This is a genomic window from Deltaproteobacteria bacterium (assembly GCA_016183235.1).
Lineage (GTDB): Bacteria > UBA10199 > UBA10199 > DSSB01 > JACPFA01 > JACPFA01.
Map to the genome: position 1 here is coordinate 1 of JACPFA010000010.1, position 57,671 is coordinate 57,671.

At 44.1% G+C, this 57,671-nt stretch carries 48 protein-coding genes, 6 tRNA genes and 1 pseudogene (1 of these 55 running past the window's edge); 18 read left to right on the top strand and 37 right to left on the bottom strand.

Annotated features, from left to right (window positions below):
- Positions 1–281: 281 nt before the first annotated feature.
- The 16 genes and pseudogenes from HYU97_01610 to ispG all read right to left on the bottom strand — a co-directional run bounded on the left by HYU97_01610 (position 282) and on the right by ispG (position 16,090).
- Positions 282–1,289: a winged helix-turn-helix transcriptional regulator gene (locus HYU97_01610; protein MBI2335447.1), complete on the bottom strand. Its 1,008-nt coding sequence runs from the start codon at positions 1,287–1,289 to the stop codon at positions 282–284.
- Between the two features lie 59 nt (positions 1,290–1,348).
- Positions 1,349–1,744, bottom strand: a complete 396-nt coding sequence (locus HYU97_01615; protein ID MBI2335448.1) for a PIN domain-containing protein — start codon at positions 1,742–1,744, stop codon at positions 1,349–1,351.
- Positions 1,744–1,932, bottom strand: a complete 189-nt coding sequence (locus tag HYU97_01620; GenBank protein ID MBI2335449.1) for a type II toxin-antitoxin system VapB family antitoxin — start codon at positions 1,930–1,932, stop codon at positions 1,744–1,746. Before HYU97_01620 ends, HYU97_01615 begins: the two co-directional genes overlap by 1 nt.
- Before the next feature lie 106 nt (positions 1,933–2,038).
- Positions 2,039–3,958, bottom strand: a complete 1,920-nt coding sequence (locus tag HYU97_01625) for a hypothetical protein (protein ID MBI2335450.1) — start codon at positions 3,956–3,958, stop codon at positions 2,039–2,041.
- 278 nt (positions 3,959–4,236) lie between these two features.
- Positions 4,237–4,319: transfer RNA gene (locus HYU97_01630), tRNA-Tyr, on the bottom strand.
- Between the two features lie 255 nt (positions 4,320–4,574).
- Positions 4,575–4,647 (bottom strand) — tRNA-Thr (locus tag HYU97_01635).
- A 108-nt stretch (positions 4,648–4,755) separates the two neighbouring features.
- Positions 4,756–4,829: transfer RNA gene (locus HYU97_01640), tRNA-Gly, on the bottom strand.
- A gap of 105 nt (positions 4,830–4,934) precedes the next feature.
- Positions 4,935–5,007 (bottom strand) — tRNA-Thr (locus tag HYU97_01645).
- Between the two features lie 145 nt (positions 5,008–5,152).
- Positions 5,153–5,878, bottom strand: a complete 726-nt coding sequence (rlmB, locus tag HYU97_01650) for a 23S rRNA (guanosine(2251)-2'-O)-methyltransferase RlmB (protein MBI2335451.1) — start codon at positions 5,876–5,878, stop codon at positions 5,153–5,155.
- 210 nt (positions 5,879–6,088) lie between these two features.
- Positions 6,089–6,412 carry a hypothetical protein gene (locus HYU97_01655; protein MBI2335452.1) on the bottom strand — a complete coding sequence of 108 codons (324 nt, stop codon included), beginning with the start codon at positions 6,410–6,412 and terminating at the stop codon, positions 6,089–6,091.
- Positions 6,413–6,594: 182 nt separating this feature from the next.
- Positions 6,595–7,146 carry a hypothetical protein gene (locus HYU97_01660; protein ID MBI2335453.1) on the bottom strand — a complete coding sequence of 184 codons (552 nt, stop codon included), beginning with the start codon at positions 7,144–7,146 and terminating at the stop codon, positions 6,595–6,597.
- Positions 7,147–7,416: 270 nt separating this feature from the next.
- The gene (locus HYU97_01665; GenBank protein MBI2335454.1) at positions 7,417–11,313 is read right to left on the bottom strand and encodes an SUMF1/EgtB/PvdO family nonheme iron enzyme; all 3,897 of its coding nucleotides are present in this window, start codon (positions 11,311–11,313) and stop codon (positions 7,417–7,419) included.
- A gap of 238 nt (positions 11,314–11,551) precedes the next feature.
- Complete coding sequence (gene pyrF, locus HYU97_01670) at positions 11,552–12,262, bottom strand: orotidine-5'-phosphate decarboxylase (GenBank protein ID MBI2335455.1); 711 nt, start codon at positions 12,260–12,262, stop codon at positions 11,552–11,554.
- The gene (locus HYU97_01675; protein ID MBI2335456.1) at positions 12,243–13,958 is read right to left on the bottom strand and encodes a proline--tRNA ligase; all 1,716 of its coding nucleotides are present in this window, start codon (positions 13,956–13,958) and stop codon (positions 12,243–12,245) included. The genes pyrF and HYU97_01675 overlap by 20 nt, the downstream gene beginning before the upstream one ends.
- On the bottom strand, positions 13,955–15,061 hold the full coding sequence (locus tag HYU97_01680) for a flavodoxin-dependent (E)-4-hydroxy-3-methylbut-2-enyl-diphosphate synthase (GenBank protein MBI2335457.1): 1,107 nt from the start codon (positions 15,059–15,061) through the stop codon (positions 13,955–13,957). The genes HYU97_01675 and HYU97_01680 overlap by 4 nt, the downstream gene beginning before the upstream one ends.
- Positions 15,062–15,199: 138 nt before the next feature.
- Positions 15,200–16,090 (bottom strand): annotated as a pseudogene (ispG, locus tag HYU97_01685) ((E)-4-hydroxy-3-methylbut-2-enyl-diphosphate synthase).
- Positions 16,091–16,196: 106 nt separating this feature from the next.
- Here ispG and HYU97_01690 point away from each other — a divergent pair.
- Both HYU97_01690 and HYU97_01695 read left to right on the top strand, forming a co-directional pair.
- Positions 16,197–16,766, top strand: coding sequence for a hypothetical protein (locus HYU97_01690; GenBank protein MBI2335458.1), 570 nt, complete (start codon positions 16,197–16,199; stop codon positions 16,764–16,766).
- 311 nt (positions 16,767–17,077) lie between these two features.
- Entirely contained in the window at positions 17,078–18,298 is a 1,221-nt protein-coding gene (locus tag HYU97_01695) for a hypothetical protein (GenBank protein MBI2335459.1), read from the top strand.
- A 10-nt stretch (positions 18,299–18,308) separates the two neighbouring features.
- Here HYU97_01695 and HYU97_01700 read toward each other — a convergent pair whose 3' ends face one another.
- Genes HYU97_01700 through HYU97_01710 form a run of 3 tightly spaced genes read right to left on the bottom strand, consistent with a single transcriptional unit; the run spans position 18,309 to position 20,201 of the window.
- Positions 18,309–19,001, bottom strand: a complete 693-nt coding sequence (locus HYU97_01700) for a hypothetical protein (GenBank protein MBI2335460.1) — start codon at positions 18,999–19,001, stop codon at positions 18,309–18,311.
- The gene (locus HYU97_01705) at positions 18,998–19,657 is read right to left on the bottom strand and encodes an HAD-IA family hydrolase (protein ID MBI2335461.1); all 660 of its coding nucleotides are present in this window, start codon (positions 19,655–19,657) and stop codon (positions 18,998–19,000) included. The genes HYU97_01700 and HYU97_01705 overlap by 4 nt, the downstream gene beginning before the upstream one ends.
- Positions 19,650–20,201, bottom strand: coding sequence for a hypothetical protein (locus tag HYU97_01710; GenBank protein ID MBI2335462.1), 552 nt, complete (start codon positions 20,199–20,201; stop codon positions 19,650–19,652). The genes HYU97_01705 and HYU97_01710 overlap by 8 nt, the downstream gene beginning before the upstream one ends.
- Positions 20,202–20,410: 209 nt before the next feature.
- On the opposite strand from HYU97_01710, the gene HYU97_01715 reads away from it, so the two are divergent.
- Positions 20,411–20,830, top strand: coding sequence for an acyl-CoA thioesterase (locus tag HYU97_01715; GenBank protein ID MBI2335463.1), 420 nt, complete (start codon positions 20,411–20,413; stop codon positions 20,828–20,830).
- 411 nt (positions 20,831–21,241) lie between these two features.
- Here the strand turns inward: HYU97_01715 and greA are convergent, their stop codons facing one another.
- The 5 genes from greA to ccsA all read right to left on the bottom strand — a co-directional run bounded on the left by greA (position 21,242) and on the right by ccsA (position 25,235).
- Positions 21,242–21,715: a transcription elongation factor GreA gene (greA, locus tag HYU97_01720; GenBank protein MBI2335464.1), complete on the bottom strand. Its 474-nt coding sequence runs from the start codon at positions 21,713–21,715 to the stop codon at positions 21,242–21,244.
- A 1-nt stretch (position 21,716) separates the two neighbouring features.
- On the bottom strand, positions 21,717–22,319 hold the full coding sequence (locus HYU97_01725) for a ribonuclease H-like domain-containing protein (protein MBI2335465.1): 603 nt from the start codon (positions 22,317–22,319) through the stop codon (positions 21,717–21,719).
- A complete protein-coding gene (locus HYU97_01730) occupies positions 22,309–23,013 on the bottom strand; it encodes an HAD family phosphatase (protein MBI2335466.1) in 705 nt (234 codons plus the stop codon). Before HYU97_01730 ends, HYU97_01725 begins: the two co-directional genes overlap by 11 nt.
- 168 nt (positions 23,014–23,181) lie before the next feature.
- Positions 23,182–24,447: a glutamyl-tRNA reductase gene (locus HYU97_01735; GenBank protein ID MBI2335467.1), complete on the bottom strand. Its 1,266-nt coding sequence runs from the start codon at positions 24,445–24,447 to the stop codon at positions 23,182–23,184.
- Entirely contained in the window at positions 24,444–25,235 is a 792-nt protein-coding gene (ccsA, locus tag HYU97_01740; protein ID MBI2335468.1) for a cytochrome c biogenesis protein CcsA, read from the bottom strand. The genes HYU97_01735 and ccsA overlap by 4 nt, the downstream gene beginning before the upstream one ends.
- Before the next feature lie 318 nt (positions 25,236–25,553).
- Between ccsA and trxA the strand changes: the two genes are divergently transcribed.
- Complete coding sequence (trxA, locus tag HYU97_01745) at positions 25,554–25,886, top strand: thioredoxin (GenBank protein ID MBI2335469.1); 333 nt, start codon at positions 25,554–25,556, stop codon at positions 25,884–25,886.
- Here the strand turns inward: trxA and rodA are convergent.
- The 5 genes from rodA to HYU97_01770 form a co-directional block, all read right to left on the bottom strand.
- A complete protein-coding gene (gene rodA, locus HYU97_01750) occupies positions 25,883–26,998 on the bottom strand; it encodes a rod shape-determining protein RodA (protein MBI2335470.1) in 1,116 nt (371 codons plus the stop codon). The genes trxA and rodA overlap by 4 nt on opposite strands.
- Entirely contained in the window at positions 26,982–28,793 is a 1,812-nt protein-coding gene (gene mrdA, locus HYU97_01755) for a penicillin-binding protein 2 (protein ID MBI2335471.1), read from the bottom strand. Before mrdA ends, rodA begins: the two co-directional genes overlap by 17 nt.
- On the bottom strand, positions 28,790–29,305 hold the full coding sequence (locus tag HYU97_01760) for a hypothetical protein (protein ID MBI2335472.1): 516 nt from the start codon (positions 29,303–29,305) through the stop codon (positions 28,790–28,792). Before HYU97_01760 ends, mrdA begins: the two co-directional genes overlap by 4 nt.
- A gap of 277 nt (positions 29,306–29,582) precedes the next feature.
- The gene (gene mreC, locus HYU97_01765) at positions 29,583–30,332 is read right to left on the bottom strand and encodes a rod shape-determining protein MreC (GenBank protein MBI2335473.1); all 750 of its coding nucleotides are present in this window, start codon (positions 30,330–30,332) and stop codon (positions 29,583–29,585) included.
- Positions 30,329–31,369, bottom strand: a complete 1,041-nt coding sequence (locus tag HYU97_01770) for a rod shape-determining protein (GenBank protein ID MBI2335474.1) — start codon at positions 31,367–31,369, stop codon at positions 30,329–30,331. The genes mreC and HYU97_01770 overlap by 4 nt, the downstream gene beginning before the upstream one ends.
- 94 nt (positions 31,370–31,463) lie before the next feature.
- On the opposite strand from HYU97_01770, the gene HYU97_01775 reads away from it, so the two are divergent.
- The 4 genes from HYU97_01775 to HYU97_01790 all read left to right on the top strand — a co-directional run bounded on the left by HYU97_01775 (position 31,464) and on the right by HYU97_01790 (position 35,084).
- Positions 31,464–32,498, top strand: coding sequence for a SurA N-terminal domain-containing protein (locus HYU97_01775; protein ID MBI2335475.1), 1,035 nt, complete (start codon positions 31,464–31,466; stop codon positions 32,496–32,498).
- Positions 32,479–33,873 carry an HD domain-containing protein gene (locus HYU97_01780; protein MBI2335476.1) on the top strand — a complete coding sequence of 465 codons (1,395 nt, stop codon included), beginning with the start codon at positions 32,479–32,481 and terminating at the stop codon, positions 33,871–33,873. The genes HYU97_01775 and HYU97_01780 overlap by 20 nt, the downstream gene beginning before the upstream one ends.
- A gap of 164 nt (positions 33,874–34,037) precedes the next feature.
- The gene (locus tag HYU97_01785; protein ID MBI2335477.1) at positions 34,038–34,475 is read left to right on the top strand and encodes a hypothetical protein; all 438 of its coding nucleotides are present in this window, start codon (positions 34,038–34,040) and stop codon (positions 34,473–34,475) included.
- A gap of 9 nt (positions 34,476–34,484) precedes the next feature.
- A complete protein-coding gene (locus tag HYU97_01790; protein ID MBI2335478.1) occupies positions 34,485–35,084 on the top strand; it encodes a dephospho-CoA kinase in 600 nt (199 codons plus the stop codon).
- 116 nt (positions 35,085–35,200) lie between these two features.
- On the opposite strand, the gene HYU97_01795 is transcribed toward HYU97_01790, so the two are convergent.
- The gene (locus tag HYU97_01795) at positions 35,201–36,454 is read right to left on the bottom strand and encodes a hypothetical protein (protein MBI2335479.1); all 1,254 of its coding nucleotides are present in this window, start codon (positions 36,452–36,454) and stop codon (positions 35,201–35,203) included.
- A gap of 149 nt (positions 36,455–36,603) precedes the next feature.
- On the opposite strand from HYU97_01795, the gene HYU97_01800 reads away from it, so the two are divergent.
- The 3 genes from HYU97_01800 to HYU97_01810 all read left to right on the top strand — a co-directional run bounded on the left by HYU97_01800 (position 36,604) and on the right by HYU97_01810 (position 38,643).
- Complete coding sequence (locus HYU97_01800; protein ID MBI2335480.1) at positions 36,604–37,416, top strand: DMT family transporter; 813 nt, start codon at positions 36,604–36,606, stop codon at positions 37,414–37,416.
- Positions 37,400–37,813 (top strand): 8-oxo-dGTP diphosphatase MutT, encoded by a 414-nt coding sequence (mutT, locus tag HYU97_01805; GenBank protein MBI2335481.1) that lies wholly within the window; start codon positions 37,400–37,402, stop codon positions 37,811–37,813. The genes HYU97_01800 and mutT overlap by 17 nt, the downstream gene beginning before the upstream one ends.
- A 659-nt stretch (positions 37,814–38,472) precedes the next feature.
- A complete protein-coding gene (locus HYU97_01810; protein MBI2335482.1) occupies positions 38,473–38,643 on the top strand; it encodes a hypothetical protein in 171 nt (56 codons plus the stop codon).
- Here HYU97_01810 and HYU97_01815 read toward each other — a convergent pair.
- Positions 38,619–40,706, bottom strand: coding sequence for a S8 family serine peptidase (locus tag HYU97_01815; protein MBI2335483.1), 2,088 nt, complete (start codon positions 40,704–40,706; stop codon positions 38,619–38,621). The two genes, HYU97_01810 and HYU97_01815, sit on opposite strands and share 25 nt — an antisense overlap.
- A 324-nt stretch (positions 40,707–41,030) precedes the next feature.
- Here HYU97_01815 and HYU97_01820 point away from each other — a divergent pair, with 324 nt between their 5' ends.
- Both HYU97_01820 and HYU97_01825 read left to right on the top strand, forming a co-directional pair.
- On the top strand, positions 41,031–42,221 hold the full coding sequence (locus HYU97_01820) for a hypothetical protein (protein ID MBI2335484.1): 1,191 nt from the start codon (positions 41,031–41,033) through the stop codon (positions 42,219–42,221).
- 272 nt (positions 42,222–42,493) lie between these two features.
- A complete protein-coding gene (locus HYU97_01825) occupies positions 42,494–42,703 on the top strand; it encodes a DNA-directed RNA polymerase subunit omega (GenBank protein ID MBI2335485.1) in 210 nt (69 codons plus the stop codon).
- 155 nt (positions 42,704–42,858) lie between these two features.
- Here the strand turns inward: HYU97_01825 and HYU97_01830 are convergent, their stop codons facing one another.
- The 3 genes from HYU97_01830 to HYU97_01840 all read right to left on the bottom strand — a co-directional run bounded on the left by HYU97_01830 (position 42,859) and on the right by HYU97_01840 (position 47,988).
- Positions 42,859–44,913 carry a hypothetical protein gene (locus HYU97_01830; protein ID MBI2335486.1) on the bottom strand — a complete coding sequence of 685 codons (2,055 nt, stop codon included), beginning with the start codon at positions 44,911–44,913 and terminating at the stop codon, positions 42,859–42,861.
- 57 nt (positions 44,914–44,970) lie between these two features.
- Entirely contained in the window at positions 44,971–46,401 is a 1,431-nt protein-coding gene (locus tag HYU97_01835) for an NTP transferase domain-containing protein (protein MBI2335487.1), read from the bottom strand.
- A gap of 579 nt (positions 46,402–46,980) precedes the next feature.
- Entirely contained in the window at positions 46,981–47,988 is a 1,008-nt protein-coding gene (locus HYU97_01840; protein MBI2335488.1) for a radical SAM protein, read from the bottom strand.
- Positions 47,989–48,059: 71 nt separating this feature from the next.
- Here HYU97_01840 and HYU97_01845 point away from each other — a divergent pair, with 71 nt between their 5' ends.
- Positions 48,060–49,109, top strand: coding sequence for a flippase-like domain-containing protein (locus HYU97_01845; protein ID MBI2335489.1), 1,050 nt, complete (start codon positions 48,060–48,062; stop codon positions 49,107–49,109).
- Here HYU97_01845 and HYU97_01850 read toward each other — a convergent pair.
- Positions 49,083–49,155 (bottom strand) — tRNA-Thr (locus HYU97_01850). The genes HYU97_01845 and HYU97_01850 overlap by 27 nt on opposite strands.
- Positions 49,156–49,626: 471 nt before the next feature.
- On the opposite strand from HYU97_01850, the gene HYU97_01855 reads away from it, so the two are divergent.
- The gene (locus tag HYU97_01855) at positions 49,627–49,974 is read left to right on the top strand and encodes a hypothetical protein (GenBank protein MBI2335490.1); all 348 of its coding nucleotides are present in this window, start codon (positions 49,627–49,629) and stop codon (positions 49,972–49,974) included.
- A 305-nt stretch (positions 49,975–50,279) separates the two neighbouring features.
- Positions 50,280–50,365 (top strand) — tRNA-Leu (locus HYU97_01860).
- 58 nt (positions 50,366–50,423) lie between these two features.
- Here the strand turns inward: HYU97_01860 and HYU97_01865 are convergent.
- Positions 50,424–51,416 carry a radical SAM protein gene (locus HYU97_01865; protein MBI2335491.1) on the bottom strand — a complete coding sequence of 331 codons (993 nt, stop codon included), beginning with the start codon at positions 51,414–51,416 and terminating at the stop codon, positions 50,424–50,426.
- A gap of 696 nt (positions 51,417–52,112) precedes the next feature.
- On the opposite strand from HYU97_01865, the gene HYU97_01870 reads away from it, so the two are divergent.
- Positions 52,113–54,890: a PDZ domain-containing protein gene (locus HYU97_01870; GenBank protein MBI2335492.1), complete on the top strand. Its 2,778-nt coding sequence runs from the start codon at positions 52,113–52,115 to the stop codon at positions 54,888–54,890.
- A 14-nt stretch (positions 54,891–54,904) separates the two neighbouring features.
- Positions 54,905–55,846 (top strand): bifunctional riboflavin kinase/FAD synthetase, encoded by a 942-nt coding sequence (locus tag HYU97_01875; protein ID MBI2335493.1) that lies wholly within the window; start codon positions 54,905–54,907, stop codon positions 55,844–55,846.
- Positions 55,847–56,067: 221 nt separating this feature from the next.
- Here the strand turns inward: HYU97_01875 and HYU97_01880 are convergent, their stop codons facing one another.
- A protein-coding gene (locus HYU97_01880) for a hypothetical protein (GenBank protein ID MBI2335494.1) crosses the window boundary here: on the bottom strand, positions 56,068–57,671 show its 3' portion. The gene runs 163 nt beyond the window's last position; the window shows 1,604 of its 1,767 coding nt (coding positions 164–1,767); its start codon lies off the right edge, out of view — the gene reads right to left on this strand; the stop codon is at positions 56,068–56,070.

Here is a 57,671-nt window from a genome sequence, read left to right on the forward strand (position 1 = left end):
CTACATGCCCTATCGTCCCCACGTTCACATGCGGCTTCTTCCGATCAAATTTCTCCTTCGACATAACTTTGCTCCTTATTATATGGATCCCGGATCCCCGGATCAAGTCCGGGGCAAGCTCGTCCGGGATGACGATATTTTATTAACTTTAGCCTTTAACCCCATTCATTTGAAGAATCAAGCGCTTACAACATTTAAAAAATAAATGCTAATAGAAATTTTAGATTTTTTCAATTTTTTTAAAGCCTATGTGGTAGCCGAGTGAAAGTGTCAGTTTGATTTTAAACCTCTCGAATCACCTCGAACCCCTTATAACTTCCACAAATAACATACCCATAAATTTTTTTGGGATTGATGAGATGTCTGATTTTGCGCGCAACTTCATTGAGTGTCGCGCCAGAACCTAAAGCATCATCTAGTAAAAGTAGGTTGTCGACTTGTTGCGGTGGATTATTGATGAAAAAAGTTTTTTGAGCGTTTTCGATTCTCTCTTCAAGTTTCGAAAGTGATTTTTGAGCAATAGGGATTTCCCCAGCATAAGCCTTGACGATATTAATGGCAGGATAATCCAGTTTAAGAAATTCTTTAAAGGCCTTTAAAAAAGGAATTTTTCTAGGAATAGAATGGGGGATCCACCCAATGTAGTTAACATGATAATGCCCAATAATATTAAGAATGGTGGGCCTGCAAAAAGTGGCTAATTCTTGAATGAGCGGAAGATTTTGAGATTGCTTGGCATGCAATACTTTATGCCCGAGGATGGTACGACCAAACTTGGGAAGGCTATAAAAATCTTGATAAAAGAGTTCATCCAGAAATGTTTCTGGAAAAGTTTGTCTAAGTTTAAATAGGGCCTTGATGAAGGCATGGTTAGGGTCAAAAAACTGGTCTGCTTTTTGCCTAATTTGCACAAATTCTCTTGCCAAGAATTCTAAATGAGTCTTTTGACCCGTGTGCTGAACCCAGTGAATAAAGGCAGGAACACCAGAAAAAAATTCGCCCTCCGGGGTGAAATAAATAAAATTTTGATTAATGACTTGTTGGTCTGGTTGGGCAATTTTGCCTGTTTCAATAGTCTCTAAAGTTTCTGAGCCTACCGAAGTATTAAGCGTATAAAATACAAGTGGCGGTTTTCCATGCCGTATAATCTTCTTTGCATCCAGCAACTTTTTGAGGTGCTTATGGATGCTAACCGTTGAAATCCCAAGGATATTCTTTAAATCATGGGGTTTTATTTGAGATTTCTCTGTAATAAGATCAAGGATGCGCTTTTGGGCATTTCTATTCATAGTTAATAGTTTATAGTAAACTATTAACTATTTCAATTGAATCTTTGTGGAATAAAAAATCAATAAACTTGAACTCGAAGAGAAACTGCCAGTTTTTTTAATTTTTTATCAAGGGTCCAAAGGGTGGTTTTAGATTGTTTGGCACAATAGAGGATCATGCGATCCACCAATTTAGGAATGCCTACCTTTAAATTTCTTGCTTTCGAAGAAAACTCAGTAATGTTCTTCCAGGTAGTTGGCGAATTCCAATCAGGATCTACAAATACCATGGCCTGAAAGGCGTCTTGAAGAATTTTCTCAAACTTAGGGGAAACCTCTCCAGAAAAAAGTTCAGCTTGAATAGGCAAACAAGTAGCTACCTCGCCTTCTTCAATAAAAAGCTCTAACTGGGTTAATTCTATAGAAGGAGATTTTTTAAAAAATTCAATCCAAACCGAAGTATCGACCAAGATCATTAGCGGTCACGCATTTTACGTAAAGATTTAGCGGGGAGCTTAACCGCACCTAAACCCTTAAGCTGCAATAACTGTTGCAAGCGCTTCTTGCGAATTAACTCTTGCAACCCCATAACGACCGCCATGGTTTTGGTCGCTGCTCCGCTTGCTTTCATCGCTTCGTGAAGTAGATCGGGAGGTATATTCATTGATGTTTTTATAGCCATATCAGGTATATATATAATTCAGACAATAGATATATGTCAAGTTTGATTTTTGGTTATCCTAAAGTGGCTTTTAATGTTGGAAATTTCCTTAAAGATGGCGTTCAATAAAGATTAGCCGTTGGCCTCTATTGGCTTCAAGGATCATTTGATCGGCTTTGTCGGGAATGGCAGCAACCAGTTCGGCGCCAAACTTAAGATATCCTTTCAAGTCACCGGCGGCCTGGAAGGCGATGATTTTCTTCCAAAGTTCATGGGAGGCATCTTCCATACGTTTATAGTCCATGTGGAGTCGGTTTTTCTGCTCAATAAGCGTAAGCGCACCGGTTTTAAAATACCAGCCTACCTGAATCATATGACCATAGTAATGATCTGTCAGGTCCCCCGACCCAAAGGCAGCTTTTCCTTTGTAACGGTTGCCAAGATGGAAGAAAAGTGTTCCGCGCAGCAGATCACGCGCCTCGGCATCGGATATTTTGCCCGCCCGATGTTCTAAACGAACCCGTTGTGGGCCAGTCAGGTCGGCCTTGGGTTCATCAGCGCTACCCCAGTGTTTACCAAAAAGAGCGCCCATTCTCTCGCCGCTGGGAGTCACGTGGCTACGCAGCGGCCCTATTAAATGGCCAGATTCATGATCCACCGTATCTTGAATGATATTTTTTCTTGCATCCCAACGGGTAAAATCCTCATCGAGCAACCCCCCCATCACAACCGGTGCCGAACGGGCGATCTCTGAAATAGTCTCTAACCAAATAAATCGATTACTGCCTTCTACACCATATCCCTCGTAGTTAGGAAAATTATTGCCAGCCGGCTCTCGTGATGGAAACGTCCAAACAAACCCACCTATTATAGCATGGTAAAGTGGATCAGCTAAGCCGCCGCGGGTGGAGAGTTCTCTCGGTTGATAATGGGGAATATCGTTCAACAAACGCTCTAAAGCTGGAAAGGCCTCTTTACCCTTTTCAAGTTCTGCCGCCAGCCCTACATCCCGTACGCCCACTTGTAAGAGATAAGGAAATTTTGTGTTATCTTCCCAATAAGACTCACTCGGCCCAATATGCACCCGCAACATTCCACCCCCCTCACCTGCATCAATGGTGGCTTGGGCGGCCGCTGCCTCATCGGCAGCCAGTCCAGTTCGGAAAAACATGGCCCACCGCTGGAGTTGAGTGCGAAGTGAAGGATCCAGATTTTTTCCCTCTACAGAAAGATCGGCAATTTCCTCTAAGACAGCCGCCAATAATTGGTGATCTTGTTTATAATCAGGGTGTAGGGGTAGTGGCGTCGCGACAATCTTGTGATCGGCGCCTTTTGTCAACACCGTGGTGGGTCTCAATTCTTCAGCCTTAGGTGGCAGCGCGGCCCCCATAGCCCTAAATTCATCGGGTGTAATTCGAGAGTCGATCATCCCATTCACAGGTGGGGAATCGGGGAAAAAAGGAACTAGGCTACAGGCCTTATCTCCTCCATAAGGCCCTGCACAATTGTCTTTATTGAACCGTTGAAAGAGGATTTTCGAATAATAATCTCCGTGAAGGGCGAGCCAAACTCCGTGCTCGGGTGCCTTAGGATCATGCTGACGCTGCTCAATTCGGGTCAAGACAGGCATCACCCGCAAAGCAAATAATTCCAAAGCCCTGCGCTCCACGGGGCTCAATTGTTCCAAGGGGGCACGATAGTTCACCCTGCGATGATAAAGGGCGCTTGCCTCAACGGCCGCAAGCCTTTGCTCTTCTACGGTCCGTAAAATAAGGGTGACATCACGAAGCAGGTTGGGATTAAACTGAGATGGTATTGAAGATTGAAGTTGATAATTCGTTACGGCCGCTGCGGCCACTCTAAGTTCATCAGCATCCACGGCTAGTGGGTTTTTCTCGTCTTTAACCCACTCTAAACCGAGCTTTAATTCTTTGGCCACGGCGTTAAACCGCTCTCGGAATCGGTTGGAAGAAACCGGATTAGATGGAATTGTAAAAAGACTGACACCCTGTTTGGAAAAATCCGTCATAAAACCACCCTCTTTTACACACTTAGCAATAAGGTTATTTGTTGGAATGAATGACAGACTCTCTGTATGAATGAAAATAAAGTTGCGTACTTTTTATTTTTTTTGAATTTTATCGGAAGTTATGTCCTCTTTTTGAGGAATGACTCACGCATTGTGGAGAGGGAAGGATTGCTCGCCTTATCGCTCGCGATCCTTAGAGTTATGAGATTTCTGCTGCTTCGCCTTGCAGAAATCTCATGATTATTTGCATACCCTCTCCCCATTTCACTACGTTCATGTGGAGAGGGAAGGATTCGAACCTTCGAAGGCTAACGCCGGCAGATTTACAGTCTGCTCCCTTTGGCCACTCGGGCACCTCTCCTATTGATGCGAGGGGCGGATCGCCTCCCCTCGCGCACCCCACTCTCGTTACCACTCTATTAAAAATTGTCTATATACTTAGCTATGCTTCACATCGCCGAGCTACGCGAAATAAATTCGTCTCCGCTCGGCTATATTTAAATTTCCTCAGGAAATTTCCCTCCATTTTCCATTTTCTCATGCCATTTTCTAAAATTTTCGCATTAGAAAATAGAAAATCGAAAATAGAGGAAAAATTTTCTTGCGAAAATTTTTGAGCCCCCGACCAGAATCGAACTGGTGACCTTTTCCTTACCATGGAAATGCTCTACCAACTGAGCTACAGGGGCAAAAAATATTTCCCTCCATTTTCCATTTTCTCATGCCATTTTCTAAATTTGCAGCACTAGAAAATAGCATTAGAAAATAGAGGAAAAATTAGCTGCTGCAAATTTTTGAGCGGGAGACGGGACTTGAACCCGCGACCCTCAGCTTGGAAGGCTGATGCTCTAGCCAACTGAGCTACTCCCGCTATCAACCGCCTTCCATAAATCTCCTGGCTCTGCGTTGTCCGCCTAAGGCGGACGCCTTCATTACAGCAGGAAATTTCTGGAAGGCTATATTACAAATAAACGTGAGCCGGCTATAGGAGTCGAACCTACGACCTACTGATTACAAATCAGTTGCTCTACCAACTGAGCTAAGCCGGCCTTTCATCTGGGTTTAATCCCATTCCAAAGGCCTATTATGTATGAAAAGAAAATTCTCCTCAAATGGATTTGGAAATTCAACTTAGCCCCGGAAGTCGAACCGGTATATTTTTAGGGAGCTAACAAGTCAAGGTTATTCTTGGAGTTATCGATGGTATTGCGCCGAAAACATTGCAATGGCCCCGGCTACCCCCACATTAAGCGATGCCACCGACGACACTTGGGGAATGCGCACCAGCTTATCACAATGCTCTTTGGTCAAACGGCGCAGGCCCTTGCCTTCAGCGCCCAACACTAAAAGTGATTTGGCTGGAAATTTCAACATGTGAATTTCGTCAGCTCCGCTGGCATCTAAACCAAACACCACGACGCCTATATCTTGCAAGGCCTGTAGGGTGCTGACCAAATTAGTCACTTGGATAACCGAAGCATGTTCTGTAGCCCCCGAGCTTGCCCTCACTACTGCCGGCGTAATGCCACAACTACGGTGCTTCAAAATAAAAACCCCCTCCACCCCCAAACAAACTGCACTGCGAATTAAACTCCCCACATTTTGTGGATCTTGAATTTCATCAAAGGCCACCCACAACCCTTGCTCTTTAGTTTGAATGGTATTGAAGGTTTCTTCCCACGGTAAAAATAAATAACTACTGACTTCTGCCAAAAAACCCTGATGATGGGCGTTCTGGCTTTTGTCATCGAGCCACTGCCGCTTAACCGATTGCAGGGGAACTTTTTTATCTTTAGCCAAGGCTAACAATTCTTGATTTTCCCCCTCGCGTAGATTTTCTTGATAATAAAGTTTGGTAATTTTTCGGCGCTGCGCACGCAGACATTCTAAGACAGGCCGCCGACCAAAAATAATTTCCATATTTAAAACCTATTTGGAAAAGTTTTTTGTGAGCGGGCTTAAGGCTGGAAGGGGTTTGTCGGAGGCTTTCACCTCCATGGCTATATAGCCGTGAAAGCCGAGACTTTGAGTGCGCCTGGGGGCCATAACCCCCAGGCGACACGGACCCCTGGAAGCCTTAAGCCCGCTTACAAAAAACTTTTCTATATTTCTTTTTATGTTGATTATAACTTAAGAATGCAAGTGTTGATTTGGAACAAAAATAGTTTGTTTTTGAAATAAAATTTCTTCTTCTACATCGGTCAAACGATCCGGCTTAAACTGCTCAAGCAAATTGCGCGCCGCAAAATAGGCTTGTTTGAGATAATCCATTTGGGCCAACAATTCTTCTTGGGTCAAATAATTTTGCGATTTGGCCAATTCGATTTTAGCGTATTCGTAACCAATACTCGAATTTTGCATGGTCATTTCGGCCTCTAAGAGGGCTTGTTCCATGTATTGATCGGCTTCCCCGTTACCTTCATCTAAACCAAAACAAACGTCTAATCTGGCCATGGTGATCGCCTCCTCCACTTAACATAAGCTTGCAAATTCTTTGCCATAGACGCAATAAAAACATAAACGATAACTATATAATTTTATTAGTGATTTTGGATGGAGCTAGTTTGAATTCCCCAACCCACGGTCACAACTGGAGGCTTGACACCCCAGAGGCTGGGGTGTCAAGGAATAAATCATTACATGTCGGGTGTAGCACCGCCGAGTGGATTGGTATGCATGTCTGGAGTGGCACCGTCGAGAGGATTCACGTGCATGTCAGGAGTTGCACCATCCAAAGGATTGATTTGCATATCCGGGGTAGCACCACTGATGGGATTTACCGTCATATCTGGAGTGGCCCCACTCTTTGCTGACACACGATTATATTTCGTATAAACTTTTTGCCACTTTTTTAAATACTGACTAAAAAACTGATTGTCTTCTGGATAGTGGTCGCCATTTTGCCGAATAAAATATTGAATGGCACTTTGAGTGAGCCGGTTTAATTGCTCGGTATTTTTAGGCGGATTTTTAAGCAATTGACCATCGAAGGTTTTAAGAACGCGACAGGCAAGCCCTTCGGTATCATAGTTGAGGTCGGCAAAGTCTTCGCTTAAATCCCCACCTATTTGTTGATGAAAGTTAAAACGCCCACATTGCTTTCCAACATCGGCATTAAGTTGACTGGAAGTAAGTAAACAAAAAGACAAGATGGCCACGAGGCCTAAAAGAAATGATTTGGCATCCATATCCCCCTCCCCAGAGTGATATTAAATAATCCCAAAGTCCTTTCTCTTCATTAACCCATAGAATTTAAGAGCAAATTCTATGCCACGAATCAATTTATAAAATTTAATGATTTCAATTAGATAACTCAATCAAGACAAAACGATGTACATTTTATGAATTCAAAGATGAAAAACAAAATAGAGGAAAAACAATAATAGTTAAATCATCATCGAGGGTTAAGAAAATTTAACACTATGTCAAATTCCCCTCGAGACTGGGTGAAAAATCACCTATGGTCCATCAGGCAAGGTATAGACCAACCGAAAAGAACCATAATAATCTTGTACCTTCTTTTTATCAGTAAAATGCCGCCCGGCGGGCCAAAAAAAGCCCCCATCCGGAGTTCGGTTGGAACCTCCAAAATAATAAAAAGTATTGGGGGTTGGGCCATTCAAGGTTAGCTCTCGGGTGTTCCCCACGATATCCATTGGACCAAAGAGAGATCTGTCACGATTAAATTGGGGCTTAGGATGCCCCCCCACGGGCATCACTCGATTAGCACCAGGGTTACTAAAAGCCATCGAAGTTACGGCATAAAGAGGGTCAAAGGTATTTCCCCAAGGAAAATTCCATTTAAATTCTCCATTACGGGCAACTTTTTCTAATTCTGCTACGGTTGGCAGACGCGCTGTCCAAAGATTTCTAAGCGCTCTTTGAGTAAACCATGCAGTAAAGGCGGTGGTGGCATCATGCGAAATAGAATGAACGGGTTGATCATCTGAAATAGAATCACCCCATTTATCTTGAGCGGGTACAACGAGTTCATGTTGATTGGAACCCTTCTCGATAATTTCCCATTGCAATAAACTAGGAGTTGAGCGCCGATCATGAGTTAAATCTTCATAGCGTGGGAGATATTGTTGGGCTTCTTCTACCCGACCTGCAGCAACTAATGCTTGAAGAAACGTTTTATAGTGCCTAATTTGCACGGGATCAGACATGGCAAAGGCTGGTAGATGTTCTCTTCGCAAAGGGCGGGAATGAATGAACGATGGATCTCCATCATAAAAGACATCCATACCTGTATAATAATCCCCGGCTGAAATTACGTAAAAACCTTTCGGTACAAGACGAGTGGGATAAAATGTTACGGGAAGCTCATAGGCATTACCGTTTTGTAAATAGTTACGAACATCCCTTAAACTAATGAATACAGGAATTTTTAAAGGGGCGTAACCTTCGGCGACGAATTCAAATTGATAATAGCCTGGTTTTAGGTTGACATCTTTGGGTTCACTTACCTTAAAAATGAGCGCCTCAGGATGAGGCAGGTAATTGCCATGTTCATCTGGAAGATGCGCACGAATACTCATGCCAACTGGATCAAGAGAAGGAAGATTGCTCGTCAGGCTTACACGAGTCACCCCTTCTACAGGAGAAAGGACACGATTTAAAGTACCAACGGTATCATTCTCTTCTATGGTACGTACTAAATCATCCCGGGCAACGGGGCTTAAACGGTCTTCATGTTCCACCAATTCAATCCAAGCTACTTCTGCCAATAAATTCTTGCCTTGCGGGTTGGGTTCATAAATTAAGGCATTGCTCAAGGCATTGCGGGCTTGCAACAAAAGATTATTGCGTTGCAGTTGCAGCTCTCTTAAACGATGGGGAAGCAGTTGCACCCGTCTTGCCATTTCATGATTAATAACCCCACCTTCATACATTTTATCATGGGCTTCATGAATTGCTGCAGCAACTTGGCCCATCTCTTCTTTTATGTCTTGAGCCCTTTTGATGGCATCGGTGCCTTGAGTCAATAAATGTTCATAAACCTCTCGTCGATAATCATGGCCCGAACTCTGATGAATTGATTTAATGCCTCGGATCAATGCATCAATGTTATTTCTTAAATCCTTAACATTCTGATAACGCTGGGCCGGATCTCTTTCCATGGCCTGGAGAACAAAAACTTCTAAATTTTTCTGAGGGGGCGTTAGGGGTTGGGCGGAGAGATCTTCAAAAGCTACGATGGGGTGGTGAGCATCCAACAAACGAGTAATGATATTAAACGGGCTGAGCCGTTCACTGACATCAACATTGACCACCTTTTTGGGTTCACCACGGCCTGGATCGCCATCACGAAATTCCCATAGAGGATGAACTTGCGTTACCAGTTCAAAAAGCATAACCCCTAAGGCATAAATATCGGGGCTACGAAAATTTGGCAGCGACCCTCCTTTTGAACCACGAACCATTTCAGGAGACATATAGAGTGGAGTCCCTGCCATCGTATCAGGGAGCGTTAATCCATCATCCGACATCACCTTCACAGCCAAGCCCAAGTCCATGATCCGTGGTTTAGCTGCGGGCATGATCCGAATATTTTCTGGCTTAAGATCCAAATGGGCAACGCCAGCTTGGTGCATCTTTGCGACTTGATCACAAATTTCGCGAAACGTTTCTAGTAGATCTAGAAAAGTTAATTTAACCTGCCCATCCCGTACCAAGTCTAACAAATCTCTTAAATCAACCCCGGGAACATATTCCATCCGAGGAACTTTTAATCCACGTACAATCTCAAATTGATCATAAATGGCTGGGGCAATCCCTGCGGCAAGATTAGCCGCTATTCTGGTTTCATTTTCAAATTTGGTTTGATCGACTGGAGTGACACGACCACTATGGGGAATCTTAATAACTTCATGACGACCAAAATCTAAATTCAAAACCTGAATAGCTACACCAAAACCCCCTTGGCCCAGCTTTCTGACCACTTGAAAACGTTTGCCTCCTGGTAGGAAATCCCCCACCTTCAAGACAAACCTACCATGGGTATACACAACTTCTCCCTGTTGTGCAGGTAACATGGTTGGAAACCTCCAACCGGTACCTGTCCCCGGAGGAGCATCTGCTGGGCCCATGGTCGCTAGGGCTGTAGAGCCAACATGATTCACCGTGGGATCTGCGCCCATTAAAATAGGATCAAAATTGCCTGAGGGACCGCCCTCCCAAGCAAATCTTGGCCCACTCAGAGCAGACAACCGTGGAAAAACGGACGGATGCCAAGACGGTGGTAAGCGGAAACCTTTCTCAACTCCCAATTCTAAACGCTTAGCTTGATTTTCCCAATAGGCGTTCAAGGCCTGAAACCGTGGGCCAAGTAAGGCGGCAGCACCCTTCATCCCCAACGCAGCCTGAATTTGAAAGCTGCCGGCATGAATGGCACTAATGCCCAAAGGCAGGCGATGGTCGACAATACCCACTCGATATTCCAATTCATGGGCGGTCATTAAGCCCGCTGTGCCCGCCACATGATGCAAGAAGACATTGTTGCCCATGGTGCGGCTCACCAAACCGCCCATGCCTTTCAATACGGGAATTGCCACCGCATTGCGCAACAAGCTTGTTTTGACGTCTGAAAAATTCAGGTAGCCTTGATGATGCCACTGAAAACCTAAATTAACCGCGGATAGCCCACCCACTTCTGCTGCTGTACCAACCGCCCTCGCCTTCCAGATGGCACCGGTACCTTTTGCCAATTGCACCGAACGTCGGATCGACACAAATTTAGCCACTCTCCCCATCACGCCGGCCACCAGCAAAGCCGACAGCATCTCGCCGTCAAAAATATTCTGTTGCAGTTGGGTGGCATAATGCACCAACGATGGAATAAAATATTTTGCATCCCCATTGCCTTGCAACACCGCTAATTGGGTCTTGGCAAATTCACGCACCGGGCCTGACACAGGGATGTCGAAAGGTTGTTTATCTTGGATGAGCAGGGAATATAATACCGACGCCTCTTGCAGCTTGCTGCCAAAATAGAGGTCCCTCGCTATATTTTGAATAACGGTGTCGAAAACAGCATCGGGATTATAGGCCGCCGTTAATAGTTTGATGACAATAGCACGGCTACCAACGGCCTCGCTGATACTGGTTTGAACGTCATCGGGCAACCGATGAAAAGCGCGAACCAAACTCCCGTCTCCAGCAGCGGCGGTCTCTAAAGTTGCAAAATAAGCGGGTAGCTTGGCTTCAGCCGTTGGATTTTTGGCCAACCAAAGACCCTCCAGGGCTACCACCACCCAAAGGCGTTGCCCCTGTTCGGGCCCCACGGATCCAGGTAAGCCTCGGGCAAAATCAGCCTCAAAGATGGGTTTAGTTGTGTCAACGTAGGTATTCATACACAAAATTTATTATTAACCTAAAAACGGCAGTTGACGATATGTTTCTTCGGATTCTTCTGAAATAACGCGCGATTTGTCATTGCGAGCCCTGCACCAGCGGGGTGAAGCAATCTCGCTTGGGCCAATTGAGATTGCTTCACCCTGCTGGGCTCGCAATGACAGAGAAGCAATTTCAACTGCCGTTTTTAGGATTAAAAAGATATCCTGACCTCTAGGGCCCATTTCGGCTAAGGGCCTAGTTTGTTGCCAGCAATTGTTTCACCACAGCCTTAGGGTCATCGGCCGTTAAGATAGGCCTACCCACGACAATATAATCTGCCCCGGCGGCAAAGGCCTCTTGGGCTGTGAGCACGCGCTTTTGATCCCCATGGGGTGAACCCGGCGGCCTGATGCCTGGGGTGACTAATTTTAGAGTTTTGGGGAACTTCTGCCGTAAAATTTCAATTTCTAAGGGCGAACAAACAACCCCGGAGAGTTTGGCAGCTTCGGCAAGCTTGGCTAGGCGTAGCACCTGCTCAGAAATTGGGTCGCTAATCCCCAAAAACGAAAGATCGTTTAGGCTGGTCAATACAGTGACTGCCACGATAAGCGGTGCATGCACTTTAAGCCGCTGCGCTTCTTCTTGCGCAGCAAGGCTGGCTACCTGCAGCATTTCTAAACCACCGCTGGCATGAACCGTTAGCATATCGACTTTCATACCCACGGCCACCCGGCAGGCCTCAGCAACGGTATTGGGGATGTCGTGCAATTTTAAATCAAGAAAAACGCGCTTTTTTTGTTTTTTTAGCCAGTGAACGATCACCGGCCCTTCTTGGCTAAAGAGCCTCAACCCCACTTTATACCATTGCACAGCACTGCCTAAACGACGAACCATGCCCTTGGCCGCTTTGAGATTGGCCACATCAAGTGCACAAATGAGTTTTGAATTAGGATAAGCATTTTTCATGATGAATTTTTTGAACCGTAGAAACTAATTCTGCCAAGGTAACTTTGTTAACCGAACCATTGGCCCGAGTTTTAATTTCCACACAACTATCTTTAAGCCCACGTGCCCCTACCACAATGCGATAGGGAATACCGATAAGATCGCTATCTTTAAATTTCATCCCCGGAGAAATTACCCGATCATCCCATAAAACCTCAATGCCTGCAGCTCGTAATTGTTGGTAAAACTCTTCGCTAACTTTTCTTACTTCATCTTTTTCAATATCAAGGGATACCAAATGAAAATGAAACGGCGCAATTTGATAAGGCCAAATCATGCCATTGGCATCGTGATTTTGCTCGATCGCAGCGGCCGCCGTGCGGCTGACCCCAATGCCATAGGTGCCCATAATCATGACTTGCTCTTGGCCCTTTTCGTCGAGGTAAACGGCCTTCATGCTTTTGGAATATTTGGTGCCCAAATAAAAAATTTGCCCAACTTCAATGCCACGATGTTCTTCATATTTCCCGCTAGCACAATGGGGGCAAGCATCGCCTGCCATGGCTCGCCGCAAATCATAATATCCCTTCACCTTAAAATCACTCAGATTAACATTTTGCAAATGTAAATCTTGGGCATTAGCCCCGGTAATAAATTGGCCTATTCCGGCAATTTCAAAATCGGCATAAATAGGGATTTGCAAACCGATCGGACCTGAAAAACCCAATGGGCCGCCGGTAACCTTTTCGATTTCAGCACCGGTCGCCATGATGAGTTCTTGGCAGCCTAAAACATTTTTAAGTTTGGCTTCCATGAGCTCACGATCGCCCCGCACTAAAGCTGCAATAAAATTTTGATCGGCTTTATAAATGAGCGTTTTTACGAGTTGTTGAGGATTGGCATTTAAAAATTTGGCAACGTCTTCAACCGTGTGCATGCCAGGGGTTTTGACTTTTTTAGCTTGACCAGCACTCGCATTTTGCTCGAGCGGCTTTAACTTGCCTAAGGCCGCTTTTTCAACATTGGCCGCATATTCACATTGGTTACAGCTCAAAATTATGTCTTCGCCACTAGCCGCCAACACCTGAAACTCATGACTCTTGCTGCCACCAATATTACCGGTCATGGCCTCGACCGCTCGAAACTTTAAACCACACCGAGAAAAAATCTTTTTATAGGCCTGCCCCATATTTTCATATTCTTGTAAACACGAGGCCTCATCGACATGAAAAGAATAACCATCTTTCATGATAAATTCGCGCCCCCGCATTAAACCATAGCGTGGGCGCACTTCGTCGCGAAACTTGGTTTGAATTTGAAAAAGATTCATGGGTAATTGACGATAAGAACTTACATTATTGCGCACTAAATCAGTAATCGCTTCTTCGTGGGTAGGCCCAATACAAAAATCCCGATCATGACGATCTTTGAAGCGCAGCAACTCTTTGCCATAATAATTCCAACGCCCGGTTTCGATCCACAGCTCCGCTGGCATCACAATGGGCAGCAACACCTGTTGGGCACCAGCCGCTGTCATTTCTTCTTCAATGATGCGTTCAATTTTGCGCAACACCCGCTGCGCCAATGGCAAAAAAGTATAAACTCCGGCAGCCAGTTTACGAATATAACCCGCCCGTATCATGAGTTGGTGGCTCGCTACCTCGGCATCACTGGGGGCTTCGCGTAAGGTTGGGATTAGCAACTGACTTTGTTTCATGCGGTTACCTGAATAGGTTCAACCCATTTCCCATGGGCTTTGATTAAATCAATTAACTTTTCCACAGCTACTTCGGAAGGAAGATTTTTTTCGACACATTCCTTGCCCACATAAAGGTGAATCCGCCCTGGCCCTCCGCCCACATAGCCAAAATCGGCATCGGCCATTTCACCAGGCCCATTCACAATGCAACCCATGATGGCAATTTTCACCCCTTTTAAATGGGAAGTGTTCGCCTTAACCTTTTGCGTTGTGGTTTGTAAATCAAATTGCGTGCGCCCACAAGATGGGCAAGCAATAAATTCGGTTTTGGATAAACGCACCCTACAACCTTGCAACAAATTATAAGCGAGATGCACTGCCGCATGGGGGTCGGCTAAGGGAATAGAAATAATATCGCCCAAACCGTCAATCAACAAACTGCCCAATTCTCCACACAACAAAAGATGATCTTGTTGAGAAATTTTTGGGGAAGATAAACGGAGCGGAGTATAAAGGTTTTCTTGTTTTAAGCGCGCAGCTAAATAACGGTTGTGATGCAAAACGTCAGATCCTTGCCAACATAGATGCACCGGCACTTGCTCAAGTTTGGCAAGCTTGGCCAATTCGACCAAAGTTTCCACATTCTCATCTACCTTCCATTCCAAACTCGCCGGCCAAAGTTTAGCCACCCGTAAAATTTCCAAGGCCTGATTTTTCCAACCTTCTTCATTCAAGGTTCGATCCGGGCACACGCTAACCTTATCAACCATGGGCACAACTTGCGGAAACAAAACCCCCTGATCCCCCAAGTCGATCGCTAAGGCCAACTTAGGAAATCTTTTGCGAAATGTTGCAAACAATGAAAGATTTTTTTCTAACCTTTGCGCATCACGAATCACAACCGACACAATCTCAGGCACTCGTTCCTCTTGCAAAAGCTTCTCCAACTCAACCCAGGGGATTTCGCCACCTTGCAAATCAACCTGCACCCGCACACTATGCTTCCCCCCCACCCAGCAAGGCCCCACCCCCACCGTCTCCGCCGCCCTGCGGACATGTTGAAGGGGGTCAAAGGGTAACGATGTACTGACAAGATCCTCTGAAGGCCTTTCGCAAGCCATTGCCGAAGCGGCGGGCCCTTCATGAGTGCTGGCAGGGACGGAAAGCCGCGGCCCGGCTTGGCGGGAACGCGGAAGGCTTCCGTCCCTGCCAGCACCATGAAGGTCGCCGCGAGAGGCACCGGCTTGCGAAAGGCCTTCAGAGGATCTTGTCAGTATTTGGTTAAATGGCCTAACGAGGCTTTGCGCGACGGGGATTTCGTAAATGCTGTCTTCGGTAAGTGACACCCGAATCGTATCCCCAATTCCATCTTGCAACAAAGTCAGTATGCCAATGGCCGATTTGATGCGCCCATCCACCCCATCCCCCGCCTCCGTCACCCCTAAATGAACAGGATACGTCCACCCCAACTCATTCATGCGATCCACCAACAAGCGATAGGCCTGCACCATGACTTGGGTGTTGGAAGCTTTCATCGACAAAATAATTTGCCGATAATTTTCATCTTCACAAATGCGCAAAAATTCTAACGCTGATTCCACCATGCCGAGCGGAGTATCCCCATAACGGTTCATAATGCGATCAGAGAGCGAACCATGATTGGTGCCAATGCGCATAGCCACCCCACGGCTTTTGCACTTACGCACCAAGGGTAAAAATTTGTCGCGAATTCTCGCCAACTCTTCTTCATATTCCGCATCGGTATAATCTCGTTCCACAAAGAGTTTGCGATCGGCATAATTGCCCGGGTTGACCCTAACTTTTTCAACATAGTCGGCCGCAATCTCGGCGGCATTGGGTGTAAAGTGAATGTCGGCTACCAAGGGAACCTTAATCCCACGGCGGCGAAGTTCATCACGAATATTTTTTAAATTTTCAGCATGCTTAATCGTGGGGGCCGTAATGCGCACAATCTCGCAGCCCACCTTCACCAAACTTTCGGCCTCTGCCACCACGGCTTGGGTATTGAGCGTATCGGCAATGGTCATGGACTGCACCCGAATCGGGTTAGAAGCACCCACCCCCACCTCACCCACCTTTACCTCATGGGTCTTGCGCCGCCCATAATAATAGAGAGAAGGAACATACATTGGGTCTTACTTATCGATTTGACAGGCAAAAATCAAGCCACGAAACTTCTTAAAAAATCCCAAAAAATCCAATTGCTTTCCTTGCCTATTTTTCTTAGTTTTAATTATGCCCATCAAAAAGAATCCCTCTATAAAAAAACAGAAACCCCACCTCAAAGACACTCCTGAGCCAGAACGCTATGCTCGCATCATCGCTGAGCAGGTGCAAAGCCAATTTGAGCTTATGCAGGAAAATTTGAACACCATCAAAGATGACCTTGGCGCTGAACTACGGGTGTTTAAAAAAGAAGTGATGGCTGAATTTGCCAAGGTTGACATGAGGTTTTTAGCCAATGAAAAACGCTGGGATCAGAACGATCGGCGATGGGAAGCAAACGATCGGCGATGGGAAGCAAACGATCGGCAATGGGAGGCAAATGATCGGCGATGGGAAGCAAATGATCGGCGATGGGAAGCAAATGATGAACAATTAAGGGGGCTCAAACAAGAAATCCAAGGCGTACGCACGGAACTAAAACAAGAAATCCAAGGCGTAACTACGGAATTAACCCAAAAAGTCCAAGACTCTGAATTGCGACTTTCTCAAAAAATCGATCAAAACAATGACCGCGTAACAACTATAGAAGAAGACGTCAGCCTTTTAAAAACGACTTCCCACACCCACCCGCCAACCTAGGTCCCTTTAGAACTAGTACATAGAGCCTACCAAGCAGAAAGGGCATATCGTGCGGTGGTACGGACCCTGGGGATGGGATCCTGCTTCAGGGGTATGACGCAAGGAAGTGAAGATATTGATCGCTTGCGATCGAACAATTCTACGCTACTTTTCCTTCGGTTTTTCCGATAATACATAACAGAAAATTGGTTTTCAAGAATTTGTGAGGGATATGTCCCCCAAATAAAAATCATGTGTTCTAAAAACACTAGTGAAATCAGTGACTAATAAGCAGGTCACTGTGACCCTGAAATTACTTTAGTTTAAATTTTATGACAGCTCAAAAATTAACCATCGATAATAAGCCTATTGATAATCTTGTCGCCGAAAAAGGCTTAAACGCGTTATTAGAAAGTGACCCCCTAAAAAAGTTGCATGATGGAAATTCCAACGTTACAGAAGAAGAATTGGGCAGCCTTCTTGATGTAGTTAATTCTGGACAGAATGAAATTAACGAAGATGACCGTGCTGACATCTTATCTAAAGTAAATATTAGTCCAGACCAATTCATAGAACTGGTAAAGGAATACCAAAATAGATTCCCTCAAGGGACAAAGAAAATTGGTTCAAGTCTTTTCCCAGCAGTTTATTCGGATGCAATGGCTATCTCGACGTTTTTAAGGAATGAAAACGTTGGATCCCCCCCCCCGCAGAATTCAGTGAATGGGGTTTGGACTCTCGAGGATTTATTTTCTCCTGATATTTTGAATGCAATAAGGAATAAGAAAGAAATAGTGAAAGGTGGCTTTCGTGTTCACCACGACGCCCAATATCAAGTTCTTCGAATCAACAATGCTCATGGATGGGATTTAGTTTTCAATATCTGGCTAGATGGAGAAGGAAAAGTCAGTCGTGTCTCCAGGGATGATAGTTCAGATAGAGGCAAGTTTACACAAGCTATTATTGACATAGAATCCGATAAAATTTTTCTGCCAGGCACAGCGCAAAGATTCGGGATAAATCCTGAAGATATTTCAAAAGCTGCAGAAAGCAAAAAGTTAGGAGCAGAGTTGACCCAAATTAATACCTCTGATCTTAATTCACTGCCCTCTTCTTTTGAATATCAACAACCTAATACTATTGGTGTACTTCAAGGAGATGCCCGATTTCTAAACCCCACTGGCAAGATTGATGGCTTGTATACAATGGGAGCTGGTCCTTGTGCAATACTCATCGCGGTTTCAAGAGATTCAGGTGGCCATGTTACCAATATTGGTATGGCCCACATCGATGGCATGGTTAGGGAACAATATATTGATTCTTTCTTTCAAAGATTGGGCCAAAACGACAAAAATACTATTGAGATACATGTAATTTCAGGGGATGAAGATATTGCCTTCAGAATTCTAAAAGCATCGCAGAATGCAAGCGCCACAATTAGATTTTTTAATGCGGATTTTCATGGTGATAGAAGTGACGCTGCCATCGTCGATAGGGAAGGGAAAGTTTATTATGGTTTCAGGGAAGATTTTAGATCTCTTTTTGATTTTTAAGTTGAACTTATCAGCGGTGTGCTGATTTTAGGGAATTTTTGAATAGGTTGGAATAGCGTTCGGTAACCTTTTGATTCACCGCATCCACCATAAAAAAATCGTACATCACCCCATGAGGTTTGCCGGCCTTCACCGCCAGCACTTCAACCTCATAACGCAAATCCCCACTGCGTGGATAATCGGTGATGAGAAATTTGACCCCCTGTTTGTTTTGTAATTGCCTTACATCGTCTAAACCTTTGACCAAATTAATGGCCTCTTCTTCACTCATAAAACGCCTTTGCTCGGCACGATGGCTATTGGGCAAATAAGGCAGCTCTACCAATTTTAACAAGGTTGTTTTTTTTATATAGGGTTTGGGCAAAGTGGGATTGCGATGCGAAAAATTAGCCCACCACTGGGCACGCTCCGCCGTATCAAAGACACTGGCCACTACCCATTTTCCTTGGGGAAAGCCTGTTAAAGCGTCACTGGCAACCACGCCATCGGCGGGGATATCTTTTAAAGTTACTTGAATAAGCTCTCGAGTTTTTTTGGCCTGCGCTGACGAATCATAGACCCCCTTAACAACCAAATAAACCGGCTCTCCCACTGGAATTGGAATGTCGACATTCCAAGGATATCTTTTGGCATGAATGACGCGGGGTAAAAGCGCCAAGCCCACCCCTAGACCGACTAAAAATATTTTGTTTAGAATTTTCAATCTGATTCCCCTGCCAACACTTGTTGTAATTCTGTCACCGAGTGAACCAAAATATCGGGCCCTGCTGCTTTTAATTCTTCAATCGGCCTAAACCCATAAGTAACCCCACAGGTGTTAATTCCACAAGCTCTGCCTGTTCGAATATCCACACTACTATCACCTACCATAAGCCTCTCTTTATTTTTCTGCGATTGCGCTAGAATGTTGCTCAAAACTTGAGGGTCGGGCTTCATCACTGGATAGGTATCGCCCCCCACCACCCATTTAAAATAGCGTTCAATATTTAACCCTTTTAAAATCTTTTCGGTCATTCGCTGGGGTTTATTGCTCACCACCGCTAATTCTATTTCTGGCAGACTTTTTAAAAGTTCACTTATCCCCGCATAAAGTTGGGTGGTGTCTAGGAGGTGTTGAGCATAATGTTCTTGGAAATTTTTACGAAGCACGGGGAGCCTTGAATCTTCTAAGCTCCCCAACACCTGCCCTATTAAGGCCCGCACTCCATGGCCCACAAAACCCGAAATCTCCATTTCTGAAAGTGGGCTCAAGCCAACACTTGCTAAAGCAAAATTAATGGAATTAGCAATATCCTGCCTTGAATCGATGAGGGTACCATCTAAATCAAAGATGATGAGGCCATAGGCACGTTTAGCCATTGACCACTTGGCCCAACTCTTCAACTCGGATCGGCTTTTGTAAGCTCCCGGCTAAGGGAATAGGATCCTGTGAGTCTTTGGTAATCAGCGAGGTAAGGTAACTGTTGAGTGAAACAAATTTAATCTCAGGATGGTTTTGTTGAAAGACCTCTAACGCATGTTTGGCACCACTTTGCCCCAACAAAGCCCGTTCAAAAAAGAAAAACGCTGGCCTTTCGGTATCAGCCACTTTTAAGGCTTCTTCAATAGAAGGAATAATCAAAATATCAAACTTTTTCTCTAAAGATTTTTTGAATACTTCGTGGGTATTGGTTTCTAAATCAACCACCACAACTTTTGGCAGAGGGCTAACGACCGGCTTAATCGTGTTCATGATTTCTTCATAAGATCGCCGCAAGCGTTTATGCCGTAATTTTGTTCTATAACGATCAAGATCTCGTTCAATTTTAGATAATTTTTGATCGAGTTCTAAAAAAGTAGTCATGTGAGGGAACCCCAACCAGTGGATTAAATTTTTTTTAAGATCTGGAAAAGAAAGTTGCATAAAAGACCCCTTCAAGATTAGAAAAATCAAATCATGTGTCATCCTCGCGAAAGCGGGGATCCAGTGCTTAGTCCTAATTTACAAAACTGGATCCCCGCCTTCGCGGGGATGACAGCCCGTTTAAAAGTTAATTAACTGTAGGATGGTTTTCTACTAAATTTACTGTGAACCTTTTGTCAAGTAAGTGTTCTAAAATTTTTGGAGTTCCTGTGGAATACAAGATACAAAAAGAAATCCCGGTGCGTTTCTCAGACCTCGACGCCTTGGGCCATGTCAATAACTCCGTTTATTTTACTTATATGGAAGAAGGCCGCATGGAATATTTTAAACAATTTCCCAACATGAATTTCGAGGGACTGCCCAAAGCAAGCTTCATTTTAGCCGATATCTCTTGCCAGTTTAAATCGCCTGCCTTTTTGGGAGAAACGATGGTGGTTAAACTATGCACCACCCAAATAAAAAATTCTTCGTTTATCATGGAATACCGCTTAGAAGAAAAAACCTCCGGCCGTTTAGTCGCCACCGGTTCAAGCGTACAAGTTTATTTTGATTATCAAAATAAAAAATCCCTCCCCATCCCCCCAGCGCTCAAAACAACTTTTGAGAAGATTGAGAATAAAAAATTCTGAACGGGATATTTGTTCAAAGTCTTTTTGAAAAGTAGGTGGGCCCTACCCTTGTTTGAAAACATTGTGCAAGGAACAAGCCCGCACGAAGGCAATACAAATGCTGTCATTGCGAGCCGCTGCTGTCATCCCCCGGCTTGACCGGGGGACCCATGATACCGAGCGTGGCAATCTCATCGCTTAAACAGAAGAGATTGCTTCACCCTGCTGGGTTCGCAATGACAGATGAGCATCGTAGGGCGAACGGTGCGCGTTTGAAAACAAGGATAGGCCCTACCTACTTTTCAAAAAGACGTGACTCGATTTGCAGATGAAATGGAAGATTGCCACGCTCGCCAACGAGGCTCGCTCGCAATGACATGGAACCCTGCTGGGCTCTGAATGACATTAGAAGTTAGCTCGCAATGACATCTATTAGAGGAATTTAATTTCTATCACTTCGTATTCTTTAACACCCTTCGCACTCTTGAACACAATTGCGTCCCCCACGGTTTTTCCAATTAAAGATTTGCTCAAAGGCGCATCCACAGAAATTTTGCCGACTTTTAAATCAGATTCATGCTTACCCACAATCTGATAAGTAACGGTTTCTTCTATTTCGAGTTCTAATAAAGTAACGGTAGCGCCAAAAACGACTTTGTCTGATTTGAGGGTCTGCGGATCAATCACCACGGCACGAGCAATGGCGTCTTCTAAAAATTGAATCTGGGCTGCGATATGCCCTTGGCGATCTTTAGCCGCATGATACTCGGCATTCTCGCGCAAATCACCATGGGCACGAGCAATCTCGATGTCTTTTACATTCTTTAACCGCTCGACAAATCTGTAACGTTTCAATTCTTCTTTTAGTTTTTTTAACCCCTCTGGGGTCATGGGTTCTTGCGCCATATTAAAATAACAATCTATATTGCTGCATTTTTTCTTCAGCTTGATCTTTAGATTGAAAATTCTTCCAACTGGTTTCAACCAATTTTCGGGTTACTTTATCTCTTCCCAAATACGCCACTTCGCCATGCTTCACCCCATAATCATAAACTAACTTGGTCACTTTTACATCGTTGAGGCAATAAGCCTTCAACTTTTCCAATTCGCCTTGGCGATAATATTGAATAGCATCTAGGCCATGGCCGGTTTTACCAACCCCTAAGGTAGCTTGGGCCACACTATCTAAGCCCACTCGAAAACCCAACACCTTATTTATTTCTTCTAACAAATCTAAAGAAGGTAATTTTGATACATCAAGGCTCAAATAAGGCTGCAACACCGGCAAATCAAATTTGTTAGAATTATAACCAATGATCAATTGAGCATCAATGATGGCATTTTCAAACTGGTTTAATTCCGATTCCAGCAAGCATTCATAACGATCCCGTTGATAAGAATAATAACCCAACACACTTACCCCCAATAAACCATAGTTATTACCCCCCACTTCATCAAAGGTACGCTTGGTTTCTAAGTCAAAAACTAAAACATCACCATCAGTTTCCATGAGAAATTCTCCCTTCCAGCGCATCAATCCAGGCTATAGAACAAGCACTAAAATTTTCGATCCACTCTAAAGCGCCCGACAACTGAGGCTTATCATAACTTGTGGTTAGAGCCACCGCCGGCATTTGTGCGCCCAAGGCTGCTTGCAAACCCCAAGGTGAATCTTCAAAAACCAAACATTCTTGAGTCAAAACCACTTCGCTCGCCGGCACATGATCACGGTTTAAAAGCCTCAACGCCGTCAGATACCCTTCGGGGTTAGGCTTGCCAAGCCTTACATCAAGGGCGGCCACAATCACATTAACCAAGTCACTAATGCCCGCTTGAGCAAGCCCAATATCAATTTCAGAACGCAAGGCACCTGAAACAATCCCAATATAGTAGTGATCGGACAAGGCACGAATAAACTCAATCACCCCTGGCACAAAATGCAGCCCTTGCTCAATCTCTTGCCTAAAAGCCTGCTCTTTTTTTCTAGCCAGTTCAAGGACCGTTTGAGTGTCAACCTTCTTTCTTTGGTCTTTAAAAATGGCTTGCAAACAAGCCATGTCGTCATAACCTAAGTAACGTTGGTAATAATCTTCTTCAGTTAACGAAATCCCTTCTTCCTTTAAAATTTTTTGAAACACTTTACAATGAAGCGGTTCATTATCAACAATCACTCCATCAAAATCAAAGAGAAAAGCCCGCAGCATATTAATCTTACCTCTAAAAATTTAAATTTCCAGGGACCTCTAAAAAGGGTCCAGATGCAAGGCGCCCGCAAAGACGCGACCGGAGCGTATATAGATATACGTGAGGATCGCGTCTTTGTGGGCAATCCTTCGCTTGCGCTCAGGACAGGCTTTGCAGATGGGCCCTTTTTAGAGGTCCCCTTCTTCTAAACGGAATAGTTCTTTTACCATGGCTAATACCTCTTCATCATCCGAATGTTCTTTAATCACCATCATTGGGTCATGCAACATTTTATGAACTAAACCATGAGTTACTTTTTCTAAAGTTTCTCTAAACGCTGCTTCATCTAGATGCTTGCTACTAACGAATTTGCTAAGTTCTTGTTGGCGAAAATTTTCCATCTTTTGGGTAAGGCTTGACAAAAGCGGTGCTGCATTGAGCTGTAGGGTTTCTCGTCTGAATTTAAAGGCCTCTTGTCGCACAATCTCTTCGGCAAGTTTAGCCTCTTGTTCACGTTTTTTACGATTCTCAACAATAATGTGACCCAAATCATCAATATTATAAAGGTAAACATTTTCTAATTCATTAACCTCTGGCTCTACATTACGCGGCACAGCAACATCGACCACAAACAAAGATTTGCCGGCTCGCACCCGCATGGCTTTACTCACTTGAGTTTTGGTAAGTAAAAACTGATTTGCCTCGGTGCAAGTTAAGACAATCTCAACATCGGGGAGCCAACGGTCGAAGTTTTCGTAAGGAATCGCTTCGCCATTAAAGCATTGGGCAAGATCAACGGCCTTGGCATGAGTGCGATTGGTGACAAAGATTTTTTGAATACCGGCTTGAGCTAAATGCCGCAAAGTTAATTCGGCCATTTTGCCTGCCCCAATCATCAAAAGACCCACGGCATTAAGATCACCAAAGATTTGTTTGGCTAGCGTTGCCGCAGCAAAGCCAAAAGAAACGGGGTTTTTGGCCAACTCCGTATCGGTGCGCACTCGCTTGGCCGCATGAAAACTACGGTGAAAAAATTTATGCAAATGCCCTTTGGCCATTTGACATTGAGCGGCCTCTTGATAGGCGTGCTTAAACTGCCCTAAAATTTGCGGTTCGCCTACGATCATTGAGTCAAGGCTTGCCGCCACCCTAAAACCATGTTCGATGGCTGCTAAATCAACCAAATAATAAAGATAGGGGTTGAGTTCTTCTACACTAATTCTAAACCCTTCTGCAAAGGCAAGCCTCACCTTGTTTTCATAATCTACTGGAGCATCTGCCGTTCCATAAACTTCGACTCGATTGCATGTTGAAAGAATCGCTAATTCTTCAACCCCTGATTGAATTTTAAAATGACTCAAAAACAAGGGAATGTCTGATTTTGAAACCGCGAGCTTGCCTCGCACTTCAATGGGAGCTTTATGATGGTTCACTCCCAACACAAAATACTTCATGAGTGCCGCACTCCCACAAAAGTAAAAATAATGATGACAAATCCTAAACAGGAGAGCAGCATCCCACGGCGACCCCGCCACTTGGCTGAATAACGACCTTGTAAAAATAACCCATAAATGAGCCAGGCCCCAATGGTCCACAACTGGCGTGGGTCTTTATAAAAAATGACCCCCCGCACCGAATAGGCCCACATGGCACCTGTAATAATAGCCAAGGTTAGCAACAAAAACCCAGATGACATGGCTCGAGCATGGATAATATCCATGGTTTCTAATGAAGGTAGCCTGGTAAAGACGCTCAAAAACTTTTTATGTTTAATTTGAAATTCTTGCAGAAAAAATAAAATGGCCAAAATAAAACTCAATACAAAAACCGATAAACTCAAAAAACTTAAGACGATATGAATGCTGGCCCAAGGCGAAGTTAGTAAGATGCTAGGTGAGGGTTGAATTTTTAGATTAAAATACCCCAAAAAAAAGAAAATCGTAGCACCTGGAAAAACTAAAACTCCAACGGCTTTGAGTTTATATTTAAAATTGTAGATCAAATAAACCAGTGCCAACAACCAAGCACAGAGAATATAAACAAAAGAAGGATCGAAGCGATTCAATTCTTGCGTTTGATAGAGGTAGCCACCCAAGAAAAGGGTATGCAGAACCAAAACCGCGGTGGTTAAATGACGAGTGTATTTTAAAATAGTTTCATTTTCAAAGACCAAATAAAGTAAATACCCAAGCGACACAACCAAATATAAAATAAGGATAATATTGAAAAAATAGAGTTCCATAAGATTTTTTTACTCCGGTTAGTCCCTTGACAGCTCCATAATTTAAACTTACATAAAAAGAAAGGCTAAACCTAAACTAACGGGTAATGTCTTAGTCTTGCAGGGAGAGTGCTTGGGTTGTTGAGGAAGCCATCGCGGAAGCGGCGGGGCCCCCATGCGGGCTAGCCGGCATGGAAAGCCGAGGCCCGCCTCTGGGCGGGAACGCGGAAGGATTCCGTGCCGGCTAGCCCCATGAGGGTCGCCGCTGGAGCGCGGCTGACGAAATAACCCAAGTGCTCTCCCTGCAAGACTAAGGCATTACGAATTAAAGGAGCTTTCATGGCCAGTGCTAACATTAAAGTTGCTACCGACAATAACTTTGAAGCAGAGGTTTTAAAATCCGCCGAGCCTGTGCTCATCGACTTTTGGGCCGAATGGTGCCAACCCTGCCGCGCCATTGCACCTATCCTCGATCAAATTGCCGATGAAAAAGTGGGTAAACTCAAAGTTTATAAAATGAATGTCGACGAAAACTATGCCACCCCGGCCAAGTTTGGGGTACGCAGCATTCCCACCCTCCTCTTAGTTAAAGGTGGGAAAGTCGTGGAAACGCATGTTGGTTCAGCCTCAAAACAAGCGCTCGACGACTTTGTCAATCGCGTCTTGGCTTAAAATACATGCCTCTTCATATGAATGCTAAAGGCTAATCCCATGGCGATTGAGAAGGTGAGCACTGACGAACCCCCGTAACTTAAGAGGGGCAACGGCACTCCGGTTAAGGGGAGCAAACCCAGCACGCCACCTAAATTAATGATGATATGCCAAAAGAAGAGGCTCACGACTCCAAGCAGGATGAGTGCGCCAAAGCGCTCTTTGGCGTGCGCACTGGCTGACAACAACATCCACAACAGCATGGCATATAAAGATAAAAGGGTTAAACCACCTACAAAACCCCATTCTTCTGCCAAAACTGAAAAAACAAAATCGGTGTGGCGTTCAGGTAAATAGGCTAATTTATTCAAATGCCCCTTACGATAGCCCTTGCCAAAAATTTTACCGGATCCCACCGCTATTTTGGATTGCAACAAATGATAGCCTTTTCCTTTAGGATCTTGTTCTGGGTTTAAAAAAGTTAAGATACGAGCGCGTTGATAATTTTTGAGAAAAAATTTATACCCTACCCCCCCTGCAATCAAAGCCATGCCAATCAGAAGTAACAAAATTTTGCGCTGCACGCCTACCATGGCAAAATAAGTACCGCCGATACTCAAGAAAAATAAGGCATTGCCAATATCACCCACACCTAAGATAAGCACGAACGGGAGCAACATCAGTAACAATGGAATTTTGATTTCACGCCAGCTATAAAATTTTGCGTGGGCTTCGCGCTTGAAAAATTTAGCCAACACAAAAATTAACCCAAGCTTTGCAAACTCAGCGGGTTGCAGCCGCAAGCCTCCCACTACCAACCAATTTTGTTGACCCGAAAAACTTTTTCCAAAAATAAGCACCAACACCAAAAGCACTAAAGTCACCCCATAAACCGGGTAGGCCACCGCCTCAAAATAACGATAGTCGGTCCACACCAAAAGAAAAGTAACTAAAGCCCCCAACCCTAACCAGATTAATTGAGAATAAAAGTAGCCAGCCACGGCCCCGGCTTGATGTGAAGTGGCGCTGTACAGGTTCAGCAATCCGATCAAAATCAAAACCAGCCAAATGGCTAACATCGGCCAATGAAAGTTGAAAAAATTTTTTCGTGCGTCTTTAGGGTGCCAAATCATAAAAAGTCTCTAATACTGCTTTTGCAATGGGTGCTGCCACCGCACCCCCATGCCCACCATGTTCCACCACAATGGCTAATGCGATTTTAGGATGCTCGACTGGGCTAAAGGCCACAAACCAAGCATGATCTTCGGTTAATAATTTTTTACCACCCCCTGGCAAACTTTGTAAAATCGACACTTGCGCCGTGCCTGTCTTACCCGCTACCTGCATACCCTTAATTTTTGCCCGCCCGCCCGTGCCTTGCCCTTCTTCTACAACTCCCAATAAATCTTGAACTATCGTATGTAAATCTTGTTCACTCAATGGCCATGAAATTTTTTCACGGGGTAATTTTTGCCCAAGACTAAGCTGAGGGTGGATTTTATAACCACCATTGGCCACCTCCGCCATCATTAAAGCGGCTTGCAGGGGAGTTAGCAAAACGTCCCCTTGCCCAATGGCAAAACCAAGATTATCGCTGGGGCTCCAAGGCTGTTTACGTGTTTTCAGCTTCCAGGTTGGATCGGGAATAAGGCCTGCACGTTCGACAGTCCCAAACACACCGGTCTTTTCCCCCAACCCCAGCAATCGTGCATAACGGGCCAAAACTTCTCCGCCCAGGCTTAATCCCAATTTGTAAAAATAAACATCGCAAGACGAAACTAAAGCACGGTGCAAATCCACTTGGCCGTGGCCTGACTTTTTCCAACAGCCCCAACGCCGCCCGCCAAACTCTAAATAACCTGGGCAATAAATTTTGTCAGATGGTTTAATTTTTTTCTCGGCTAACCCAGCTAGACTCGTCAAAATTTTAAAAACAGAGCCTGGTGGATAGGCCCCTTGCACCGCTCGATTAAGCAATAGATGGTTAGGGTCCTCACTTAAACGTTTCCATAAATCCGGTTCAATTTTACCGTTGAGTTGATCGGAGGCATAAGCCGGTGAACTGACTAATGCCAAAATTTCACCGGTCTGCGGATCTATGGCCACCAAAGCTCCGCGCTTGCCTTTGAATTGTTCATAAGCTGTTTTTTGTAAGCGACTATCGATGGTTAAATAAAGATCTTCCCCCGTCTGGGGCAGGCTACTCGTTAACATCTCTTCGAGCCCTAAGCCAGGGGCAACAATCTCTCGCCCTTTGGCATCAACAATAATTTCTTTGTGCCCATTCAGCCCCCGCAAGCTAGGATCAAAAAGCAATTCTACCCCCGCTACTCCAACCAGATCACCAGCGCTTAAAGGTGCCCCCGCTTGAGTTTGATTTTTTAATAGGGCACGGCGACTGACTTCACGAACATAACCCAGCACATGCCCAAAAGCTTCCCCCCCTATTGCGTTACGCCGATGCCCTTCGCTTAACTCAATGCCGGCCAAGGAGTAATCCCCACTTTCTTCAAACTGCAATTCGCTTAAGCGGCTTTTGATCGCTAAAATTTTTTCATAGCCAAGATGGGTAGCTAAAACGATCGGCTCAAAAAGTGGGGAACCGGCTGAACGCTGCAGCATTGAACTTATTGTTTCGGGGTCAACTTCTAAAAGATAAGCTAGCGTATGAATCGTGGCGGCTTTGGATTCGATGCGTGAAGGATGCAAGATTAACCGGTAGTCACGTTCGTTGCTCACCAATAACTGACCACGACGATCAAAGATCCGGCCCCGAGGGGCCTTGATGTCGATCCAATGAAAGGCATTGCGTTGGGCGAACTGCGCATATTGATTGCCTTGGACAACTTGCAAATAAAATAATCGCACCAGCAAAATTGAAAACAAACTCAAAATAAGTAAAGAAAAAACTAAATTGGATTTTTTCATTTCTTTAATCCAAAAGGGTTCCGGGATTTGCGGCGCCGCTGCGGTTTCTGCCAATTGAGTTCATCCATGGGTGATGTTCGCAAACGCCGTACATATTGGCCGATAAAATACTCTAGTTTAGGCAACAGATACCAAAACAACCCATACACTAAACTAGAAAAAAAGAGAGTGCCTAATCCATAAACTCTATTTAAAAAACCCCACTTCAATAATAAAAAAAGATTTAAGTGAAACAACGCCAAAGCCAATGTTTTTTCACGGCGATGGCCACGCAACAAGAAAAAGATACCCGCATAAATCACGACTAAAACCAACAACCCATTAACAAAGCCTCCTGTTAACGGCGACCAGAGGATAGCTTGCACACCTATCAACACCCCTGCCGATACCCACGGCAAACGAAACAAGACCAACCCCGCATACACCGCAAAAAAATCCACCGAATCCCAAGAACTAACCTGCCCCCAGACAAGAAAACCCACTCCCAATAAAAAATAAAAAAACTCCCGCATCATTAAACTCTTCTAATTGTTTTATTACTTGGTCGCCCCTGATAGCCGCCGCCTCTCTGTTTGCAAAGCCATCGCGGAAGCGGCGGGGCCCCCATGCGGGCTAGCCGGCATGGACTTTCTGTCATTGCGAGCCCAACGGGCGCGGCAATCCCACCGGTTAGACAGAAGGGATTGCTTCACCCCGCTGGGTTCGCAATGACAGAGGGGCCCCATCGTGGACCCTGTCCTGAGACGCATGCGTTGTAGCGCCGGCTTTGCAAACACAGAGGCTGCTGCTTCAGGGGCGACTATTGACTACTAAAACTTCCCGAACTTCATCTTTATCAACCCACGGTAAAATTTCAATTTCCTGGGATGAATCTAATTTTCTAATTCCAACGCGTTGAATTTTCCCCACAGGAATGCCTGCACGAAAAAATGGGTCTAGCCCGGTGGTAATTAAAATGTCACCTTCTTGTGGCAAAATTTCTTGGGAAAGTTTGTCTAAGCTAAGCAATTTTGATTTTCCAGAAACCATGCCCCGAACTTTTTTGCCTTCTACCCATACTTCAAGCACGCTTTGCGGGTCTTGAATCGACAGCACTTTGGCCTGATGGGGAAGCACCTTGACCACCCTGCCAACCAAGCCCTCTGGGGTCAGCACATTAGCATTGATTTGCACGCCATCGTTTGACCCAACGTTGATCCATAAAATTTGAAACGAATGAGTGGGATCACCCGCAATCACTCGGGCGGCCAAAGATTTTTCGGGGTATTGTTCACGCAAAGATAAGAGGGATTTTAAACGCAAGTTTTCGCCCTGCAAAACTTTTAACTCAGCGGATAACCTTGATCGTTCTTCTTCCGAAAGGGGTTTTTGTTTTTTAGACAAAACATTTGATTTTATAAACCCTGATATTTTGGTTAATTGCGATGATAAAATTAAGGTAATACTTTCAATTTTTTGTGGGGCCACCCAACCCGCCACCAACCAAAAAACCGCAAGCGTACCCAGACTTACTAAAATAAATTTTAAACGTCTTTTCATGAGGTGGGACGAGTGACACCACGTAATTTATCGAGGTTATCTAAAGCCATCCCTGTACCCATCACTACGGCAGTCAATGGGTCTTCGGCAATGGTAACGGGCAAGCCCGTTTCTTCTCGCAACAAGACATCGAGCCTCTTTAACAAAGCACCCCCGCCACTCACCACAATGCCTCGATCTACTATATCAGCAGCCAACTCAGGGGGCGTTTTTTCTAAAGTGTTTTTGACAGCCTCAACAATGGCATGCACCGGCTCCGCAATGGCTTCGTAAATTTCGTTGGAGTTGACCTCTAAGGTGCGAGGGATGCCCCCCACCAGGTCACGCCCTTTAATCTCCATGGTTTTAATTTCACCATTGGGATAGGCACAACCTAAGGTGATCTTGATATTTTCGGCGGTTCTTGCCCCAATAAAAAGGTTATATTTGCGTTTGATGTATTGAATGATGGCTTCATCCATTTGGTCGCCTGCAACCCGCACCGATTTTGAATAAACAATGCCCGCAAGGCTAATCACCGCCACTTCGGTGGTACCACCGCCAATATCCACAATAATATTACCGGTGGGCTCCGAAACCGGCAACCCTGCCCCAATGGCCGCAGCCATGGGTTCTTCGATCAGCAACACTTCCCTGGCACCGGCAGATTCTGCCGATTCTTTCACCGCCCGTCGCTCAACTTCGGTAATACCCGAAGGCACGCAGATCATAATCCGCGGGCTCACCAAGGTACGACGATTATGCACTTTACGAATAAAATAGCGCAACATGGCCTCGGTAATTTCAAAATCAGCAATGACCCCGTCTTTGAGCGGCCGGATGGCCTCAATGCTAGCGGGCGTCCGCCCAATCATGTCTTTGGCATCTCGCCCCACCGCCACTACCCGTTTTAAACCCCGGCTATCTTTTTGCACCGCCACTACCGAGGGCTCTGCACAAACAATCCCTTTGCCTTTAACATAAACCAAGGTATTGGCTGTGCCTAAGTCGATGGCCAAATCTTTCGAAAAAAATCCTAAAATGGAATCCAGAATCATCGAACCCCTCCGAATTTTCTATTGGAAATGCCGTCAAAAAATTGTAACTAAGCTAGCACTATCGCCAAAAACGAATCAATCATAAAAGGAACCTATGTTAGATTTTATTCGCAACAAAGCTCAAAAGTCTGTTTTGAAGTTCGTCATTGTACTCATCATTTTACCTTTTGTCTTTATTTTTGGGGGCTACTTTAGTTCTAGTAGTCGTTTGCAAATCTCCGGTAATGAGTCCCCGGTAGTCATGGTGAATGGCGAACCCATCCCCTACGGAACCTATCAAACCCTCTTAGATGCCCAATTAAAACGCTTTAGTGGCTTAAACAAAGAGAAAATCCCTCCTGAACTTAGCAAAATTGTCCAACACCAAACCTTACAAGCCTTGATCCAAGAATTGCTTTGGTCGCAATTAGCCGATCAGATTGGGATTAAAATTTCAGAAGTTGAATTAGAAAAGACCATCCGCGAAGACCCCAACTTCAAAGTCGATGGTAAATTTAATAGCGATTTTTATCTTAACCGGATTCGCCCCTTTTTTGAAGAAAACTATGGGCAAAATTATGAAGTGAAACTCAATCAAGAACTCAAAGGCGCTAAGGTCAAAGAACTCATGCAACGCATCTTGCCCTTTACCAACCTAGAAACTGCCGACCAATTTCTTTTGAATTACACCGAACTCAATTTAGAATATGTACGGGTGCCAAAAAATCTCAATGAAACTCAAAGTGAACGCTCCCCTAATGCCGCTAGTTTAACCAAAGAAACAATTGCGACTTGGCAAAAAGGTGCTTTGAATAAAGCCTGGCTCAAGAAAAATTCCTTAACTGAAATTACCACGGGGTTAAAACCACTAAAATCCATCATCAATTTATTTCCAGAATCCACCGAAACCTTGCTCGCTTGTGTGTTAAAAGAATCTAACGGTTTATGCCCAGAACCCATTGATACTAAAAATCATTATCTAGTGGTTAAACTTATCGAATACAAAAAGCCTGAGCCAAAACTTTTAGAAGAAAAAAAGAACTCCATACGCGAACAAGGCAAGCTTAACAAAGCCCACCTCATTCTTTCCAACTATTTACAACAAATGCAAAAAGAGGCCAAAATCAAAAGTGCCATTGACCTCCCATAATCCCTTGCTACAAACCTTATTCAAAGCCGGCGGCAAAGTGTATGCCGTGGGTGGATCGGTGCGCGACGAGTTGCTGGCGCGCCCCACCAAAGACCAAGATCTTTTAGTTTCCCAAATCCCCATGGAAAGGCTTTGCCAAATCTTAGCAAAGTTTGGGCATGTTAAGATGGTGGGCAAAAGTTTTGGCGTTTTGAAATTTAAGCCTCATGATGCTGAGCTTACTCTCGATATTGCCTTGCCGCGCAAAGAACAATCCACCGGAACCGGTCACCGTGATTTTGAGGTAGAATTTGACCCTTTTCTTCCCGTTGAACAAGATTTAGGCCGGCGTGATTTTACCATCAATGCGATCGCTAAAGATTTGGCCTCTGGCACCTACATTGACCCTTTCCATGGCAAGATTGATCTGGCCAATAAAACTCTTAAGGTAGTTTTTCTGCAGGCCTTTGAAGAAGACCCTCTGCGCTTACTTCGTGCCGTTCAATTTACGGCCCGTTTAAATCTTACGATCGAACCCCAAACTCTTGCCCTCATGAAAAAAAATGCTGGGCTTATTAAAACCGTTTCTCCTGAGCGCATCTTGGAAGAATTAAGAAAATTATTCAGCGCCGAAAGGCCTTCGGTGGGTTTTGACCTCATGCGCGAGGTTGGGCTTTTATCTATTTTATTCCCCGAAGTTGAACGCATGATTGGAGTGATGCAACCTGCCCGTCATGGTGGCGATGTTTACACTCATACCATGCGGGTGCTCGATGCGGCGCGCGGCAGTGCCGACCTTGAAACCCCAGGCGATTTAGAAGTGATGTTTGCTGCCCTCTTTCATGACCTTGGCAAACCCTACACTCGAGCCGAAGATCCCAAAACCAAAAAAGTCACTTTTTACGGGCATCAAATTGTCTCAAGCCGCTTAGCCCGCAAATGGATACAACGTTACCCTATTGAGATGTTGGGGGTTAATCCGCAAAATATTTTAAACCTGGTTTTTAATCACATGTTTGAAACCAAGAGTTTTTACGGCGAAAGGGCCATTCGTCGGTTTATTCGAAAAATTGGCCAAGATCTTATTTTTAAACTCATTGACCTCAGAATTGCCGACAAAAAAGGTGGCGGTTTTCCCCATACGGTGCGTGGGGTTTTTAAATTAAGAAATATTGTTAAAGAAGAATTGGCTAAAAAACCCCCGTTTAGCCCCAAAGACCTGGCGATTAATGGGCATCACCTCATGGAATTGGGCTTTCCCGAAGGCCCAACCCTAGGCAAAATTTTGAAAGATATGGTTGACCATGTCTTGGCTGACCCTGAAAATAATACTTTAGATTATTTAAAAAACTTTGCTTTAACAAAATATTCACATTTGCTTGCTACAGCAGGTTAACTTTTTACTAGGTGTCATCCCGCACTTGATGCGGGATCCAGTATCGATCTAAGTTTTGTAAATGCTAGATTCCTGCCGGAGTTTACCCCTGCGTAGGCAGGGGCAGGAATGACAATGTAATTCATTGTAGCCAGCCTACGGCTAAACATGATAATTAACAAATTATGTTTAAACCAAGCCCCGAAAAACAAGCGGTTAAATTAATTAAAAACGGTCGCGCTTATTTAAAGAAAAAGAAATATCGTCAAGCCGTCAAAGAATTCCAACAAGCGCTAGCCCTCGTGGGCCCTAACCGAGAGGTTTATGCCCTCATGGTTGAGGCCTTAAACCAGTACAACCAAGAATGGGGGCAAGAAGAATTTGCCCTCTCGCTTGACTGCACTATGAAACTCCAAGAATTAGATAATCCTGCCATTCAATTGCTTCACCAAACCCTTACCCCCGAATACCAAGAAATTTATCGTTTGGCCGAAAGACTTTTTTTAGCCCCTGAAGAAACCCGCGAGCAAAGCCTTTTGGCAGAGATCTTAGTAAAAAAAGAGCAAGCGGTGTTACCCTTGGCTAATTTTATTTTGTCACTAAAGAAAATAGCAACTCCTTGAAAAGGTACTATGAAAGTTTATGCGCTGACGGGAAACATCGCTTCCGGCAAAAGCACGGTGGCTCGCTATTTTAAGTCTTTTGGTATTCCGGTGATCGATGCCGATGGTGTGGTGCATCAACTTTATCGCAAAGGGGCTAAACTTTATACCACCCTGGTTGAAAAATTTGGCCCGGTGATTTTAAATCGCAATCGCCAAATCAATCGCAAAAAATTAGCGGGGATTGTTTTTCATTCCCCTCAAAAACGCCGCTGGCTTGAGTCGGTCACCCATCCCTTGGTCATGCAAACTATTAACCAACGTCTTAAAAAACTATCCCAAACCCCGCGCCCTTTTGCGGTGGTAGAGGCAGCCCTTATGCTAGAAAGTGGTTATCATCAATTTTTTGATGGTCTTATTTTGGTGCACGTTGACCCCAAAACTCAAATGACTCGTTTGATGAATCGCAGCCAGTTGAAAAGCCGTGAGGCCCGCCAATATATGAAAGCTCAATGGCCCCTGAAAAAGAAACTTACGTTTGCCAATTATTTAATTGATAATTCAGGAAGTTTTAAACAAACCAAACTTACCGTGGCACAATTAGTCAAAACTCTTAAAGGTGAAGATTAGCAAAGGAACCTCTAAAAAGGGCCCAGATGCAAGGCGCCCGCAAAGACGCGACCGGAGCGTATATGGAAATACGTGAGGATCGCGGCTTTGCGGGCAACGCGGCAGATGGGTCGTTTTTAGAGGTTCCTTAGGGTAATTTTAAAATCACCAAAGAGGTTGGTATAAGTCTTAGGCAAGCTTAGCTCATGACGATCGAGAACAAAAATCCCAACGATGTCGTCGGTATAGTCGCCGGGTCGCAGCAAACCTTGTTTCACCAATTTATGGTGACCTGCACCCCCTAATTGGTCATCACCTTCCACCACCACCAACATCAGTTTTTCTTCTTGGTTCCATTGCCAAAGGCGAAACCCTTGATAAGTCACAGCCTGGTGAGGGCTGTGATAGTTGGTATCGCCCCATTCACAAAGGGAATAACCCCACTTAGCTGAACTTTGAAAGGCCCCTGGCAAAAAACCATGGGAGAGATCTCGGGTGGCAACCTTTAAAGCAGGATCGCCTTGGGGAAAATAAGGGTCGAGGTTATGAAAGAGCTGTTGATAGGGCCCCCATTGTTCTCCCTGCCCATAAGCCTTAGCTAATAATACCGCTAATTCTTTTCGCAAATCACGATAAGCCAAAGAATGCCGATCCATGGTTTGTAACTGACGTTCTATTTTCCGCTTGTGCATTAACAAAGGTTGCAATTGATCGGTTAGTTTCTGCCAATGCTCGTTGTAGGGAAAAACATAATAATGAAGATTAGAATAAAAACCCCCCTCTTCTTCATAAACAACCTTGCCATCGCTAGGGTCACCCGCGACTGCAATCGACTTATCTTCATAATCAAATTCAAGCTCAATTTTTTGTAGAACGAGCGATTCAAGCCCTTTGCTCATGTTATAGCCTGAGGCCTGATAAACAACTTCACCATTCTGCATGGTTACTTGCGGGCAAATTTTAGGTAAGGATGACAACTGGTTGGGTAAAGGGTTTGATTCATGGTTAGTTACAACCTGTTCAGGAATTTCAAAAATTTTTTCTTTGGGAATTGATTTTAAATCTAATCGAAGCTTTCCACCTAGTTTGCCCGCAATTAAAATTGTTGGATGTTCGGCAAAAGATTTGGCCAAAATCGAATAAACCCCATCACTCTGATGAGCCAACTCCAGGTTGTTGGAAATTTGAACCAACTTAGCCCCTAGCGGCAAGCGAAGGTTCCAATTTAAATTCGCTGCCTTGTGCTCTGCATGGCTGGAATCACTCGATAATTCCAAGGGTTGATACATATCACTAGTGGGAAGAAAGCTTTGCGCCTGAACACCTTTTGAATATAAAAACACACTCAACAACCCAAAACCCATGAGACCATAAATAAAACCCTTCTTCATAAACCCATTTTATAGTGGTATTTTAGATTTAAACAAGCATTAATGGACAGCGATTAACACATTGAGTCTTTGGCCGCACTATGGCTTCCCCCAATTTCCACCTTAAAAGTTCCATTTATATGAGTCTGTGCGCCTTTTTCTTTTGCATCATGGCAGCTTTGGTCAAAGCCACTTCTCGCAGCATTCCCCTCTTTGAAATCATCTTTTTTCGCGGGCTGCTTTCAACTTTATTTTTGATCCCCCTTTGCTTGCATTTTAAACTACCACTACGAGGCAATAATCAACGTTTGTTGGTCATGAGAGGCCTTTTTGGTTTTACGGCATTGATTTTTAATTTCTTTGCCTTAAGCAAAATCAGTTTGGTCAATGAATCCGTGTTAAGGCAAACCACGCCCATTTTTGTGATTCTGTTATCGCTCATTATTTTTAAAGAACGCTTTTTCCCCTCTTTATTAATTTTTATTTTAATCGCCGTTTTTGGAATTATCTTGATTCTAAAACCCCAAAATAATTTTGTTAATTGGGGTTCACTTTCTGCCATTTTTGGGGCGTTCTTAGCCGCTTGCGCCTATCTTAGCATTAGGCAGCTTCACTCCAGCGAAGAAACTCCGATCATCTCACTTTATTTTTCATTAGTTTCCGCCTTAGCCGCACTACCTTTTCTGCTTTGGCACTGGGAAACCCCAGACTTAAAATCGACTTTGAGTTTACTGGGCATCGGAATCAGTGGCACGCTTGGGCAATTAACCCTCACTCATGCCTATAAATATTCTGAAGCTAGCTGGGTTACCCCTTTTACCTACCTACAAGTTCCCTTTAGCTTGGTCTTAGGTATTTTATTTTTTAAAGAAGTGCCTGATTTATTATCTTTTGGCGGTCTCATCTTAACCATGGCTAGCTGTTTAATTTTAGTGATCATTAAAACCCGTATGGAGAAAAAAGACCTTGTCCCCCTTACCTGAAGTTACCGTTGCCGCAGCCATTATTTGGAAAAACAAAAAGGTGTTGGTGAGCTTGCGCAAAAGTCACCAACATTTGGGGGGGGATTGGGAATTCCCGGGTGGAAAACCGTTGCCTGGTGAAAGCTTAGAAGCATGTGTTAAACGAGAAGTGAAAGAAGAAATCGGCATTGAAATCAAAATCAAAAAACTCTTTTCTCAAACCGAGTTTGAATACCCGGAAAAAAAGGTAAACCTTTTCTTTTTCGAATGCTCCTATTTATCAGGAGAAGCTCAAAACTTAGAAGTCGAACAAGTTTTATGGGCCACCCTCGCCCAGTTAAAAACCCTCAACCTAGCCCCCGCCAACCAATCCACTTTAGACCAGTTGTTTCACGTGCATAAAAACCAACTTTTGTGAAACCCCGTTCCACAAACCGTCTATTTTATGGACGCAATGTCTTGTTATCGAACTGCTCTTAATAAATTGCCGCATCTAAAAAGTTTTAGTGAAGTCGGCAGAGGCTTCCAGGGGTCCGTGTCGCCCAGGGGTTACGGCCCCTGGGCGCACTCAAAGTCTCGGCTTTCACGACTATATAGCCATAGAGGTGAAAGCTGGAGTTTACCCTGAGCAAAGCGACAGGGACAAACCCCTTCCAGCCTCAGCCGACTTCACTAAAACTTTTCACATCTCTTCAAATATTTACAGAAAGTCTTTTCGGGGTGGGTAGAGGTAATTTGAGAGCCTGTAGCGCAGGAAGGAGGCCGTAGGAGGGCTATAAAAATTCTATTGTTTTTGTGAGTTGGAGGACGACAGAGGAGTACTCCAACTCACAAAAAACAAAGAATTTTTTAGCCCGAGTAGGCCGACTGGGCGCGGGCTCTCAAATTACCTCTACCCACCCCGAAAAGACGTGACTTTATTTGCAGAATAAAAAGGAAGATTGCCACGCTCGGTATCATGGGTCCCCCGGTCAAGCCGGGGGATGACAGAAGCAGCTCGCAATGACAGTGGGCCTGCTGGGTTCAGAATGATATGATGGCATCAATTGTGCACTGGAAAGATGGCAGGAGGTTTTTATGAATGTGCTTGCTTCGCAAGATCGGAAACAAGAAACTGAAATTTTAGAAAAAAAGATCCAGGAAAAACGAAAAAAATTATTACTGGATTTTGAAGAAAACCTGCATTTAGGCTTAAATCACCAGATTCGTTGGATCCAAAAATACTATGAATTAATGGAGCGGTGTTGAAACTTCCGTAAGAAAACCAAGGTTAGAAATCCCAATAGCCATGCACTTGCCCCCCATGGGGCGTTAGCATGGCTATTGAGTTGGCAGCCAAGACTAAAATTAATATCGATGGCACCCGGATCACTGGGGTCATCAGGGCTTTCTGTTTCTTCAGAGGCCAAGAAATTGACCTCTGCCTCTGATGTGCTAATGTCATCGGTAATGGTTAGTCTAACCACATAGTCCCCATTAGTATCTGGTTCCAAGTAGGCAATGGCTTGATCAGCACTCTCAATACTTGCCGCACTACCTTCGGGCTTGCTTACTAAACTCCATTCATAAGCTAAATCCACCGTGGTGCTAAAAGAGGTTGAATTAGAGGCATCTAGCTTGATTTTTTGTTTGAGGGGAACTTTAGGCCTGCCATTTTGAGAATCGAAATCATTGCCTTGTTCTGTTGTATGCTTGAACGAAACGGTAGGTGGCAATGTGGTACCTGGAACTTTGGCTTCAATCCTTACGTAGTCAACCGAACTGCTGGTATAAGCATCGTGCACCGTAAGCCCTGCCGTATAAACTCCTGCGGTGGTGGGCACAAAACTAAAGCTGTTGGAACTACTGCGGCTACTCACTTGGGTGGTATCGCCATTGGGGTCAGCCAAAGTCCAAGAAAAAGTAACCGTATCCCCATCGTCATCGGTTGCTGAACCGTTCACCTGTACCGTCGCGCCTACTGCGACCGTCCTATCACTCCCCGCACTGGCCACAGGCGCGTGGTTCGATAAACTAGGGTCCCCCTCCAAAATAGAACCCCATAAGCTAAGGGTCTTGCCGCTCACGGTTTTATTGGTTAAGGAACTAAGCTCTCGCCCCCCATTTAAAATCAAATCTTTAATTTCGCGATGAGTTTTCCCCGGATAAATCGCCCACAGCATCGCTGCAACACCCGACACATGCGGGGTGGCCATCGATGTCCCACTCATATACGCATAGCGACTGCTTGGATAAGTACTATAAATCCAAACCCCGGGCGCACCCACATCCACAGAGTAATATCCATAATTCGAAAAATAGGCTATCGATTCATCATAACTAATCGCCGCAACAGAAATAACATTATTGTAAGAATAAGAAGAAGGATAATGGGGATAATAATCGGTATTATAAGCATCATTCCCAGATGCTGCTATAACCAGCATGCCACCACTATCCGCTCTAGAAATAGCCCAAGCCAGACTCGAAGAATAACCATAGCCCCCCCAACTGTTACTGGTAATTTTAGCCCCTTTGTTTCGGGCGTAATCAAGGGCAAGCACGGCATCATAGTAGCTGCCATAACCACCTGCTGATAAAAATTTCAAAGCCATGATTTTGGTTTTCCACGCCACGCCCACTACCCCAATGCCGTTATTTCCAACTGCTGCAATGGTTCCCGACACGTGGGTGCCATGGCCATGATCGTCATAAGGGTCACCATCATAATTCCAAAAGTCATACCCATAATAATCATCGATATAACCGTTGCCATCATCATCCAAATCATTGTCGGGAATTTCACCCGAATTTGTCCACATGTTGGCAGCCAAGTCAGGATGAGTATAGTCAACACCCGTATCAATGACGGCCACAATAACATCATCACTACCGGTGCTAACTTCCCAAGCTTCCTCGGCCAAAATATCATTCCCTGAAACGCCGCTAAACTGGCCCGTATTATTAATCCCCCAAAGATAGCTGTAATAAGGATCGTTAGGTGTTCTTTCAAGGCGAATGACATAATTGGGTTCAGCGGTTAATACCCCGGGCGCTTCCTCCAAATTTTTCAAAGTATCTTCTATCTTCTCTCCTGAATAATCTTCCATGAGAAGGGTTTTACCATCTACACTTGAGTTCACGGGATACAAGGAATGGTCTTCAATGGCTTGATCAATCATGTCGTTGGTTGCTTTGGGGGCAAAACGCACGAGTATTTCATTACAAAAATATTCTTCATTTTTAGTTTCACAGGTCCGTCCCCACACGCTGGAAGGAAAACAAAATACCAATAGCAGCAAGACAGCTAGTACTTCCCTAAGCACACGCATATTCCCCCCATAAGTGCCCATCTATTGGAAATAGAGCAAATTATGTACCATCTTTTGTAATTTTAATCGTATGATTTGATTGGGGTTTTAAGTGACATTTTTTCCAGGCTGGGTGATTTTTTACCTAGGCTCCATCATGTTGGTAGAAACCAAAATTGCTCTTTGGCCACGGCCCAAAAGAGTTCAATTTTCGTACTCATCGACCGATTTTCAATCATTCAATTTCTTAAAAATCTTAAAAATATAAATTATTTCAATAAGATAAAGTTAGGCACGAGTCCTGCAATCTCTTGGTTGTCATCAAACTTATACCAGGAGGTTTTTATGTCCAATGCAGCTCAAGTTCCCAATGCAACAACTTACAACAATTTGGTCTATTATACCCAGTGGCGGGTAGCAGCTAACTCACCGCATACCCATTGTTCTGCACCAGCCATGCAAGACCCATCTCAAATTCAACAGGCCTATTATCTCCTAACCCAGGGGCAGACCTACGCGCAGCCACCTGTAGCTGCCAATGAAACCGCACGGCTGTGGGGGGACCCACACGCTGAAGGTGGGGATGGTGATAAATTTGACTTCATGGGAGAGGCTGGCAAAACTTACAATATTTTTAATGATTCAGGTATCAACTTGAATGGTAAGTTCGAAGCCGTGGGCAGCAATGGCGCCACCGTGGTAGGTGAAACCGGCTTAACCTTAGGCAGCGGCAACCAACAAAGTTTTATCACAGTAAGTAGCAGGCCCACGGGGCAAGTGATGATCAATGGAGTGGCCGTACCCCCGGGTAGCCATGTGATGCTGCCGGATGGTTCTAGTCTCGAAGTTTCTCCGGATGGGAAGACCGTCACGATCCACAGCCCTCATGAAGGTTACACGATTACACAAAAAATCGTGAAAGAAGGCGCAGACGGCGAACTAGAGGTCAGGGTTCAATCGGGCGCCAATGGTGTGGCAAGCGATGGCCAGATGCCGGGCGGCCTGTTGGGCGAAACCTTTGACGCTGACAAGCTTGCCAAAACCAGCACCGATAAAAATGGCGCAGGCGCACTCAAGTATTCGCCCAATTATTACGAAGTGCCCAATGGTTTGTTTGGCAAGGCAGAGGTGGTGAAATTGCTCGACCAAGAACGCGAGCAAGATCGGCTTTTTCAACTGATGATGACGGCACTAGCCAGTGGCAATGTCACCATGGCCATGATGATCTACGCCCATCTCGAAACTAAAACGGCCAATCAACTCACAAAAACTCTGGTTGGCAAACTACAATCGCTGCAGGCCCAAAAGAAAGAACTTATCACTAAGATTCAAAATGCACCCAATGGAGAAGAAGGTACTAAACAACTCCAAGCCCTCAATCAAGAAGTGGGAACGGTTAACGATGACATCAGTATGTTGCAATCGTTCATGAAAGAAGTGGTGCAAAATAAAAATCAAGCCGTTGAATTTGCCAGCAACTTTACCTCGGCAGAACACCAAACCACCATGTCTGTCATTAGATCCATGCGTGGTTAAATACAAATAGTCGGTTTTGTCAGAGACCCCCCTCACTGACAAAGCCGGCGCTCCAGCGGCGACCTTCATGGGGCCAGAGGGCATGGAAGCCTTCCGCGTTCCCGCCCAGAGGCGGGCCGCGGCTTTCCATGCCCTCTGGCCCGCATGAAGGGCCCGCCGCTTCCGCGATGGCTTTGTCAGTGAGGGGGGTCTCTGACAAAACCGACCAACTACTACTAGACGGAGGCTGATAAACATGTTAGCCGACTGCCTCCTACTAAGAGAGGTTATCTATGGCTCGTGTGACTGTTGAGGATTGTTTAAGAAATGTTGAAAATCGGTTTGCCCTCTGTCATTTAGCGATTCGGAGGGTTAAGCAACTCGATAAAGGTGCCCATCGTTTAGTGGATAGCAAAAACAAAAATGTTGTTACCTCGCTCCGTGAAATAGCTGGTAATCGAGTTCGGGTGGTAAAAGAAACTTTACCCGACGTTCGGGAATAATCTAAAGGGGACCTCTAAAAAGGGCCCAGATGCAAGGCGCCCGCAAAGCCGCGATCCTCACGTATTTCCATATACGCTCCGGTCGCGTCTTTGCGGGCGCCTTGCATCTGGGCCCTTTTTAGAGGTCCCCCCAAATCCAAGTTATTAGAGGTTCCCTAAAAACTATAATGCAATTGTAACTCTGGGATGAATTCAACAAGCCCTTTGCCCTGCGCGCCATAGTTACTGGTGTCTAAAAAGTTGGGGGTATTAACCCGCACTTTTCCACCGCTGTGCAAAGAAAGATCTCTTACTTGAAAAGAGACTGGGTAAAGCAGCAAAGAAATTCCCATGCCTAAACCCCAAGGGTCTTGCTCATTGCCAAAAAATAGCACTGGCACTTCTAAGCCTACTCCAACCTCAGGAATATAAGCCCCAACTCCATAAGCTAAAGTGGCCTCCCAAGACATTGCCCATTCAACGGGTACCGCGTCGTAACGTAGCCCTAAAGTGACCCCTATCCCACCATTAAACATCAAGCCTTCTCTTTTGGGATTTGCCAATTGTAAAAACAACTCGAGCTGATGAATGCCGGCTAGACTATAACCATAGCCCAATCCCACTTGCAAATCACGATCGAGCAGACCTGTGATTTCTCGCTGAAGAAAATCATAGAGAGCTTGAGTATTGTATTCCCAAAAATCCGTTCTTAAACGACGAAATCGAATCCCATCATTAAAACCAAAATTAGTCATCCCAATGGTCTTGCCAATCTGAACATTAATCTGGGTTAAACCCACCACATCGGGAAGAACCTGCGGTTTTAATAAAACAGACTTTCCCGACTCAACTTCTTCCCATCCCGGAAACACGTCTTGCAAAAAATTCAAGGTGCCGCCCCGTAAACTACCGGTTTTGGCGTCAATTAATGCGGTCTTTTCTTGGGCCAATTGATTGCCATGGGCTAAATAAGAAACCGAGAAGGTCACGCGTTTGTTTTTATTACATTGATAAACATCGGTCTGGTCGGCTTTAAAAAGATAATAGTGAGTATCACCAAAAACATGCTGCAACTCACCCTTTTGATCTAAGATCAAATAAGCACTTTCTGAATCGGCTTGATGAGAATAACCCCGCGCTGGCCTACGCGTCACTTCCTCGCCGTATTTACCCTGGGGAGGAAGGCTGCGCACATAAAGCGGGGTATAAATAAAAATTCTGTCTTCCAAATGTAGGGGATGCACACGCACCGACCCGTGCAGATAAGATTGGGCATGTTTTTTGATCCACTCCGTGTCATTAATAATTTTATCATCGAAAACTAACTCTGCCCCTGGGAAATCAAGCGCCATCACAATTGCCAACCGTTGTTTTTCTTCTTGCGTTATGCTTGCATCGTTAAACTTACGAACAAAAGGATAAAAGAGCCCTTGCAATTGGGGGTGAGACAAAAGATTTTTTAACAAGTTGGAATCGGATAAATTTATTTGGATAAATTTCGAACCCGGCTTATATGCAGGATCAATCAAATTCACTAGAAGATCTTGAAACTTGGCCGGGATATTCCCAACGGGAATTTTTAATTGGGAATGGGCTGAAAAAAATTGGAAAGAGGTTGGAAAGTCATCGTCTTGGCGCAAAATAAATTCAGGCACCCACTGATTTAACAAACCCAAAGACAAATGAGTAATATCTAAATCACCATTGCGCGACACAAAGGCTTCACGCACATAGGCTTCAGGGTGCTGGGCTAAAGCACTAAGCGTTTCTCCGACCCCTCGAAGCTTCGCATTGGGGAAAAGGCTTGCCCATTCTTGAACCTGCATGAGCCTCCCCGTTTTTTGCCACACTTCATCAATTAATTTAGGTTCAAGAGTGGTTCGCTCGGGGTCAAAACGTAATGGCACCTTTGAAAAATCAACTTTTGCTACATCAACCTCGCTTTGAAAACAACGACCGACTAAATCAGCACCATCTTGTGGGGTTAAGGCTCCGTTTGGTTTTCCCCACTGATAAAATTGAGCGGCTACCCATTGCCAATAAGTTGAATGCTGAAACCCCGGAACTTTGAGATAATAATCAATGAAGTGAATAAGCTCTGCCTGTTGCAAAACCCCATCAGCGTTACCTAAGCCCTGATCTAAACGAAAGGCCCATTCCTTAAAGGTTGAAAGCTCAACCGCAGGGCAAGTATTTGATAGATTATTGAGTTCTAGATAGCGGACGACCAAAGGCTACCCCTAAAATAAAATAAACAACCCCGTCTCGAATAAGATATGGAAAAGTTGCTACTGAATAGCGTTGGCCTTGGTTAGTTGAACTTTAAACATTTCTTTTTTATAGGCTAGTATTACCATCCAACTAAGATTAGCTGCAATCATTGTTAAATGAATAATTAAGGCAAGCTGATTGAAAAGGGCGAGTGTCATAAAAAACATGGCAAAGAAATCTCTTTTTATCACAAATTTAATCTTGGCTAACCAATACCAAATGTCTTTGACTTCATCTTTTTTTTCTTCTTCACTTAAATCTTTTTGGATGGTCACCAGCGAACCCGAGTTTGTATATCGAATAAGGTAAGTAAACATGATGCTCAAGGTAATCAAGATTCCCATAAACATGAATACGGATTCAAAAATGATCTGGGGCGACTCGGTTTGGCGATAGGCACCCATGGCTACCCCGGCAAAAAAAGCCAAATAAGTAATATTATCGCTCAAGGTATCTAACCACTCCCCCCGCTTGGAGTTCGAAAGCTTTAGTTTGGCCATTTCCCCATCACAACCATCTAAGATAGAAGTTAGGTTGAATAAAAGGCCTCCAATCACTACATCTCGATAATTTCCCATGGCCACAAAAAAACCTGAAAGAATCCCGATTAAGGTTACAAAACCTGTCACATGGTTGGCCGATAAGTTAGTCCGCACTAACCAGTGCGTGATGCTTAAAGAAATAGGACGATTGATATTTCGAGAAATCCAACCATCGGTGGGTTTACGAAGACTTTTGAAAAGAAATTTTTCTGCATGACGGAGGGCCTCAGGCGTATCAACATCTTGCCAAAAATATTCCGAAATATCACAAACGCCTGCTTGGCCTACATTAGCCAGAGACAGAACACCTCGGCTCAAAGAAGCATCTCCTTCTTCACGGTAAATTTTTTCAAGAACGGCAAATAAAGAAGCATTGCAGATAAAGATCCCTGTATCAAAGGCATCATAACCGGTGAGCTGCTTGCTAATTTCTTGAATCTTGTTGCCACTGGTTTTCACCTTGGTGGCATCTTCGGCATCAAAAATGGAGGTTAAATTTCGGTCAACCCCCAACAAAACTTTATTTTCATGAAAGGGGGTGTTTAATATTTTTTCGATGGCAAGCCGGTCAAAGACATGGTCGGCCATTAAGAGAAGAAATTGCTCATCGGCATAAGGTTGTGCGGCCAAAAGAGAAACCCCATTAGACTTATGATAATCCGCATTATGAACAAAGCGAAGGTTCACTCCCAACGAGCGATCTTCGCTTAAGGAATGAATAATTTGCTCGCCCTTGTAACCTACCACCACGATGAAATCAGTAATCCCACCGCGTTTAGCATTCAAAATAGTTCGCTTAATGAGAGTAAGACCACAAACCCTGCGAAGGGGCTTGGGCACGTCATTTCTAGACCTTTGAATACGGCTACCATTGCCAGCCGCAAGAATAACAGCTTGCTTAATCATCCCTTCAATCTTTCTTCAATAATTCTAACTAGTTAGGATAAATATCGTGTGTAATTTAAACAAAGCCACCCCCAAAGGTCAATCCCTATTTTAACTTTTAAAGAACCTCGCAATTCATCTGCAAATTACTGCACCTAAAAAGTGAGGGCTGCGATTTTGCAGTTGAGTTAGCTTTTTCGACCCGGCGCTCCATCGCCGACCCTAATGGAGTTAGCCGTCACGGAATCCTTCCGCGTTCTCGCCCCAAGGGCGAGCCTCGGCTTTCCATGACGGCTAACTCGCATTGGGGGCCCCGGCGATTCCGCGATGGGTCGAAAAAGCTAACTCAACTGCAAAATCGCAGCCCTCACTTTTTATATAATCTCAAATATTTGAGAGATATAAAAAGTTTTACTGAAGTTGGATTAAGGCTGGAAGGGGTTTGTCGGAAGCTTTCACCTCTATGGCTATATAGCCGTGAAAGCTGAGACTTTGAGTGCGTCCGGCGGCCGTAACCGCCGGACGACACGGACCCCTGGAAGCCTTAAGCCAACTTCAGTAAAACTTTTTAGGTGTAACAATTTACAAACGAAATGGACTTTAGCTGGGGGCTTTTTCGGGGTTGCCCAAAGATGGGTTAAAGGCTCGGTTCCAGGCAGACTGTAGATTGCCCTTTAACTCGCGGGCTAAGAATGAAGCTCGGTGATTAATCAGTAACGATGTAGCTACAATGCAATAAACGCCGCAGCCCTTTTGACAATCTTTTTTGTGATAATAAGTTTTCAACTCTTCGGGCGTAATATCCATGATGCTTTTTTTCGTTCTCACCTGACTACAAAGCCAAAACTCGCCCTTACTTGAAACAAAGAAATATTTGTAGCCCGCCACGCAGGTCCAATCAACTTCTTCTCCCTTTAACATCTTTTTTTCATAGTCGATCAGATTCCAAGAAGAATGGATTTTTTCTCCCCTTTTCTTACGTTGTTCTTGTAACTCAAGAAAATCTTGCATGGGCTTTTGAGATTCAACTTGAACCCCTTTACCTTTAACCAAATCTTCGTGAACCACTCGAGCATGGGCGGCAAAACCTTTTTGCAAACTATAATCTAAAACCTGCTCCATCTCTTCTAAAGTATTTTCAAAAAGCACCCCTGAAATATGAACCTTGAGATTAGAATTTTTGAAAAGTTCCAACTTAGGGGCTATGGATTTAAAAGATTTACGCGTGCTGGGTAAAGGCGTCATGCGATCGACTGAAATTTGCAAAACATCAAGACCGGCTACTTCTAATTCTCGAACCACCTTTTCAGTTAGCATAAAACCATTGGTCGACATGCTAATTTTAGTAAAACCTAAACCCTTGGCATAACGAATGACTTCCATAATGTGAGGATACAACAGAGGTTCGCCACCCTGCAGGCCTATTCTTAACACACCCAATTCTCGAATTTTTTGAAGATATTTTTTTAAATCACTAAGCTCCGGATGGGGAGAAGAATTGTCATATTCGTTACAATAATGGCAGTCTAAGTTACACTGATCGGTGACATACAAATGTGCCACAATGGGTTTTGAGTCGAATAAACGAATCGCTTCTTGAAGAGCCATCTGGGGCTAATAATGCCAAAAGGGTATACAAAGCAAGCCATTATTGTTAAGGGAGAGGGCAATTATTGACCATGTCGCTTTTATCCCGCTTTAAATTTTTACGGCATTCCCTTTGGATAAGCTATATTTTATTAGGCTTAGGCGTGGTCTTTACGGGTTGGCTCATTTATCGATTGGGGGTTCAAGATATTTGGGGCTACCTTAAGACCTTAGGTTGGAATTTTTTCCCTTTTCTACTTCCCTCATTTCTTAGTTTCTTTTTCTTAAGTTGGGCATGGCTTCAATTTTTGAAAAATAATCGCCCTACTGTCCCCTTCTTTCACCTCTGGATGGTCAAGGTTGTGGGAGAAGCGGTTAATAATATCAATCCATTGGGTTGGGGCGGAGGCGACCCGGTACGCATTTATCTTTTAAAAAAGTGGATCTCTATTCCCCAAGGCACTGCAAGCGTTGTGATTGACCGAACCCTTCATACCATGGCGCTGGTTGTTTTTATGATCATTGGAATGGTCATCGCGTTCCTAAAGTTTAACTTTCCACCTAGTTTGGAATTTGGCTTTATACTTGCACTCGCCTTTATGTTGATCATGACCCTTTATTGGTATCGTAGGCAACATGAAGGGGTTTTTGAATTTTTGATCGACACGTTAACACAGCTAAAAATTAAAAAACACTGGTCTGCACAGACTCTGCAAAAGGCCAAAGAGATTGATCAACTCATCAGCCAATTTTATCTTCATCATCGAATGGGTTTTGCCACAGCCTTTTTATTTCAGTTTATGGCAAGGCTCTTGGTTGTGGTTGAAATCTTTGTAGCCGCCTATTTTTTAAAAACCCCCCTAAGTTGGGACACCGCTTATTTATTGGGTTCGGTCACAGCCATTATTAATATGGTGTTTGTTTTACTACCCAGCTCGGTAGGGGCGCTCGAGGGGGCTTACGCCGGCTTCTTTCACCTACTCAACCAAGACCCGGCCATCGGCACTTCAATTCAAATCCTGCGCCGCTTACGCATGGTGGTGTGGAGCAGCCTTGGTTTCATTTACATCTACCATTTAGACCGCAATACTCGCCTTGAACTTAAAAAGGAATTAAGCCGCCAAGCGGAATCGAACCGCTGACCTACTCATTACGAATGAGTTGCTCTACCAGCTGAGCTATAGCGGCGGGAAATGTTGGATAAAAACGCCAGCACTGCTTTTAGACAACACTACCAAAAAATTCCAGTATATTTAAATTGGAGAATATAAAAAGTGCGCGGGGGTGTCTCTGTTTGAAAACGCGCACCGTTTGTCCAAGAGAAATCCTCTGTCATTGCGAGCCCAGCAGGGCGAAGCAATCTCTTCTGTTTAAGCGATGGGATTGCCACGCCCGTTGGGCTCGCAATGACAGCATTACAATAACCCTCCGGAGCCTGCCCTGAGACGCATGCGTTAGGGTATCGCGCAATGTTTTCAAACAGAGACACCCCCGCGCACTTTTTAGGTGCGGCTATGTGTCAATGAAAGATTCTGCCAATTAACAACAATTGTTGAAAAATTGTTGGTAACTCTGTGGAAGTCTCGCTAGAATAAATAATTGTTGCCCAAAATTGTAGCCAAATAGCAAATTGCCTATTTTTTGGGCGATGCCAATCGAATGATCGAAACAAAAAAAAATAAATTTAAACTGGCACTTTTCTATTCAGCCTTGGTTCTTCCTGGCAGTGGCCAGGTATCTTTAGGCTTTAAAATCAAAGGCTATTTACTCATTTTTTTTACCCTGCTTTCCTTCATAACTTTGTTAGTGACTTTTACTGTACAATTTTTCATTCAAGCCCGTGAGGTTGCCCATCAGATCAGTTTTTGGAATAAATTCACCACAACATTCAAAAATGTATTTGACGCCCAGGGGAGCACCTTACTCAGTTTGTTAGCCATTCTCTTAATTTTGTGGATTATATCGATCGTTGATATTCTGTACTCGAAATCTAAAGGGGACCTCTAAATCAAATAAAATGATTTGACCAACTAGCCAATCTGTTTTACTGCAGATGACCATTTTAGATGATCCGTATAGGAAACGAAGGATCGTCTAAAAGGGTCATATACAAGGCGCCCGAGGAGACCGACTGAGGCGTATACTGATATACGCCTCAGGGAGTGTGATCCTTCGGTTCCCTCAGAACAGGCTCCGGGCAACGCAGTAGATGACCCTTTTAGGCGATCCGTGGAGTGGGAAGGAAAAATTGTTATACCCTCTCCTCTTAACTCCTCCCCCTTAGGGGGAGGGAATTGGGAATGGGGTATATAGCCGGTGTGGCGAAATTGGTAGACGCGCACGACTCAAAATCGTGTGGGCACTGCCCGTGTCGGTTCGAGTCCGACCTCCGGCACCAGACCTCTTGCATAACCTACTGCGCAACCCAATGACTGCGTTGGGTCACCCCAAAATCCTCACGTATTTCCATATACGCTCCGGTTTTGGGGCCCCGACCCGCCTTGTCCTTGGGTTGCTCGCGACGGTTCTGCAAGAGGTCTTCTATGATGGGGGTTTTGATACCGCCAATGATCCAGTGATGATGAAGAACGCACGCATCCGAGCGTGCAATTGTCTTGGCAAGATTTGTAAGTATAAAATTGTTCTTTTAGGTCTTCAAATTGATATTCTAACAATGGTTTCGACCACCCATCCCTGGTTTGAGAGCACCACGGGATATTGCCAAATTCATCAACATAAAGATACCGACTGCCAGCACGACATTTAAAAGGCGCTGTGCCCTCTTTAATCAAACGATCCCGATAGTCAGAAAAATCCTTCCAAGTTTTGGGCAAGGTTTTTTTAAGATTGTAATAAACGGCCAATTGTTCAGGGGTTAGTTTGACTTGCCCATCATGATCGTGAACCAATAAAACCCGAGGGGTAAATTTGAGTTCTTTTGCATATTGAATAACTTCAAAAGTTTCTTCGGGTGGGCAAGCTCCAACTACCCCGGAAATTGTAATTTTGAATTTTGCATTTTCTTTCAACTCTCGGAGGCGCTTACGCAAATTATCTAGCACCTTAGAAGTCGTCGCATTTTGTTTCACCCCATCGATGGAAATTTGCAATTCTTGCAACCCAGCTTCATTGAGACGTTGAATTAATTTAGGCGTTAAAAGTAATCCATTCGAAATCATCCCCGTACGAAAAAATTTTAGTTCGCGACAATAAGCGACTAATTCGGGCAAATCAGGATGTAACGTCGGCTCACCACCCGTTAAACAAATCCCAAACGTCCCCAATGCTTTTAATTTTTCGAGCCGCTCTTTTAAGAGCCCCGTATCAACCGGGCTAGAGTTCGCGTCAAATTCATTACAATAACCACAAGCTAAATTGCATCGCCGAATGACCACCAATTGGGCCAAGAAAGGAGAAAACCGAAGCCGATTGCGAAAACTTAATTTCATCAAGCGCAACTAACACGCACAATCAATTCAAGTCAACCCAAGCCCCATTGCAGAACATTGGCCACCTAAAAAGCGAGTGAGGCGACTTTGCAGTTGAGTTAGCTTTTTCGACCCGGCGCTCCATCGCCGACCCTAATGGAGTTAGCCGTCACGGAATCCTTCCGCGTTCCGCCTTCGGCGGCCTCGGCTTTCCATGACGGCTAACTCGCATTGGGGGCCCCGGCGATTCCGCGATGGGTCGAAAAAGCTAACTCAACTGCAAAGTCGCCTCACTCGCTTTTTATATAATCTCAAATATTTGCGAGAAAGTCTTTTCGAGGTAGGGAGAGGTCAAGGGAGAGCCTTTTAGCGCAGGAGGGCGGATCCTTCGCAAAGCCTCAGGACAGGCTCCGGAGGGCTAAAAAATTTTATTGTTTTTTTGAATTAGAGGACGACAGAGGAGTACTCTAATTCAATTAAAAACAAAAAATTTTTTAGCCCGAGTAGGCCGACCGGGCGCGGGCTCTCCATTGGCCTCTCCCTACCTCGAAAAGACGTGACCCGATTTGCAAATGAATTGAAGAAAAAAATGGAAGATTCTTCACCCTGCTGGGTTCAGAATGACACGATATTTTCAGCTTCGTTTAAGTTACTTGCCAAAGACCGCGCTGATCCATTAAAGTGCAGCGAGTGATTTTAACCTGGAATGAGCCATTGATGATTAAATTCTCAAAAAAATTAATGAGTTTGATTGCGGTTTTAGTTGTACTGGTAAGCGGTACTGCTTTTTTTCTAATCCAGTTCCCTGAATATGCCCCCTCGTGGCTTACCTGGGACAGTCTTGAACGTCATAAGGAACCCTCTGATTTTTCTCGAGCCGAGACCTTTAGCCAAACGCTTGAACTGGTTAATAAGTATTATTACGATAAATCCAACATCAATCCCCGCCAAATGTTGCGGGCTGCCATGCTGGCCCTAGGAAAGTCGGCTTCGGAGATTTTGGTGCGCTTTCCTGAAGAAGGGTCGCATTTTACGATTCAGGTGGCTGACCAAGAAAAAGGACTTCATATCCCCTTGTTAAAAAATCTCATGGATATCATTCCGGTTATACAAAAGGCCTTTGTCTTTATTGAAGATCATTACACAGGAGAAGTAGAACTGCGCAACCTAGAATACGCCGCTATTAATGGTGCACTCGAAAACCTCGATCCCCATTCTACCCTCTTAACACCTAAATTTTTTAGCGAATTTAAAACTCAAACCGAAGGTGAATTTGGTGGTTTGGGTATTGTCATTGGCATGCGTGATGGTGATCTCATGATCATCGCACCATTACCTGACACCCCCGCCTGGACAGCCGGGCTAAAACCTAAAGATAAAATTATTAAGATTGGTGATCAAGCCACCGTCAACATGTCACTCAATGAAGCGGTTGAACTCATGCGTGGCAAAATAGGTACCAAAGTATCTTTGACAGTTGTCCGTGACCCTAACCCAGAACCCATGACAGTACAACTAACCCGGGCGGTAATAAAAATTGTCAGCGTCCAGGCTAAGCTATTAGATGATGCCCTAGGGCAGGTGGCTTATATTAAAATTAAAAATTTTCAAGAAGAAACCAAGGCCGAAGTTAAAAACAAACTAAAAAATCTAAGAGCCAGTGCCAAAAATTTTAAAGGCGTGATTCTTGATCTGCGCAATAACCCCGGTGGCTTGCTCAATCAAGCCATTCACATCTCTGATTTATTTTTAGAACGGGGCACGATTGTTTTAACCGTGGGTGCTGATGATAAAATTAAAGAAGTTGATGAAGCCAGGGCCTTTGGCACCGAACCCCCCTATCCCATGGTGGTGTTGGTGAATCAAAAAAGTGCCTCGGCTTCAGAAATTGTTGCTGGGGCTCTTAAAAATAATGACCGAGCGATCATTTTGGGTGAAACCACCTTTGGCAAAGGTAGCGTGCAATCGGTTTATACCCTTAAAGATGGGAGTGCGCTCAAACTCACGATTGCCCAGTACCTCACGCCCGGTAATGAGTCTATTCAATCGGTAGGGATTATCCCCGATATTTTACTCACTCCTGCTTATGCAACTCCCGAAAAAATCAAAATGTTGCCCGAAGAAGGCTTTAAAGAAAAAGATTTAGAAAAACATCTTAGTTCTACCCATAACAAAAACAACAAATCAACCTACACCATCACTCATTTTATAGAAAACCCGCCCGACCCTGAATTAGAAGATGACGAAGCCGAAGAATACTCTGATAATGTCAACCTTGAAAAAGATTTTCCGGTTATTCTAGCCCAACAAATTATTTTACAAGCAAATCAGGTTGAACGCCCTGCCCTCATCGAAGCCTCTAAACCCTTAATCGAAAAGCTTGCCCAAACTGAAGAAAGTAAGATTGGCGAACAATTAGCCAAAATAGGCATTGATTGGAGCGAAGGCACGGTAGCGGGTAACCCCAGGGCTAATGTCAGTTATCAAATTTATGATAGCCAACACAACCCTCTCACTGCCATGCCAGCCGGAACCGAATCCTACTTAGAATTAAAAATAAAAAATGTGGGTGATGGTCAATTTTATCACCTCATTGCCAAAACAGAGTCTGAAAATTACCTTTTTAAAGGTAAAGAATTTGTATTTGGCAATTTAAAACCTAATGAAGAAAAAAGTTGGACTGTTAAAATTAAAATGCCCGAGGCCATGTTAAATCGGGAAGATATTATCACTTTTAAGTTCACCGAAGATAATCAAAAGGCCCCTGAACCCTTTGAAATTGTGGTCCCCCTACAAGCCCTCCCTCAACCACGTTTTGCTTTTAGTTATCAATTGATCGACGACGGCACGCTAGATTCACGTGGCAATGGCGACAAAAATATTGACCCCGGAGAAATCATCACTTTAAAATTTCAGGTTTATAATCAAGGCAGTGGGCCTAGCCTCGAAACTTCTTCAAATTTAAAAAATACCGAAGGCGAAAAGATTTTTTTGATCAAAGGCCGTGACAAATTGGGTCGACTCGATGTGGACCAATCCAAAGAAGCTCTCTTAAGATTTCAGGTAGCCAAAGATTACCCCAAAGATCAACTCAAACTTGAATTTGTGGTAAGCGATAACAAGTTATTAGAAACTCTTGGCCGCACCTTGATTTTCCAGATCAATAAAGCTTCTTTCGAGCTACCCATGGGTACTAAACTACAACCTCCAACTTTAAATTTAGATTTAAATGCCCTAGCGCCCAGAACTGACAAAAAGAAACTCACCCTCAAGGGTAAAGCCCAAGATGACATGAGCATCAAAGAAATTTCGGTTTATTTGGGTGAAGAAAAAGTTTACCTAAAATATTTTAAAGACCCTAAGGTTGGTGGAAAAAGTCAAAATTTTAACACCGACATTGAACTTGCTAAGGATAAAAATCATTTGGTTACTGTCGTTGCCACCGACCATCAAGACTTTTCGACGAAGGAAAGTTTTTACGTGCTTAGGCATTAGTTTAATTCTGTATTATGAAAATCATCTCTGGTTCAAAAAAATTCCCTAAAAAATCTATCAAAACCATCGTGGTATTAGGTAATTTTGATGGGGTTCATCTTGCCCACCAAAAAATGTTTCAATGGGCAAAAACTAAAGCCAAACTCTTAAGACTCAAAACAATTATTTATACCTTTTACCCCCACCCTGCCCTTGCCCTAGCCAGGGCATCTGCCCCCAACATGATCATGACCCTTGAGCAAAAAATTGAGGCTATCCATGACCTAAAAATCCCCTATTTAGTTATTGAACCTTTTAATCTTAAATTTGCCCATCAAACTCCCGAAACCTGGTTTAACCATGTCATTGTAAAAAACCTGCATGCTGCCGCAGTGGTAGCGGGTTATGATTTTACTTTTGGTCGGCATCGCGTGGGTAATGTAGAACTGTTGCAAGAACTTTGCAAAGCTCACAACATAAAATGTTTCATCATGCATGCTTATTTAAAGGGTGAAACGCTAGTGAGTTCTTCGCAAATTCGCCACCTTGTTGAAACGGGGCAAGTTGAAAAAGCCAAAAATTTATTGGGGCGTTATTATTATATGGACGGGACTATCATTAGGGGAAAGGCGCGGGGGAAAAAATTGGGGATTCCCACAGCTAATCTTGCCCCTCAAAACACCTTAATTCCAACCACCGGAGTTTATGCTACAAAAGTGCGATTTAAAAATCGTCTTTACCCTTCCGTCACTAATGTGGGTTTAAACCCCACCTTTGGTAAAAATCCACTTTCAATCGAAACTTATATTTTGAATTTCAAAAAAGATATTTATGGAGAAAAAATACGTTTATACTTTTTAAGCCAAATCCGAGAAGAACGAAAATTTGAATCGATTGAAGCGCTCAAAACACAAATTGCCGAAGATATTAGATTAGCTAAAAGAATAAATTTAAAAGCTAGTGCTTCGACAATTTAATTATTTTCTCTTTGAGAAAAATAATTAAACGCTCAGCACTAGTCCTGAGCGCTATTGTAAGATAAAAATTAAGCTGTCGAAGGACTAGGCCTTGACGAATCTGTCATTGCGAACCCCTTGGGGGTCCTTCGGCGAGCCTCAGGATAAATTCCGCAATCTCTTCTGCCTGCCTGACCGACCGATGTCATTGCTTCACAGACGCTCGCAATAACATCCATTCATCAAGGTCCAAATTCATGCGACCAATTGCGCTGACCCTCAGGGGGAGTGTCATCTTTGAATTGTTTACCCGCACCATTAAAATCAAAAGTCATGAGATAGCGTTGAGTGCCAAGCCCTGCGGCTAAATTCCCAACAGCAGCACCCCCTATATGACACATTAACTTTTGCCATCCCTCTTTAGCCCCGGCTAAACGACAAATCCCATCACCCAAAGCAGCCCCGGCTGTAGTAGAAGCGCCAATTAAAAGCCAATCACGCGTTTCAGGATCATCCCACTCAACCCCTGCTGCCGCTCCCAACCCAATGGTAGCTGCCACCTCACCCAGCATGAGGTAAAAATAAGGATCTCGGGTCACCTTCTCTTCTTCTGCTTTAATTTCTTGCCAAGCGCTTTGCATTTCAAGCTTGAGCTCACTTAAGCCTGTCATTCCCTTTGGCTTAATCCAAGCCTTATCAAAAGGGACAAAAGTATTGCGATCAAAAATAACTACATCATTCTCTTTTGGATTAAACAATACATTCACGGCCCGCTGAATAGCTTGCATCCTCTTGCGCTTGGCAGCTAAATTTAAAAGCGTCCACTGCGGGCCTCTGACTTTAGAAATGAGATCTTCAAAGTTAACAATTAAATTGGGATGCCCTTGCACATATTCCACCTTAAGATGTATAAAAAGCTCATCAACTATTTTCGTACCATCGGAGTCGTCATGAAAATAACTAAAAGTAATCATATTTCGCAAACCCTTAAGAGCAGCTTGCTCGTTGGGTAATTGAATCAAATCATGAATACCCCAATTATTCACATTAAGAAGAACTGTACCGGCAAGCCCGCTGGCATTGCTCTGATTTTCAACCAGCATCATTTGGAAAACAGCGGCCCCTAGTAACTGATAAAAATTAGGGAAATGCCCTTGTTTGATGTCATTAGCAAAGATCTGCTGATAGGTTTGGGCAAAACGAGTAAGTTCGGGGGTTAAAAGCTTGCTCCATAAAAGTTTATATTTCGCATCGGGTTCGAGGTTTTGAAGAGCGGGATCAAAGAACACCGTTATGAAAAGTTGGGTTAATACCTGGCTGAATTGTTCTTTTTGTTCAGGGGTTAAGGCCTGAATCATTTTATCAAAGGGTGAACCATCTTCGGGTGGTAACTTCTTTAATGCAACACCTGCTGGAGTTGTTTCATCTTGAACAAATCTTCGAAAATGGGCGTTAAAACCTATACGAAAGTGATGTAATGCCTGAAGTAAAGTATGAAAATAATCAAAATTCTTGGCCTGCACACCTTCTAAAGTTCGACCTTCAGTCGAAAAATAATCGGATGGAATGGGAATTGTGAGCGCGCTATGAATAAATCTTTGCACTCTCTCAGTAAAAGAATATACAGCATTGTCACGCCCCATGCTTTGCAGAACCTTATTGCCAATGATCCCTAAGCTGATTTGATCGGCAATAAAATCAAAATAATTATCGTTTTTGTATTTTTGTAAAAGAGGATGTTCGCGAAAAGTCTTTTGAGCCTTTAAATAATCTAACAAGGGCTGATATTCAAAGGTATAAGAAGAACTGTTTATGGTAGCATTCCACTTCTCTCCAGGTGACTTTC

Excerpts from the sequence above, each read along its gene's own strand:
- HYU97_01610 (MBI2335447.1), bottom strand. The coding sequence starts at position 1,289 with ATGAATAGAAATGCCCAAAAGCGCATCCTTGATCTTATTACAGAGAAA.
- HYU97_01615 (MBI2335448.1), bottom strand. The coding sequence starts at position 1,744 with ATGATCTTGGTCGATACTTCGGTTTGGATTGAATTTTTTAAAAAATCT.
- HYU97_01620 (MBI2335449.1), bottom strand. The coding sequence starts at position 1,932 with ATGAATATACCTCCCGATCTACTTCACGAAGCGATGAAAGCAAGCGGA.
- HYU97_01625 (MBI2335450.1), bottom strand. The coding sequence starts at position 3,958 with ATGACGGATTTTTCCAAACAGGGTGTCAGTCTTTTTACAATTCCATCT.
- rlmB (MBI2335451.1), bottom strand. The coding sequence starts at position 5,878 with ATGGAAATTATTTTTGGTCGGCGGCCTGTCTTAGAATGTCTGCGTGCG.
- HYU97_01655 (MBI2335452.1), bottom strand. The coding sequence starts at position 6,412 with ATGGCCAGATTAGACGTTTGTTTTGGTTTAGATGAAGGTAACGGGGAA.
- HYU97_01660 (MBI2335453.1), bottom strand. The coding sequence starts at position 7,146 with ATGGATGCCAAATCATTTCTTTTAGGCCTCGTGGCCATCTTGTCTTTT.
- HYU97_01665 (MBI2335454.1), bottom strand. The coding sequence starts at position 11,313 with ATGAATACCTACGTTGACACAACTAAACCCATCTTTGAGGCTGATTTT.
- pyrF (MBI2335455.1), bottom strand. The coding sequence starts at position 12,262 with ATGAAAAATGCTTATCCTAATTCAAAACTCATTTGTGCACTTGATGTG.
- HYU97_01675 (MBI2335456.1), bottom strand. The coding sequence starts at position 13,958 with ATGAAACAAAGTCAGTTGCTAATCCCAACCTTACGCGAAGCCCCCAGT.
- HYU97_01680 (MBI2335457.1), bottom strand. The coding sequence starts at position 15,061 with ATGGCTTGCGAAAGGCCTTCAGAGGATCTTGTCAGTACATCGTTACCC.
- HYU97_01690 (MBI2335458.1), top strand. The coding sequence starts at position 16,197 with ATGCCCATCAAAAAGAATCCCTCTATAAAAAAACAGAAACCCCACCTC.
- HYU97_01695 (MBI2335459.1), top strand. The coding sequence starts at position 17,078 with ATGACAGCTCAAAAATTAACCATCGATAATAAGCCTATTGATAATCTT.
- HYU97_01705 (MBI2335461.1), bottom strand. The coding sequence starts at position 19,657 with ATGGCTAAACGTGCCTATGGCCTCATCATCTTTGATTTAGATGGTACC.
- HYU97_01710 (MBI2335462.1), bottom strand. The coding sequence starts at position 20,201 with ATGCAACTTTCTTTTCCAGATCTTAAAAAAAATTTAATCCACTGGTTG.
- greA (MBI2335464.1), bottom strand. The coding sequence starts at position 21,715 with ATGGCGCAAGAACCCATGACCCCAGAGGGGTTAAAAAAACTAAAAGAA.
- HYU97_01725 (MBI2335465.1), bottom strand. The coding sequence starts at position 22,319 with ATGGAAACTGATGGTGATGTTTTAGTTTTTGACTTAGAAACCAAGCGT.
- HYU97_01730 (MBI2335466.1), bottom strand. The coding sequence starts at position 23,013 with ATGCTGCGGGCTTTTCTCTTTGATTTTGATGGAGTGATTGTTGATAAT.
- HYU97_01735 (MBI2335467.1), bottom strand. The coding sequence starts at position 24,447 with ATGAAGTATTTTGTGTTGGGAGTGAACCATCATAAAGCTCCCATTGAA.
- ccsA (MBI2335468.1), bottom strand. The coding sequence starts at position 25,235 with ATGGAACTCTATTTTTTCAATATTATCCTTATTTTATATTTGGTTGTG.
- trxA (MBI2335469.1), top strand. The coding sequence starts at position 25,554 with ATGGCCAGTGCTAACATTAAAGTTGCTACCGACAATAACTTTGAAGCA.
- rodA (MBI2335470.1), bottom strand. The coding sequence starts at position 26,998 with ATGATTTGGCACCCTAAAGACGCACGAAAAAATTTTTTCAACTTTCAT.
- mrdA (MBI2335471.1), bottom strand. The coding sequence starts at position 28,793 with ATGAAAAAATCCAATTTAGTTTTTTCTTTACTTATTTTGAGTTTGTTT.
- HYU97_01760 (MBI2335472.1), bottom strand. The coding sequence starts at position 29,305 with ATGCGGGAGTTTTTTTATTTTTTATTGGGAGTGGGTTTTCTTGTCTGG.
- mreC (MBI2335473.1), bottom strand. The coding sequence starts at position 30,332 with ATGAAAAGACGTTTAAAATTTATTTTAGTAAGTCTGGGTACGCTTGCG.
- HYU97_01770 (MBI2335474.1), bottom strand. The coding sequence starts at position 31,369 with ATGATTCTGGATTCCATTTTAGGATTTTTTTCGAAAGATTTGGCCATC.
- HYU97_01775 (MBI2335475.1), top strand. The coding sequence starts at position 31,464 with ATGTTAGATTTTATTCGCAACAAAGCTCAAAAGTCTGTTTTGAAGTTC.
- HYU97_01785 (MBI2335477.1), top strand. The coding sequence starts at position 34,038 with ATGTTTAAACCAAGCCCCGAAAAACAAGCGGTTAAATTAATTAAAAAC.
- HYU97_01790 (MBI2335478.1), top strand. The coding sequence starts at position 34,485 with ATGAAAGTTTATGCGCTGACGGGAAACATCGCTTCCGGCAAAAGCACG.
- HYU97_01795 (MBI2335479.1), bottom strand. The coding sequence starts at position 36,454 with ATGAAGAAGGGTTTTATTTATGGTCTCATGGGTTTTGGGTTGTTGAGT.
- HYU97_01800 (MBI2335480.1), top strand. The coding sequence starts at position 36,604 with ATGGCAGCTTTGGTCAAAGCCACTTCTCGCAGCATTCCCCTCTTTGAA.
- HYU97_01810 (MBI2335482.1), top strand. The coding sequence starts at position 38,473 with ATGAATGTGCTTGCTTCGCAAGATCGGAAACAAGAAACTGAAATTTTA.
- HYU97_01815 (MBI2335483.1), bottom strand. The coding sequence starts at position 40,706 with ATGCGTGTGCTTAGGGAAGTACTAGCTGTCTTGCTGCTATTGGTATTT.
- HYU97_01820 (MBI2335484.1), top strand. The coding sequence starts at position 41,031 with ATGTCCAATGCAGCTCAAGTTCCCAATGCAACAACTTACAACAATTTG.
- HYU97_01825 (MBI2335485.1), top strand. The coding sequence starts at position 42,494 with ATGGCTCGTGTGACTGTTGAGGATTGTTTAAGAAATGTTGAAAATCGG.
- HYU97_01835 (MBI2335487.1), bottom strand. The coding sequence starts at position 46,401 with ATGATTAAGCAAGCTGTTATTCTTGCGGCTGGCAATGGTAGCCGTATT.
- HYU97_01840 (MBI2335488.1), bottom strand. The coding sequence starts at position 47,988 with ATGGCTCTTCAAGAAGCGATTCGTTTATTCGACTCAAAACCCATTGTG.
- HYU97_01845 (MBI2335489.1), top strand. The coding sequence starts at position 48,060 with ATGTCGCTTTTATCCCGCTTTAAATTTTTACGGCATTCCCTTTGGATA.
- HYU97_01855 (MBI2335490.1), top strand. The coding sequence starts at position 49,627 with ATGATCGAAACAAAAAAAAATAAATTTAAACTGGCACTTTTCTATTCA.
- HYU97_01865 (MBI2335491.1), bottom strand. The coding sequence starts at position 51,416 with ATGAAATTAAGTTTTCGCAATCGGCTTCGGTTTTCTCCTTTCTTGGCC.
- HYU97_01870 (MBI2335492.1), top strand. The coding sequence starts at position 52,113 with ATGATTAAATTCTCAAAAAAATTAATGAGTTTGATTGCGGTTTTAGTT.
- HYU97_01875 (MBI2335493.1), top strand. The coding sequence starts at position 54,905 with ATGAAAATCATCTCTGGTTCAAAAAAATTCCCTAAAAAATCTATCAAA.